Genomic DNA, 51909 nt, shown 5'->3' on the forward strand with positions numbered 1-51909 from the left:
CCGGGCGGTCTTGGTCACCCGTCGACCGTCCCGCTCGACGACGAGCGTCATCGGTTCGCCGCGGTTGGCGCGGATCCGGGAGCGGACGTCCTCCCAGGTGCTCACGGCGGTGCCGTCGACCTCGACGATGCGGTCCTGCGGGCGCAGGCCGGCGACGTTCGCCGGCGCCCGACGCATCGAGGGGGTGCACTCCTGCGCGGCGCTCTGGGCGCTGCGGGTGAAGTCGACGCACTCGGAGACGCTCGAGAGCGTCGGCGTCTCGGTGTACACGCCGTGGGCCGTGTAGATGCCCGTGAGGAGCCCGATGGCGATGAGGAGGTTCATCACCGGGCCGCCGAGCATGATCATCACCTTGCGCCACACCGGCAGGGCGTAGAAGACGCGCTTCTCGTCCCCGGGTTGCATCTCCTCGAGCGACATCTCGCGGGCCTCGTCGATGAGCTGCCCGATCCGGCCCGTGGACGAGGCCCGGACCGTCCCCTCCCGCTGCCCCGCCTTCGGCGGGAACATCCCGATCATCTTCACGTAGCCCCCGAGCGGGATCGCCTTGATCCCGTACTCGGTCTCCCCCCGGCGCCACGAGACGACCGTCGGCCCGAATCCGACCATGTACTGCGGGACGCGCAGGCCCGAGCGCTTGGCCGGAACGAGGTGGCCGACCTCGTGCAGGGCGATCGACACGGCGATGCCGAGCGCGGCGAAGAGGACCCCCAGGACGTAGAGCATGGGTCAGATCATCGCACCGGTGCCCGGGTGCGCGCCGAGTCCGAGCAGCTCCCGCGCCCGGTCGCGCGCCCAGGCGTCGGCGGACAGGACGCCCTCCACACTCGTCGCGTCGAACCGGCCCGCGACGCTCGCGTGGTCGCCGACGACCCGCTCGACCGTCCCGACGATGTCGAGGAAGCCGACGCGACCGTCGTGGAAGGCGTCGACGGCGATCTCGTTGGCGGCGTTGTAGGCGGCCGGGGCGGTCCCCCCTGCGGCGCCGACCTCGCGCGCGATCCGGACCGCGGGGAATGCGTCGTCGTCGACCGGCTCGAAGCGCCAGTCCATCGCGCGTGACCAGTCGACCGGCGTCTCGACGTCGACGAGCCGGTCGGGCCACGACAGGCCCAGGGCGATCGGCACCCCCATCGTCGGCAGGCCGAGCTGCGCGACGACGGCCCCGTCGTGGAACTCGACCATCGAGTGGATGATCTGCTGCGGGTGGACGACGGCGTCGATGCGCTCCATCGGGACGTCGAAGAGCAGGTGGGCCTCGATCAGCTCGAGACCCTTGTTGACGAGGGTCGCCGAGTTCGTCGTGATAACCCGCCCCATGGCGAAGTTCGGGTGCTTCAGCGCCGCGTCGGGGGTGACGTCGGCAAGCTGCTTGCGGGTCATCCCGCGGAACGGGCCGCCGCTGGCGGTGACGACGAGTCGGCGGACCTCGCTCGAGCGGCCCGCCCGGAGGGACTGGGCGATCGCCGAGTGCTCGGAGTCGACGGGGACGATCTGGTCCGGCGCCGCCGCCTCGCGGACCACCGGCCCGCCGATGATGAGCGACTCCTTGTTCGCGAGCGCGAGCGTCGATCCCGCGGCGAGGGCGGCCAGCGTCGGGCGCAGGCCGATCGCTCCCGTGATCCCGTTGAGGACGACGTCGGCGCCGCAGCTGGCGACGACGCTCGCTGCCTCCGGGCCGGTGACGATCTCGGGGTCGTACCCGCTGCGGCCGGCGGTGGCGGCCGCAGCCGCGATGGCGGAACGGACGTCGTCGGCGCTCGTGGTCTGCTCGCCGGCGACCCCGACGAGCGGCACCTGAAAGCGCACCGCCTGCGCCGCGGCAAGCGCGACGTTGCGGCCGGCGGCGATGGCGCGCAGGGCGAAGCGGCCGGGCTCCCGGCCGATGATGTCGAGGGCCTGGGTGCCGATCGACCCGGTCGACCCGAGGACGGCGACGGACCGCGTCACGAGGACCGGTCCTCGTGCTCGCGCAGCTGAAGGATCTGGCGGCGGCGCGAGAGGCGGTGCTGTCTTCTTTTCAGATGCGTCGCCTGCGTGCAACAGCGACGGGTAATATTCTTTCATTGGCCATGCGTTTCAAGAAACAGCTATCTCTTATGCACAGCTGCCGCTGCCGCCTCTGCTCCGCGTCTGTTNGCGAGGGTGAGGGGGCGCACGGGGCGGGGGTCGCCGTTCTCGTCGACCGCGACCATGAGCAGGTAGGCCGAGGCGACGTGGACGCGCGGGCGGATCTCCCCCCACGGCTCGGCCTCGACACGGACCCCGACCTCGAGGGAGGTCTCGCCGACCCAGTTGACCTGGGCCTGCGCGTGCAGGATCTCCCCGACCTTCACGGGGACGAGGAAGGTCATCTCGTCCATCACCGCGGTGACGGCCGGCCCCTCGGCGAACCGGTTGGCGACGACCCCCGCGGTGTCGTCGACGATCCGCATGATCACCCCGCCGTGGACGCCGCCGAGGAGGTTGGCCTCCGAGGAGCGCATGACCTGGCTCATCGTCACTCGCGTCTGCTCTGGGGTGATCACGCCTCCATCATGCCCGTCGCATCGACGATGGTCCTGGGTCCCGGGCGCTCTCCCTCGCCGGCGTCAGAGGGCGATGCCGACGTACTTCGTCTCGAGGTACTCGTCGATCCCCTCGAACCCGCCCTCGCGGCCGAAGCCGGAGTGCTTGACGCCGCCGAAGGGCGCCGCGGGGTTCGAGACGATCCCCTGGTTGACCCCGACCATGCCGAACTCGAGGCCCTCCATGACGCGGACGACGCGGGCGCTGTCGCGGGTGAAGACGTAGGAGGCGAGCCCGTACTCGCTGTCGTTGGCCATCGCCAGCGCCTCCTCCTCGGTCGAGAAGGTGACGATCGGCGCGACCGGGCCGAAGATCTCCTCGCGCAGGAGCCGGGCGTCGGCCGGCACGTCGAGCAGGACGGTCGGCGGGTAGAACCAGCCCGGCCCGTCGGGAACCTGTCCGCCCGTGCTCGCCCGCGCGCCGTGCTCGACCGCGTCGGTGACGAGCTCCTGGACCCCGGCGCGAGCCTTCTCGGTGATGAGCGGGCCGACGTCGACGCCCTCCTCGGTGCCGACGCCGACGGTGAGCGCCGCCATGCGCTCGGTGAGCTTGGCACCGAACTCGTCGGCGACGTCGGCGTGGACGAGGAACCGGTTCGCCGCGGTGCAGGCCTCGCCGATGTTGCGCATCTTCGCGACCATCGCGCCGTCGACGGCGGCGTCGAGGTCGGCGTCCTCGAAGACGATGAACGGGGCGTTCCCGCCGAGCTCCATCGACACCCGCAGGAGCTGCTCGGCCGACTGCTCGACGAGCTTCTTGCCCACACCGGTCGACCCGGTGAACGTCAGCTTCCGCAGGCGCGGGTCGGCGATGACCGGGCCCATGACGTCGGCCGTCGTCGTGGTCGTCACGAGGTTGAGCACCCCGGTCGGCAGCCCGACCTCCTCGAGCAGGGCCGCGAGCGCGATCATCGTCAGCGGCGTCTCCTGGGCGGGCTTGACCACCATCGTGCAGCCGGCGGCGATCGCCGGCCCGATCTTGCGGGTCCCCATCGCCAGGGGGAAGTTCCACGGCGTGATCATCAGCGTCGGCCCGACGGGCTGGCGCATCGTCACCAGGCGGGTCTTCCCGTCCGGCGACGCGGCGTACCGCCCGTGCACCCGCACCGCCTCCTCCGAGAACCACCGGAAGAACTCGGCACCGTAGGCGACCTCACCGCGCGCCTCGGACAGCGGCTTGCCCATCTCGAGGGTCATGAGCATGGCGAAGGTCTCGGCCCGCTCGGTGAGGAGCTCGAAGGCCGATCGGAGGATCTCTGCCCGCTCGCGCGGGGCGACGCGGGCCCAGTCGCGCTGGGCCGCGACGGCGGCGTCGAGCGCGGAGATCGCGTCGGCCGCGTCCGCGTCGGCGACGGCGGCCAGGACGTCCCCGGTCGCCGGGTCGCGCACCTCGAAGGTCTTCCCGGATGCCGCGGGGACCCATCGGCCACCGACGAGCAGGCCGTCCGGGACGGCGGCGAGGGCGGACTCCTTCGTCACGGTCGTCATGCGTCGATGCTATCGCGGGCGTGACGCGGGTCACTGGCGGGCGGGGCGGCTTCGGCGGCTCCGCCATCCCCCACCACCGGCTGCTCGGACAGGTCGAGCTCGGGCGGCGGGCGCCGGAATCCCCGGGTGAGGACGAGCAGCCAGATCGCGCCGACGACCAGCCACGCCAGCCCGACCTTCAGCGACGTGCCGCTGAGCGAGGTCCACAGCCACAGGCACAGCGCGAACCCGACGAGCGGGGCCAGGACGTACCGGAGCAGGTCCGTCCCCCCGCGGCGCCCGCCGTCGATCGCGTAGTGCTTCACGACGGCGAGGTTGACCGCGGAGAACGCGATGAGCGCACCGAAGCTGATGACGGAGGTCAGCAGGGCCAGCGGGATGACGATCGCGCCGAGGGAGGCGAGCCCGACGAGGACGATGGCCACGACCGGCGTGCGCCACCGCGGCGCGAGGGTCCCGAGCGGACGCGGCAGGACGCCCTCCCGGCCCATGGCGTACATGATCCGGCTCACCGACGCCTGCGAGGTCAGCGCGGACCCCAGGCAGCCGGCGACGTAGGCCGCGGTGAAGAAGGTCGCGAGCCACGGCCCCGCCAGCCGCGCGAGGACCTCGAGCGTGGCGGCGTCCGGGTCCTCGAAGGTCGTCGCGGGCTCGGCCAGCTGCGCCAAGGAGGAGAGGAGGACGAAGGACGCCCCGCCGAGCACCGTGACGATCATGATCGCTCGCGGGATGTCCGTCCGGGGCCGCTTGGCCTCCTCGGCCATCGTCGAGACCGCGTCGAAGCCGAGGAAGCTGAGGCAGAGGATGGCGGCGCCCGCGAGGATCGGCGCCAACCCGCCGACGGAGCCGTCCCCGACGAAGGGGTTGACCACCGCCGGGGCGCCGGTCGCGGTCCGGACCGCGAGCACGGCGAAGACAACGATGAAGATGACCTGGACCGCGACGATGATGCTGCTCGCCCGGGCGATGCTCGTGATGCCGACGACGTTGAGGATCGTCACGAGGGCGACCGCCCCGGCGATCCATGCCCAGGCCGGGACGGCCGGGAACTGCGCCTCCATGTAGATGCCGAGCACGAGGTAGTTGAGCATCGGCAGGAAGAGGTAGTCGAGCATGAGCGACCAGCCGGCGAGGAACCCCGCGTGCCCCCCGAACGTGCGCTGCGTGTACGTGTACGCCGACCCCGCGACCGGGTAGGCCCGCACCATGGCCGCGTAGCTCAGCGCGGTGAAGACCATCGCCGTCGTCGTGACGACGTACGCGAGCGCGACCCGGCCACCGGTGGTCTCCGTGACGATCCCGTAGGTCGTGAACACGGTGAGCGGGACGAGGTACGCAAGCCCGAAGAGGACGAGCGAGGGGATCCCGAGCGCTCGCACGAGCGTGGGACGGGCTGGCGTGGGGTTGATTGGCGTGGACGACTGACTCATCCGGCGCCTCCTTCGGATCGGTGGTCGGTCAGGACCGGGGGTGGTCGGCGTCGTGCACGAGACGGCCGGCGAGCCACGTGCGGCGGGCGCCGATACGGGCGAGCGCGGTCCGGTCGGCGGCCGCTCTGGGGTCGTCCGAGAGGAGCACGAGGTCGGCGTCGGCCCCGACCTCGAGCGTCCCGGCACGACGGAAGGCCTGGTGGGCGCAGCCGGCGGTGTAGGCCCGCACGGCGTCCGCCACTGCAAGTCGCTGGGCGGGGACCCAGCCACCGTGCGGGGCACCCTCGTCGGTCTGCCGCGTGCACGCGACGGCGATCCCGGCGAAGGGCTCGGCCGCGCTCACCGGCCAGTCCGAGCCCATGCTGAGGACCGCGCCGGAACCGACGAGATCGGCGAAGGCGTACTGCTCCTCGACCCGTCCGTCGCCCAGTCGCGGGATCGTCAGGACCTCCATGAGGGCGTCGAGCTGGGCCCACAGGGGTTCCGCGTTCGCCACGACACCGAGCGCCGCGAAGCGCTCCCGGTCGGCCCGGTCGACGAGCTGGACGTGCGCGATGACGGGACGGCGGTCCCGCGGCCCGTTCGTGCGGGACGCGTGCTCGATCGCGTCGAGGGCGACCCGGCTGGCCCGGTCCCCGATGGCGTGGACGTGGGCCTGGAAGCCGTGTGCGTCGACGGCGGTCAGGGCGTCGGCGAGGAGGTCGGCCGGCCAGACGAGCATCCCGTCCGGCGCGCAGCGGCACCCCGCGTGGGCCTCCCGGTGACTGCCGGGGGCGAGCCCGTCGGCGAGCGTGGCGTACGGCGACAGGAGGGCCGCGGTCGCGTTCTCGACGACCCCGTCGCCGAAGAACTTGACCGTCTCCGCCGTGAGCATCGGGTTCCCCAGCTCCCGTACCGCCTCGCGCATCGCGAGGAGCTCGTCGAGCTGGTCGGGCCACCGGCGCGGGTCGGCGTAGAGGGCGAGGTTGACGCGGGCGTGGAGCCGGCCGGTGCGCGCGGCCTCGATCCACGCGGGGAGCTCGAGCGGGGTCACCCAGGCGTCCTGGACCCAGGTGATGCCCAGCTCGAGGTAGCGCCGCGTCGCGGTCTCGACCGCCTCGACCATCGAGGTGAGCTCCCACGGTCCGAGCGCCTCGTCGACGAGGTCGACCGCACCCCACTCGCGCAGGGTGCCGAGCGGGGACCCGTCCTCGCGGCGGTCGATCTGCCCCAGGACGGGCTCGGGGGTGTCGCTGTCGATGCCGGCGGCCGCGAGCGCCGCCGAGTTGACCCACACCGTGTGGTAGTCCCACGCGCGCAGGACGACCGGGCGGTCCGGGACCGCCTCGTCGAGCCAGCGCGCGTCGAACAGGCCGCCGGGCACGAGGCTGGCGTCGTAGGACGCGCCACGGATGACGGGCAGCTCCGGGTGCTGCTCGGCGAACCGTCGGACGGCCTCGACGATCTCCTCGACCGACGAGGCGCCGCGCACCGCCGGGCCCTTGCCCTCCAGCCCGCCGAAGAGCGGGTGGGCGTGGCCGTCCCCGAGCGCGGGCAGCAGGAGCCCGTCCCCGGCGTCGGTCGCCGTCACGCCGCGGTCGGTCGCCCAGCGGCGGGCCTCCTCCCCTCGGGCGACGATGCGCCCGTCCTCGATCGCCAGTGCGTCGGTCTCCCCCGAGACGGGGCACCACATGGTGCCCTCGAGCAGGAGAGCGGTCACCGATCCTCCATTCCCCACGGCGCGCCGTAGCCCTCGGGCTTGGGCGCGGCGAGCAGGTCGAGGAAGGGCTTGGCGTCGAAGGCCTCCGGCCCGAGGACACCCGCGCCGGACCACGTGCCGTTCGCGAGGAGCTCGAGCGCGACGACGGGGTTGAGCGCCGTCTGCCAGACGACGCACTGACTGTCGTAGTCCCGCATCGAGTCGGCGTTGTCGACGACGTGGTAGAGGTACGTCGCCCGCGGCGCGCCGTCCTTCCCGGTGCCCGTGACGAAGAGCCCGGCGCAGGTCTTGCCCTCCATCCGCGGTCCGATCGTCGCCGGGTCCGGCAGGCAGGCCGCGACGACGTCACGCGGGCTGACCTCGACGCCCTTGACGGACACCTTCTCGGTCGAGTCGAGCCCGAGCTCGTGGAGGGTCTTGAGCATCGAGATCATCTGCTCGCCGAGCCCGTACTTGAAGGTGACCCGCTGCGCGTCGACCCAGCGCGGCATGAGGAGGACCTCCTCGTGCTCGACCTGGACGCACTCGACCGGACCGATGCCCTCGGGGAAGTCGAAGACCTCCGGCTCGCTGAACGGCGGGAGGGTGAAGAAGCCCTTCTCGACGTCGTAGGCGCCGTCGGCCTCGGCACGGGCCCGTTCCCACACGACCGGCGGGTTGAGGCACTCCTCGATGATCGTCCACATCGAGAAGCCGGGCGCGAAGACCTCGTTGCCGTCCTCGTCCCGCACGACGAGGTTCGCGCCGTCACGGGTACCGAGCTCGTCGATCGAGGAGAAGAGGTGGTCCGCGGCGTACCGCGCGAAGACGTCGGACAGGCCCGGCTCGACGCCGATGCCCAGGAGGGCGAGCCGGCCGGCCGCCTCCCACTCCCCCGCCGCGGCGAGCTGCTCGTCGCCGAGCTTGCGGCCGACCTTGGCGTAGGGCTCGTCCGGGTGCGGCGTCGACAGCGACATCGCCATGTCGAGGTAGTCGGCCCCCGCGGCGAGCGCCCCGCGGAAGATCGGCATGACGAACCGCGGGTCCACCGCGTTGAGGACGTGCGTCGCGCCGTGCTCCCGGGCGAGCGCCGTCACCGCCGCCTCGTCCGAGGCGTCGACCCGGGCGGCGACGAACCGGTCGGCCCGCTCGCCCGCCCGCTCCCGGACCGAGGCGACGGTCGCCTCCGCCCGGGCGAGGTCGTAGTCGGCGACGACCCATGCCTCGTAGAAGTCACGCTCGGCAGCGATCCGCGCGGCGGCGTCACCGACGCCACCCGCCCCCACCATGAGCACTCTGATCGATCCGGACATGTCAGGCCTTCCTCCGGGACCCGATGACCTGGGCGGCGACGACGAGCAGCACCGCGATGAGGAACATCGAGAACCCGATGACGTTGGCCTGCGCGGGGATACCGCGCAGGTAGGACACGTACACGTACTTCGGGAACGTCGACTCGTCGCCGCTGACGAAGTTCGTGATGATGAAGTCGTCGAACGACAGCGAGAAGCTGAGCAGCGCCGCGCCGACGATGCCGGGCATGACGAGCGGGAGGGTGACCCGCCAGAAGGTCCCGGCCGGGCCGGCGTACAGGTCCTGGGCCGCCTCCTCCATCCGGGCGTCCATCGACTGCAGCCGCGCGCGGACGGTGACGACGACGAAGCTGAGGCAGAACATCACGTGGGCGATGAAGACCGTCCAGAAGCCCAGCTCGACGGCCCCCCGGAACCCCTGGACGAAGATCGTCAGGAGGCTCGCGCCGAGGACGATCTCCGGCGTCGCCATCGGCACGAACACGAGCGTGTTCGCCGCGGCCTTGCCCCGGAAGCGGTGCCGGACGAGGGCGAAGGCGATCATCGTCCCGAGGATGGTGGCGACGAGCGTCGACAGCGCACCGATCCGCAGGGACACCCCGAGCGCCTCGCACACCCCCTGGGCCCCGCACGGGTCGGCCCAGTGCTTGAGCGTCGGGGGCTTGGAAGAGTTCCACACGATGTTCGACTTCTTGTAGTCGTTGAACGAGAAGGCGAAGGTGTACGCGACGGGGAGGAAGAGATACAGCAGGACGAGGATCGCGGAGATCATGACGAAGCGGTCGGCGATCCAGCGGGTGACGGTGCGCATCAGACGAGCTCCTCGGTGCCGAACTTCCGGACGTAGAGGAATACGAGGGCGAGGATGATCGCCATCAGGGTGAACGAGAGCGCCGCCGCTGTCGGGTAGCCACCGGGCACGCGGAAGAACTGGCTCTCGATGACGTTGCCGACCATCTTCGTGCTCCGGTCGGAGCCGAGCAGCTCGGCGTTGACGTAGTCGCCGGCCGCCGGGATGAAGGTGAGCAGCGTGCCGGCGAGCACGCCCGGCATCGACATCGGCAGGGTCACCGTCCGGAAGGTCGTCAGCCCGTTGCCGTAGAGGTCTCCCCCGGCCTCGATGACCTTCGGGTCGGCCCGCTCCAACGAGGAGTAGATCGGCAGGACCATGAACGGGAGGAAGTTGTACGTCAGGCCGGCGACGACCGCGACCCAGGTCTCCGTGATGTGCCCGCCGGGCAGGAGGTGGAGGAACCGCAGGGTCGTGGCGACCGGCCCCTCGTCGGCGAGGATCTGCCGCCAGGCGATCGTCCGGAGGATGAACGACGTGAAGAACGGCGCGATGACGAGGATGAGCATGACGTTCCGCCAGCGGCCGGCCTTGAACGCCATCGCGTACGCGAGGGGGTAGGCCAGGAGGAAGGCGAAGAACGTCGCCAGCGCTCCGTAGAGCAGCGAGCGGAGCAGGTGCGGCCAGTACTCGGCGATCGCGTCGGCGTAGTTGCCGACGTTGACGTCGCGGTAGTAGTAGCCGGGGTACCCGGGGAACCCGCTCTGCAGCGACACGGCGGCGAGCTGGACGAGCGGCCACACGAAGAAGACGAGCAGCCAGACGATGCCCGGCGCCAGGAGCAGCCACGCCCACGGGCTCTTGCGGGACCGCGGCGGCTCACCGGTCCCCGGCGTCCCGGCCGACCGGGCGGCCACCTGCGCGGCGCTCACGACGACTCCGGTCGGGGCACGGCGAAGGCGTGCGCGGAGTTCCACGCGAGCCACACGGTGTCGCCGGGACGGATGGTGTTCCGCTCCACGTCGAGGTTCTGCTCGTGCACGTTCCACCTCGCCCCGCTCGCGGTCTGCACGAGGTACTCGGTGGCGACGCCCGTGAACGAGACGTCGAGCACGGTGGCGGCGAGGTCGTTCCCACCGTGCTCCGGTCGCTCCTCGAGGATGCGGACCTTCTCGGGTCGGACCCCGAAGAGGATCTCCCCCTGCGTCACCGCGGCCCGGGCGGCCGGGATGCGCACGGTGGTGCCGGCGACGTCGGCGACGATCGCGTCGCCGTCCCGCCCGGTGACCTGCGCCGCACCGAGGTTGGACCGGCCGACGAAGTTCGCGACGAAGGCCGTGCGCGGCAGGTCGTAGAGCGCCTCGGGGTGCCCCATCTGCTCGATCCGCCCGCCGTTCATCACCGCGACGGTGTCGGCCATGGTCATGGCCTCCTCCTGGTCGTGGGTGACGTGGACGAAGGTCAGCCCGACCTCGGTCTGGATCCGCTTGAGCTCCAGCTGCATCTCGCGCCGCAGCTTGAGGTCGAGCGCACCGAGCGGCTCGTCGAGGAGGAGCACCTCGGGCTGGTTGACGATGGCCCGGGCGAGCGCGACCCGCTGCTGCTGACCGCCGGAGAGCTGGCCCGGCTTGCGCCCGGCGAGGTGATCCATCTGGACCAGGCGCAGCGCGTCGTCGGCCTGCTCGTGGGCGTCCTTGACCCCGCGGCGGCGGGGCCCGAACGCGACGTTGTCCCGGACGGTGAGGTGCGGGAAGAGCGCGTAGCTCTGGAAGACGGTGTTCACCGGGCGCTCGTAGGGGCGCGTGCCGGTGAGGTCGGTCTCCCCGATGAGGACCCGTCCCTTCGTCGGCTGCTCGAGCCCGGCGATCATCCGCAGGGTCGTCGTCTTGCCGCAGCCGGAGGGGCCGAGGAGCGCGAAGAAGCTGCCGCGCGGCACGACGAGCTCGAGGTCGTCGACGACGACGTTGTCACCGAACGCCTTGGTCACGTGGTCGAGGTGGAGGTCGCCGGTGGCGGCGCGGGTCCGGGTGGCGGTCGAGCCGCGGGAGCCGAAGATGCCCATCAGTTGCCGACCACCTTCTGCCAGAGGGCGCTGTACTCCTGGTCCTCCTCGGGACTCAGGGCGACGAAGCCCTGGATGTTCTTCTCCCTGATGTACGCGGCGTCGGGGAAGATGAACGGGCTCTTCGCGAGCTCGGGGTCGATCTTCTCCATCTCTGCCTGCGCGCCCTGGACGGGGCAGACGTAGTTGACCCACGCGGCGACCTGGGCGGCGACCTTCGGGTCGTAGTAGTAGTTCATGACCCGCTCGGCGTTGCGCCGGTGGGTGCTCGTGATCGGGATCATCATGTTGTCGCTCCAGATCGTCCCGCCGGACTCGGGGATGACGAACTGCCAGTCGTCGTCCTCGGTCTCGCTGCGCAGGGCAAAGAGGTCGCCGGACCACACGATCCCCGCGACCGCGTTCCCGCTCTTGAGGTCGGAAATGTAGCTGTTGCCCTTGACCCGGCGGATGTTGCCGTCCGAGATCCGCTTGTCGACCTCGTCGAGGCCGGCCTGGAACTGGTCCTTGGTGAACGCCTTGCCGAGGTCGACACCCTGGGACTGCATGATGAGGCCGACGGTGTCGCGCATCTCGGACAGGACCGAGACCCGGCCCTTGAGGTTGGGTGCCCAGAGGTCCTCGATCGTCTTGAGCTCGCGTCCCACCTTCCGGCGGTTGTAGCCGATGCCGGCGAAACCCGTCTGCCACGTGAGCGAGTACTGCCGGCCCGGGTCGAACGAGACCTCCTTGAGCGGCTCGAGGAGGTTGCCCGCGTTCGGCATCTGGATGAGCTCGAGCGGCTGCACGAGCCCCTCCCGGATGACACGGTTGGCCATCCAGTCGGTGAGCACGAAGATGTCGGTTTTGATGTCCTGCTTGGCCCGCAGCTGCGGCGCGACCTTGTTGACGTAGCTGTCGTTGTCGTCGACATCAACGCTGTAGGTGACCTTGATCCCGGACTTCTTCTCGAACGCCTCGAGGGTCGGGTAGTGATTGCCCGAGTCGTCCTTGTCCATGTAGGCGTCCCAGTTCGACCAGCGGACGACCTTCTCGGTCGCCGACCGGTCCGTGGGGAGCTCGACCTTGGCGGCGCCACCGGCTGGCGGGGGCGGCGGGGCGCACGCGGCGAGGGCACCCACGGCGCCGACGCCGAGCGCACCCGTGAGGAGCGCGCGGCGAGAGGCCAGGCTGGTCGAGGCGAGCCGCAGGAGCTCGCGCGTGGTGGGGTCGGCTGGAGGCCGGAAGGGCGCCATGCATGCCTTCTTCCGTCGAAGGGTCGGGGTGGGAGGGGTGCGGGTGGTCCCGCCGTCCGTCAGGACTCGATGTTTGCCATGACGTGCTTGATCCGGGTGTAGTCCTCGAACCCGTACATCGACAGGTCCTTGCCGTACCCGGACTTCTTGAATCCGCCGTGCGGCATCTCGGCGACGACGGGGATGTGGGTGTTGATCCACACGCAGCCGAAGTCGAGCCGGGTGCTCATGCGCATCGCCCGGCCGAAGTCCCGGGTCCACACCGACGACGCGAGTCCGTACTCGACGCCGTTGGCCCAGCGGACCGCCTCGTCCTCGTCGGTGAAGCGCTGGACCGTGATGACCGGCCCGAAGATCTCGTCCTGGATCGCCTCGTCGTCCTGGCGCAGTCCGGAGACGACGGTCGGCTCGACGAAGAAGCCGTCGCCCATCGACGCCATCCGGTGGCCACCGGCGGCGAGCGAGGCGTGGTCGGGCAGCCGGTCGATGAACCCGGTGACCCGCTCGAGCTGGTTGCGGTTGTTCACCGGCCCGAAGGCCGCGTCGGCGTCGTCGGGCATGCCGACCCTGACCTCGTTCTTCACGTACTCGGCCAGCGCGGCGACGAAGTCGTCGTGGATCCCGGGCGCGGCCAGGACGCGCGTGGCAGCCGTGCAGTCCTGGCCGGCGTTGAAGTACCCGGCGCCGGCGATCCCTGCGACCGCCTGCTCGATGTCGGCGTCGTCGAAGACGACGACGGGCGCCTTGCCGCCGAGCTCGAGGTGGACCCGCTTGAGGTTCTTCGCCGCAGAACCGGCGACCTCGATGCCCGCTCGGACGGACCCGGTGATCGCGACGAGACCCGGCGTGTCGTGCTCGACGACGAGCCGACCGGTGTCCCGGTCGCCGGTGACGACGTTGAACGCGCCCTCGGGGAGGAACTCCGAGGCGATCTCGGCCATGAGGAGGGTCGACTCCGGGGTCGTGTCGCTCGGCTTGATGACGATCGTGTTCCCCGCTGCGAGCGCGGGGGCGATCTTCCAGGCCGCCATCATCATCGGGTAGTTCCACGGGGTGACCTGGCCGACGACGCCGATGGGCTCACGGCGGATCCAGCTCGTGTGGCCCGGCATGTATTCCCCCGCGGCGCGCCCCTCGAGGACCCGTGCGGCGCCGGCGAAGAACCGGATCTGGTCGCACATCGGCGGGATCTCCTCGGACGCCGTGAGCGCCTTCGGCTTGCCGGTGTTCTCGGTCTCGACGGCGATGAGCTCCTCGGCCCGCGCCTCGTACGCGTCGGCGATCTTCAGCAGGGCCGCCTGGCGCTCCGAGGGGGTGGTCCGCCCCCAGGTCTCGAAGGCCGTGGCCGCCGCCGCGTAGGCCGCGTCGACGTCCGCCTCGGTCCCGACCGGGGCGGAGGCGACGACCGCGCCGGTCGAGGGGTCGATGACGTCCTGGCGTCGGCCTCCGTGGGCCTCGACGTACTGACCGTTGACGAAGTTGCGCAGCTGGCGGGGGGTGCTCACGGCTTGGCCTCTCCTCGATGAGGGGTCTTGAAGTGACCCCGACCATAGACCGCCGCCGCCACCCATGGAAGGGAAACTCGCAACGAATTTCGACTTTTTCGCCGGTAACCGGCATGAAACACGCCGGAAACGACGAATTGCGTCGGACAGGGGTCGCCTGACCAAGGATCACGCGCTACGGTGCTCGCATGTCGCCATTCCCCCCGCCCCGTAGACGTGGGACCGCCACGGACGAGAACGGGCTCGACGGCATCTCGAAGGCGATCATCGAGACGCTCCAGAAGGACGGCCGCCAGCCGTACGCGTCGATCGCCAAGCAGGTCGGGCTCTCCGAGACGGCGGTGCGCCAGCGGGTGCAACGCCTCCTCGAGGACGACGTCATGCAGGTCGTCGCCGTCACCGATCCGCTCCAGGTGGGCTTCCACCGGCAGGCCATGATCGCCATCACCGTCGAGGGCGACCTTCGCCCGGTCGGGGATGCCCTCACGGAGATGCCGGAGGTCAGCTACGTCGTCACGACCGCCGGCAGCGTCGACCTCCTCGCGGAGGTCGTCTGCGAGGACGACGACGAGCTGCTCGACCTGCTCACCACCCGGATCCGCACGCTGCCCGGCGTGCGGACGACCGAGACCTTCGTCTATCTGAAACTCAACAAGCAGCACTACGACTGGGGAACACGATGACCACGACACACCAGGAGACCCCGAGCACGCCGGAGCCCGGGCGCACCCCGCTCGGTACGCCGCGCGCGCAGGCCGCCCGGGACAACCTGTGGCTCCACTTCACGCGCCACTCGGTGCTCGAGGAGGGCAACGACGTCCCGATCATCGTCCGCGGCGAGGGCCACACGATCTGGGACGCGAACGGCAAGGAGTACATCGACGGGCTTGCGGGCCTCTTCGTCGTCCAGGTCGGGCACGGCCGGGCCGAGCTCGCCGAGGCGGCCGCCAAGCAGGCCGAGCAGCTCGCGTTCTTCCCGCTGTGGTCGTACGCCCACCCCGCGGCGATCGACCTCGCGGAGCGGCTCGCGGCCGGCGCCCCGGGCGACCTCAACCGGGTCTTCTTCACCACCGGCGGCGGCGAGGCCGTGGAGTCCGCGTGGAAGCTGGCCAAGCAGTACTTCAAGATGACCGGCAAGCCCCACAAGCACAAGGTCATCTCCCGGTCGATCGCCTACCACGGCACGCCGCAGGGCGCCCTGTCGATCACCGGCCTGCCGCCGCTGAAGGCCGACTTCGAGCCGCTGGTGCCCGGTGCGCACAAGGTGCCGAACACGAACATCTACCGCGCCGACGAGCACCTGCGCGACGACCCCAAGGCGTTCGGCCGGTGGGCTGCCGACCGGATCGCCGAGGCGATCGAGTTCGAGGGGCCCGAGACCGTCGCGGCCGTCTTCCTCGAGCCCGTGCAGAACGCCGGTGGCTGCTTCCCGCCGCCGCCCGGGTACTTCGAGCGCGTGCGCGAGATCTGCGACGAGTACGACGTCCTGCTCGTCTCCGACGAGGTCATCTGCGCCTTCGGCCGCGTCGGGTCGATGTTCGCCTCGACCGACTTCGGGTACCAGCCGGACATCATCACGTGCGCCAAGGGCATGACCTCGGGCTACTCCCCCATCGGCGCGATGATCGCCAGCGACCGTCTCTTCGAGCCCTTCAGGAAGGGCACGGCGATGTACGCGCACGGCTTCACCTTCGGCGGTCACCCGGTGAGCGCCGCGGTCGCGATGGCCAACCTCGACATCTTCGAGCGCGAGGGCCTCAACGACCACGTCAAGGAGAACAGCCCGGCCTTCCGGCGGACGCTCGAGAAGCTCCTCGACCTGCCGCTCGTCGGTGATGTCCGCGGCGAGGGCTACTTCTTCGGGATCGAGCTCGTCAAGGACAAGGCGACGCGCGAGACGTTCGACGAGGCGGAGTCCGAGCGGCTCCTGCGCGGGTACCTCAGCAAGGCGCTCTTCGACGCCGGGCTGTACTGCCGCGCCGACGACCGGGGCGACCCGGTGATCCAGCTCGCGCCGCCGCTGACGATCGGGCAGCCGGAGTTCGACGACATCGAGCAGCGGCTCCGCTCGGTCCTCCAGGGCGCCGCGAAGCACCTCTGATCGACGCCACGACGACCGAGGCCCCCGACCGTTGCGGTCGGGGGCCTCGGTCGTCGTGCCGGGCGGTCAGGCCCGTCCGGCCGCGGCGCGGGTGCGCCGGCTCACCGAGTCGATGATGACCGCGAGCAGGAGGACCGCACCGGTGACCATGTAGCGGATCGAGCTGTCGAGATCGAGCAGGTTGAGCCCGCTGCTGATCGACGTGATGACGAGGATGCCCAGGAGGGCCGACCACGCCGATCCGCGCCCGCCGAACAGGCTCGTCCCACCGATGACGGCGGCGGCGATCGCGTTGAGGTTCGTGTCGGCCGCACCGGAGCTCTGGTTCGCCGCCGCGAGGCGCGCCGCGGCGAAGATGCCGCCGAGGGCCGCGAACGTCGAGCACAGCGCGAAGACCGACAGGTAGATCGCCCTCACCTTGATGCCCGCCCGCCGCGCGGCCTCGACGTTGCCCCCGACGGCCATGACGGAGCGTCCCCACCGGGTGCGCCGCAGTGCGACGTCCATGACGACGACGAGCGCGAGGAACACGAGGAACATCACCGACAGCCCACGACCCCGGTTGAGGTACCACAGCGGCGCCAGGAGGAGGAGGGCCAGGAGCGCGGCCCGCACGAGCGTGCCCGCCAGCCCCTCGGTCGAGAGCCCGGCCGCGGCCCGTCGGCGGTCCGAGACGACCCGCGCGATCAGGTAGGCGAGCACCGCGGCGAGCGCGACGAGGTAGGAGACGACCGGGGTGAGGAACGACTTCTGCGCGAACTGGACGACCGGGCTGTCGAAGTCGAGGTTGATCGTCCCCTCCTTGCCCAGGACGAACAGCTGCAGTCCTTGGAAGGCGAGGAGGCCCGCGAGGGTGATGACGAAGCTCGGCACCCCGAACCTCGTGAACAGCGCGCCGTAGACGAGGCCGATGAGCGTGCCGACGAGGATCGTCGCCACGAGGGCCAGGGCGAGCGGCCAGCCGCGGTTGACGAGGGTGACCGCGAGGATCGCCGACGCCAGGCCGCTGACCGAGCCGACCGACAGGTCGATCTCCCCGAGCAGGAGGACCAGGACGATCCCGATGGCGATCGTCCCGATGGCCGCGCTCTGCACGGTGAGGTTGACGAGGTTGCGCGGGGAGAGGAAGGCGTCGTTGAGGCTGCCGAAGACGGCCCAGATGATGACGAGCCCGACGACGACCGGGAGCGAGCCGAGGTCGCCGGAGCGGATCCGGTCCCAGGCCTCCGCGACGGTGCCACCGACCCCCGAGCGCCGGGCGACGAGGCGTTCGTCGCTGCGGTCTGCGGGCACGGCGGCGTTGGTCGAGGCGGTGGGGTCGACGTCGTGGTTCTGCGGCGTCGTGGTGCTCATCGGACGACCTCCTCGGTCGTGCGGCGCGCGGCGCGCGCCGAGACGGCGTTGCTCGTCGCCCCCGTGATGGCGGCGATGATCTCCTGGACGTTCGTCGACGCGACGTCGAAGGTCCCGTTGTTGCGACCCAGGCGCAGGACGCACACCCGGTCGGCGACGGCCATCACGTCGGACATGTTGTGGCTGATGAGGATGACGGCGAGGCCGTTGTCCCGCAGCCGCTCGACGAGGTTGAGCACCTCGGCCGTCTGGGCGACCCCGAGGGCCGCCGTCGGCTCGTCGAGCATGACGATCTTCGGGTCGCCGAGGATCGACCGGGCGATCGCCACGGTCTGCCGCTGGCCGCCGGAGAGGCTGGCCACGGGGATCCGGACGGACGGGATCTTCGCGCTCAGCTGCCGCAGCAGCCGCCAGCTCTCCTGCTCCATCGCGGCCTCGTCGAGCAGCCCGCCCGAGCGGAGCTCCCGACCGAGGAAGAGGTTGCCGACGACGTCGAGGTTGTCGCACAGCGCGAGGTCCTGGTAGACCGTCGCGATCCCGAGCCGCTGGGACTCGGCCGGACTGCTGATCGACACCTCGCGTCCGTCGACGGACACCCGGCCGGAGTCGGGGACGTAGACGCCGGCGATGGCCTTGACGAGGGTGGACTTGCCGGCGCCGTTGTCGCCGACAAGGGCCACGACCTCGCCCGGACGGACGTCGAAGTCGATGTCCTTGAGCGCCTGCACGGCACCGAACCGCTTGGACAGACCGGTGATCGACAGCACCGGCTCACCGGGCGAGGTCGTGGTCATCACGTGCTCCTCCGCCCCGTCAGCTCAGGCCGGCGTCGGCGCACTTCGCCTTGGCCGCACCGGTGCAGATCTTCGAGACGTCGTAGAACTCGTCGGCGACGACCGTGTCCTTGATGTTGTCCTTCGTCACGACGACGGGCTCCAGCAGCGTGGCGGGGACCCCGTCCTTGTCCGTCGACGACTCGGCCTCCTCGCCGTTGGCCAGCCGGACCGCGTTCTTCGCGGCGTCCTCGGCCTCGGGCTTGATCGCCTTGTAGATGGTGAAGGACTGGTCACCCGTGAGCAGCCGCTGGATCGCCGCGAGCTCGGCGTCCTGGCCGCCGACCGGCGGGAGCTCCTTGACGCCGCCACCCTTCATCGCGGCGATGACGCCACCGGCGGTGCCGTCGTTCGCGGCGTACACGCCGACGAGGTCGCCCTTGACCTTCGACAGCTGGCCCTCCATCCACGACTGCGCCTTGTCCGGGCTCCAGTCGGGGGTGTCGTACTCGGCGGCGATCGTGTAGCCGCTCTCGTCGAGGACCTTGTGCGCCCCGGCCTTGAAGTCGGCGGCGTTGGCGTCCGTCGGGGCGCCGTTGACCATGACGATGTCGCCTGACTTCTTGCCCGTCGCCTCGATCGCCTTGACCAGGCCCTCGCCCTGCAGCTCGCCGACCTTCTCGTTGTCGAAGGAGACGTAGTAGTCCGCCCCCTTGACGAACCGGTCGTAGGCGATGACGGGGACGTTCTCGGCCTTGGCGTCGGCGACCATCGTCGGGGCGGACTTGCCGTCGACGGCGTCGAGGACGATGACGTCCGCACCCTGCGTCATGGCCGCCTCGAACTGCTCCTGCTGCTTCTTCGGGTCCTGGTCGGCGTTGGAGTAGATGACCTCGCAGTCGGCGCACTCGGCCTTGACCGCGGCCTCGAAGAGCGGGCGGTCGAAGCTCTCGTAGCGGGTGGCCTTCGTCTCGGGCAGCAGCAGCGCGATCTTCTTCGCGCCACCCTCGCCTCCCCCACCGGCGCCACCGGAGTCGCCGCTCGACGAGCAGGCCGCGAGGCTGCCGGCCGCCAGGGCGACGGCGAAAGCGGCACCGACGGAACGGATGGGACGGTTCATGGGGATCTCCTCGTTGAGATGTGACGCCTCGCCGAGCGGTGGGGCTGCCGTGAGTCTGCGCTCGCCCAGCCTTGGCGTCAAGAAGTGAAGTCAACTGAGGTGCCGGCGTGTCGCCGGACGGTCGCCCTTTACGCCGGACGGGTCGTCGACGCGCGCTCGGCGGCGACGGCCATCGCGCCGACGACGTCCGCGTCCTCGCCGAGCGAGCCGGGGACGATCTCCACGCTCGCCGCGGCCGAGGGGATCGCGCAGCGCTCGACGCCCTCCCGGATCGGGTCGAGGAGCAGGTCGCCGGTGCGCGCGAGGGTCCCGCCGATCGACACCCGCTCGGGGTTGAGCAGGTTGACCACGCCGGCCACCGCGACGCCGATGTGACGGCCGGCGTCGGTGACGACCCGACGGCACCCGGGGTCCCCCGCGAGGGCGCGAGCCACGAGGTCCCGGAGCGCGAGATGGCCGTGGGTGACCGCGACCGCGCTCGACAGGGCCGACGACCCGACGAACGTGTCGAGGCAGCCCCGGTTGCCGCAGCGGCACACGGGGCCGTTCTCGTCGATCGTCACGTGGCCGATCTCCCCGGCCGTGCCCGCGCTGCCCCGGTGGACCCGGCCGTCGAGGACGATCCCGGCACCGATCCCGTGGGAGGTCTTCAGGTGACAGCCGTGCCGGACGCCGACGAGGGCTCCGCAGACCAGCTCCCCCTGCGCGGCGAGGTTGGCCGTGTTGTCGAGGACCACCGGGACGCCCAGGGCGGTCTCGAGCTCCCTGGCGGCGGCCACGCCTCGCCACCCCGGCAGGATCGCCTCGGACCCGACGTGACCGGAGACGGAGTCGACGGGGGCCGGCAGTCCCAGGGCGACGGCCCGCAGGTCGGTGCGTGCGGTGCCCGTCGAATCGAGCATGTCGCTCACCAGTCGCGCGGCCCGGCTCAGACCCTCGTCGGCGACGTGGTCCGGGGGCAGCGGAAGACGCACCCGCGAGCGCAGGTCCCGCGGACCGGTCCCCAGCGCGAGGCGGACGTCCCGGTCCCCGAAGGCGACACCGGCGACGACGCCCCGCCCGCCGACGGGCGCGACGAGCGCGGCCCGGCGCCCGTTGCGGACGGCTCGAGAGGTCTCCACCTCGCGGTCGGCGACGAGGTCCCGCACGAGGTTCGACACGGACGCGGCGCTGAGCCCGGTCGCCGCCGCGATCTCGACCTGGGTCAGCGGGCCGTGCCGGTCGAGCGCCTCGAGGACCCGCCCCCGGTTCGCGGCGCGCAGGGAGGCCTGGGACCCCGGTGCCCTCCCCAATGAGTTCATGGCGTGAATCTAACCCCAGCGGGCGATCCCGCCTATGGTCGAGCCATGGTCGCCCCGGACGAGACGCTCGCGGACCTGAGGACGACCGAGGTCCGCACGCACCCGGCCCTGCGGGACGGGCACCGCGGTGCACCCCGGGAGGTGACGACCCCGGCCGAGCTGCGCGCCCTGCTCGCGAGGCGGGCGCCGCTGGCCGGCGTGCGCATCCAGGACCTCGACCTCCACCCGTACGAGCGCCTCCTCCTCGGCGAGGAGGACCTCACCGGGCTCGTCGTCCTCGGCGGCACCCTGTCCCCCACGCTCGCGACCCACCTCCGGGAGCACGGGGCGATCGTCTTCCCCGCCGATCCGCACGCCCCGGTCAACCCCTACCGCGCGGGGCTCTACCACCCGGGCGAGCTGTACGAGGGCCTCACGGCCCGCGGCTACGCCGACACCCCCGACGCCCGCGCGTACGAGTGGTCCCGGGACGCGGCGCTCGAGGGCGATGTCTTCGTCACCCTGCTGCGGGCGATCCACGACGACTCGATGACCGACGCGCTCACCGACCACCTCGCCGGGCGGGAGGTCATCGGTGTCATGGGCGGGCACGCGATGGAGCGCGGGACCGCCGACTACGCCGCGGCGGCCCGGCTCGGCCACGACCTGGCCCACGCCGGGCGCGTCGTCCTCACCGGGGGCGGCCCCGGTGCGATGGAGGCGGCGAACCTCGGCGCGTACGTCGGGACCACCGACCGGCTCGAGCGGGCGCTCGCCGAGCTCGCCACCGTCCCGTCGTTCCGACCCTCGATCGACGACTGGGCGCAGGCCGCGATGGGGGTTCGCGCGTGGGTCCGGGAGGAGCGGCTGCTCGACGGGACGACCGGCATCCGGTCCGTCGGCGTCCCGACGTGGTTCTACGGCCACGAGCCGCCGAACGTCTTCTGCGGCGCGATCGCGAAGTACTTCTCGAACGCGCTGCGCGAGGACACCCTCCTGGCCCGGTCGAGCGCCGGCTTGGTCGTCCTGCCCGGCGCCGCGGGGACGGTGCAGGAGATCTTCCAGGCGGTGACGCCGCTGTTCTACGCGGCGCCGGACGCGCCCGTCCCCCCGCTCGTCCTCGTCGGGGTCGAGCACTGGTCGGTCACGGTCCCCGTGTGGCCGGTGCTGCGGGCGCTCGGCGAGGGCCGCTCCCTCGGCGCCAGCGTCCACCTCGTCGACACGGTCGAGGACGCCCGTGAGGTCGCCCTGGCCGCGCGCGGCTGACGCGGCTGCCCGGGTCAGTCGAAGACGATCGTCCGTCGACCGCGCAGGACCACCCGACGCTCGACGTGCCACCGGATCGCGCGCGCGAACGCCATCGCCTCGAGCTCCTGACCGGCGGTCGCGAGCTGCTCGGGTGACATCCGGTGGTCGACGCGGCGGAAGTCCTGCTCGATGATCGGTCCCTCGTCGAGGTCGGCCGTGACGTAGTGAGCGGTCGCCCCGATGACCTTCACCCCGCGATCGTGCGCCTGCGTGTAGGGCTTGGCGCCCTTGAACGACGGCAGCAGCGAGTGGTGGATGTTGATGATCCGCCCGGGCAGGTCGGCGCACAGCTGCGCCGAGAGGATCTGCATGTAGCGCGCCAGGGCGATCGTCTCGACGTCGTGCCGCGCGACGAGCTCACGCAACCGGGCCTCGGCGGCCGGCTTGGTGTCGGGGGTGACCGGCACGTGCTCGAAGGGGATGCCGTGCCACGCCGCGAGCTCGGCGAAGTCGGGGTGGTTGCTGACGATGACCGGGATCTGCACGTTGAGCTGGCCGGTGCGGACCCGGAAGAGCAGGTCGTTGAGGACGTGGCCCTGGCGGGAGACGAGGACGAGCAGCCGGTGCGGCACGGACAGGTCGTGGAGCGCGTGCTGCATCGAGAAGCGCTCGGCCACCGGCGCGAAGGAGGCTCGTAGCTCCTCGATGGCCCCGCCGGCCGTCGGCGCGAGCTCCATCCGGAGGTGGAACTCCCCTGAGCTCGCGTCGCCGAACTGCTGGGCGTCGGTGATCGTCAGCCCCCGGTCGGCGGCCCAGCCGGAGACCGCGTGAACGATGCCGACGCGATCGGGGCAGGAGACGGTGAGGACGAAGGACCGGTCGGGCACGTCCGCACCTTACGACCGGCGCTCGGGCACCTGCCCGGGCGTCCGCAGGTCAGGCCGTCGACGCGGCGAGCTGGCCACAGGCGCCGTCGATGTCGCTGCCGCGCGTGTCGCGGACGGTGGTCGGCACGCCGTGGGCTCGGAGCCGCTCGACGAACTGCTGCTCGACGCCCGGGCGAGAGGCGGTCCACCGCGACCCGGGTGTCGGGTTGAGCGGGATGGGGTTGACGTGCACCCAGCCCCGGCCGCGGGCGGTGAGCTTCTCGCCGAGGAGATCGGCCCGCCACGCCTGGTCGTTGACGTCCTTGATGAGCGCGTACTCGATGCTCACCCGGCGCCCCGTCGCCTCGAAGTAGCGGCGGGCGGCGTCGATCGCCTCGTCGACCTTCCACCGGGTGTTGATCGGGACGAGCTCGTCGCGCAGCTCGTCGTCCGGGGCGTGCAGGCTCAGGGCCAGCGTCACGGGGATCCCCTCCCCCGCGAGCCGGTCGATCCCGGGCACGAGCCCGACGGTCGACATCGTCAGGTGCCGCGCGCTCATCCCCAGCCCGTCCGGCGCGGGGTCGACGAGCCGGCGGATCGCACCGATCGCTGCCCGGTAGTTCGCGAGGGCCTCGCCCATGCCCATGAAGACGACGTTCGTCACCCGCGGCGGCCCGACGGGGTCCACCGGCGCAGCGCCGTCGTCGGCCTCGGCACCCAGCGCCGCCCCGTCGGTGTCGACGACCACGTCGGCGGTCTCTCGCAGCAGTCGGTTCGCGGCGACGACCTGCCCGACGATCTCGGCCGTCGACAGGTTGCGGGTCAGCCCCTCCTGTCCCGTCGCGCAGAACGGGCAGTTCATCCCGCAGCCGGCCTGGCTCGAGATGCACACCGTCGCCCGCCGGGGGTAGCGCATGACGACCGACTCGACGAGCGCGCCGTCGAAGAGCCGCCACACCGACTTCGTCGTCGCCCCGCCGTCCGCCTCGATCGACCGGATCGGGGTGAGCAGCGACGGCAGCAGCCGGGCGACGAGCTCCTCTCGGCCGGCCTTCGGCAGGTCGGTCATCTCCGCGGGGTCGTCCGTGTGGTGCTCGAAGAAGTGCCGGGACAGCTGTGCGGCACGGAAGCCCGGCAGCCCGAGCTCGGTCACCGCGGCCCGGCGCGCCGCCGGGTCGAGGTCGGCCAGGTGGGTCGGCGGCTTGCCGCGCCGGGGCGCGTCGAACGTGAGCGCTCCGGGCTTCGGACGGCGCGTCGGCGGGTCGCGGGGGACGGAGGTGTCGCTCATGCGTACGGCACCAGGATCCGCAGCCCCGCCCAGGCGACCGGGGCGCAGACGACGAGGGAGTCGAGCCGGTCCATGAGGCCACCGTGCCCGGGCAGGAGGGAGGACATGTCCTTGATGCCGACGTCGCGCTTGATGCTCGACTCGATGAGGTCACCGACGGTCGCGCACCCGGCGACGAGCACGCCGAGGACCGCGCCGCCCCACCACGCCCCGTCGAGCAGGAGCCACACCGCCAGGGCGCCGACGACGCCGCACGCGAGGACGGACCCGGCGAAGCCCTCCCACGACTTCTTCGGGCTGAGCGAGGGGGCCATCGGGTGCCGCCCGAAGCGGACCCCGGCGGCGTACCCGCCGATGTCCGAGAACACGGTGACGAGGATGAAGACCGCGATCCTCGTCCGGCCCGCGGGCTCGGCGACCATGAGCGCCGCGAACCCACCGAGCGCCGCCGGGTAGAGCAGGGTGAGCAGCCCGCCGGCGATGCTCGAGGCCGACGCGGTGAATCCGTCCGCGGCCCGCCACAGGACGACCGCGACCATCGACAGGCCCGTCGCGACCGCGAGCATCTCCGGACCGCGCAGGTACGCCGCGACCATCATCGAGACGATCCCGATCGCCACGGGGATCACCGGCACGTCCAGCCGGGCGTGGCCCACCGCCTCCTGGACCTCGTACGCACCGATGAGCATCGCCGCCGTGAGAACGACGAGGAACAAGACGGGGTGCAGCAGCGAGGCGAGCGCGAGCGCGGCGAGGACCACCCCGATGACGATCGCGTCCCGCAGGTTGCGACCCGGGGTCGTCGCCCCCGTCGACCGCACGTGCCGCGGGACCGGGTCGATCGTCGTATCCATCGGGTGCGAGCGGCCTCAGACCTCGAGGAGCTCGGCCTCCTTGTGCTTGAGCAGCTCGTCGATCCGGTCGGTGAACTTCTTCGTCATCACGTCGAGGTCCTTCTCCGCGCGCGTGCCCTCGTCCTCGCCGACCTCGCCATCCTTGACGAGCTTCTCGAGCTGGTCCTTCGCGTGGCGGCGGACGTGGCGGACGGAGACCTTGGCCTCCTCGCCCTGCGACTGCGCGAGCTTGATGTACTCCTTGCGGCGCTCGGCGGTCAGCTCCGGCATGGTGATGCGGATGACGTTGCCGTCGTTGCTCGGGTTGGCCCCAAGGTCGGACTCACGCAGCGCCTTCTCGATGTCGCTCATCGCGCCCTTGTCGAACGGCGTGATGAGCATGACGCGGGCCTCGGGCGTCTGGAAGGAGGCGAGCTGCTGCAGCGGGGTCAGCGCGCCGTAGTAGTCGACCGTGACCTTGGAGAACAGGCCGGGGTTGACGCGGCCGGTGCGGATGCCGGCGAGGTGCTCCTTGGCGACCTCCACCGCCTTCTCCATCTTCTCCTCGGCCTCGAGCATCGTCTCGTCGATCATCGTCGCTCCCTGTGGGTCCGGCGCGGTGCCGGGTCGTCGGTCGGCGCCCCGAGGGCGCAGCTGGGGCCAGTCTCGCAGATGGGTGGTCAGTCGGCGGTGACGAGCGTGCCGATCTCCTCGCCGCGCAGCGCCCGCGTGATGTTGCCCGTCGGCTCCATGCCGAAGATCCGCATCGGCAGGGCGTTCTCCTGGCACAGGGCGAAGGCCGTCTGGTCCATGACCCGCAGGCCCTGGGAGAGCGCGTCGACGAAGGTCACCCGGTCGAGCTTCCGGGCGGTCGGGTCGACGTTCGGGTCTGCCGTGTACACGCCGTCGACCCCGCTCTTGGCGACGAGGACGAGGTCGCACCCGATCTCGAGGGCCCGCTGGGCCGCGACGGTGTCGGTGGAGAAGTACGGCATACCGGCACCGGCGCCGAAGATGACGACGCGGCCCTTCTCCAGGTGACGGCTCGCCCGGCGCGGGATGTACGGCTCAGCGACCTGACCCATGGTGATCGCGGTCTGCACGCGCGTGTCGATGCCCTCCTTCTCGAGGAAGTCCTGCAGCGCGAGGCAGTTCATGACGATGCCCAGCATCCCCATGTAGTCGGCCCGCGCCCGGTCCATGCCGCGCTGCTGCAGCTCGGCGCCGCGGAAGAAGTTCCCGCCACCGATGACGATGGCGATCTGGACACCCTGCCGCGCGGCCTCGGCGACCTCCGCGGCGATGGCCCGCACGACGTCGGGGTCGACGCCGACCGCGCCGCCGCCGAACACCTCGCCGGACAGCTTGAGAAGGACCCGGGGGGCGGTTCGCTCGGTCATCGGCACGGTCGTCCTCCTGGTCGGGTCGGGGGTGGGGCGCACGGGCGGTGGCCCGGGTGGTCCCGACGGGCGATCCTCCCACACCCGGCACAATCGCGGCATGTCACCATCCGCAGGCTCGGGCGTCGGAACACCCACCGACGCCCCGACGCCCCCCGCTCCCGTCACCGTCGCCGTCACCCGCCGCGTCGCACCGGAGGACGAGGCCCTCATGGCCGCCTGGGCCCAGGCCGGGACGTCCCTGGCCGAACGCTTCCCCGGCTTCCTCGGGACCGGGGCCGTCCGCAGCGCCTCGGGCTCCGACCGGTGGCACATGCTCTACCGCTTCGCCAGCGCGGAGGACCTCGCCCGGTGGGAGGCCTCCCCGGAGCGGGACTGGTGGCTGTCGTCGGCCAGTGGCATCGTCGAGGACACCCGGGTCGAGCACCGCACCGGCATCGAGGGATGGTTCGACGAGCCCCACGACCGCCGGGTGACCGACCTCGACGCGCCGCCCCCGGCGCCGCCGCGGTGGAAGCAGATGGTCGTCATCTTCTGCGCGTTCTTCCCCACGAGCCTGGCGCTGTTCTACCTCCTGGGGCCCCTCACCCACGGGTGGTTCCCGCCCCTGCGGGTGCTCCTCACGTGCTGCCTCGCGATCCCGTGGATGACGTACGTCTTCCTGCCGTTCATCACCCGGCTCTTCCAGCCCTGGCTGCAGCGGTCCTGAGCGTGGACGAGCTCCTCGTGGAACGGATCCTGCGGGCGGTGGAGTGCGTGCCCGACGGGTCGGTGCTCACCTACGGAGACGTCGGGGAGCTCGCCGGCTGCGGGCCGCGGCACGTGGGTCGGGTCATGGCGCTCCACGGCTCGGGCGTCGCCTGGTGGCGCGTCACCGATGCCTCGGGGCGCCTGCCGGATCACCTGATGGACGAGGCGCGCGCCCGGTGGCGTGCCGAGGGCGTGCCTCTTGCCGCGGACGGACGGGGGTGCGCCATCCGGCGGTGCCGGGCCGATCTCACGCAGGTCGGGGCCGTGCACACCGCCCGGACGGCAGACCTCCCTCCGGCCTGAGACGGCGCGAGCCGCGGACCCCCGGTCGGGGTCCGCGGCTCGCGCGGTGGGTGGTGCCGGTCAGGCGGCGCCGATGCGGAAGCGGGCGAAGGACTTCGCGCTCGCACCCGCCTCGTCGAGGACCTTCTGGACCGTCTTCTTCGGCTCCTTGGCGAACGGCTGCTCGAGCAGGACGTTCTCCTTGAAGTAGCCGTTGACGCGACCCTCGACGATCTTGGGGAGGGCGGCCTCGGGCTTGCCCTCCTCCTTGGCCGTCTCCTCGGCGATGCGCCGCTCGTTGGCGACCGTCGCCTCGTCGACCTCGTCGCGGCTCATGACCGTCGGGCTGAACGCCGCGATGTGCATCGCGACGTCACGGGCGACGGACTCGTCGCCACCCTCGGTGCCCAGGAGGACGCCGATCTGCGCGGGCAGGTCGGGGCTCGTCTTGTGCAGGTAGGCGACGACGGTCGGGGCCTCGACGCGGGCGACGCGCTTGACCTCGATCTTCTCGCCGATCGTCGCGTTCGCCTCGTCGAGCAGCTCCTTGACCGTCTTGCCGTCCGCCGACGCGGCGTACAGCTCCTCGGCGTTCGTCGCCTTCGACTCGACGGCCGCCGCGAGGACCTGCTCGGCGAGGGCGATGAACTTCTCGCCCTTGGCGACGAAGTCAGTCTCGCAGAGGAGCTCGACGAGGGTGCCGACGCCATCCTCGGCCTTGGCCGTGACGAGCCCGTTGGAGGTCGTCCGACCCTCGCGCTTCGTCACGCCCTTGAGGCCCTTGACGCGCAGGATCTCGGTCGCCTTCGTGGTGTCGCCGTCGGCCTCGTCGAGGGCCTTCTTGACGTCGAGCATGCCCGCCCCGGTGGACTCGCGGAGGGCCTTGATGTCGGCTGCCGTGTAGTTCGCCATGCGTGTTCCAGCTCTTTCCGTGTGGGAGATGGGTGGATGCAGCGAGTGGTTCAGCTGGCGGGGGTCTCGTCCGTCGCGACCTGCGGCGCCGCCGCGTCGGTCGAGACGTCCGCGCCACCCTGCGGGAGCGTGCCCTCGGAGACCGGGGCGTCCGTCGCGGCGGCCTCGCCGGCCGTCTCCGCAACCGCCTGGTCGTTCGGGGCGTCCGCCGGGGCCTGCGCCGCGGCCTCACCCTCGGCGCCGGCGAGGAGCTCGCGCTCCCACTCCGCCAGCGGCTCCTCGTCCGCGGCGGACGAGGCGTTGCCCCGGCCGCCCGAGCGGGCCATGAGACCCTCGGCGACGGCGTCGGCGACGACCCGGGTCAGCAGGGTGACCGAACGGATCGCGTCGTCGTTGCCGGGGATCTGGTAGTCGACCTCGTCGGGGTCGCAGTTCGTGTCGAGGATAGCGATGACCGGCAGCCCGAGCTTGCGGGCCTCGTCGACGGCGAGGTGCTCCTTCTTGGTGTCGACGATCCACACGGCGGAGGGGACCTTGGTCATGTCCCGGACGCCGCCGAGCGTCTTCTCGAGCTTCTCCTTCTCGCGGCGGAGGATGAGGAGCTCCTTCTTCGTGTAGCCGGAACCGGCCACCGTGTCGAAGTCGATCTCCTCGAGCTCCTTCAGGCGCGTGAGGCGCTTGGAGATCGTCTGGAAGTTGGTGAGCATGCCACCGAGCCAGCGGTGGTTGACGTACGGCATCCCGACGCGCGTCGCCTGCTCGGCGATGGGCTCCTGGGCCTGCTTCTTCGTGCCCACGAAGAGCACGGTGCCGCCGCGGGCGACGGTCTCGCGGACGAACTCGTACGCGTTGTTGATGTACGTCAGCGACTGCTGCAGATCGATGATGTAGATCCCGTTGCGCTCCGTCATGATGAAGCGCTTCATCTTCGGGTTCCAGCGTCGCGTCTGGTGCCCGAAGTGGACGCCGCTCTCCAGGAGCTGGCGCATGGTGACGACGGCCATCGCCGTGGTCCTCTCTCGTCGGTTGTCAGTTGTCCGGGCTCCCCCGACGGCTCGGCCGGCGGGTCACCCTCCTGGCGCCTGCACGCACCCCGCCCGACCGGGGTCGGGACTGCCGTGGTGCGCCCCGTTTCGGAGTGGTCTCGTCAACGGTGGGAAGGCGCGCGAATTCGCCCGGCGAACCGGGCGTGCCCCCAGTCTACGGACGAGGGGGGCTCGCGACGAATCGGGTCCGCGCAGTCCACAGCCCCGGCGTCGCTCTCGGGCTCGTCCACGGCGGCCCGCTGCCGGCTGCCCACGGCGCGCTGCGACCGCTGTGATGGGGGCATGCCACGGGTCCCGATCGCCCTCGCCCTCGCCCTCGTCCCGACGGTCGGGGCCGTCTCCGTCACCGCGGCGCCAGCTCCGCGGGCGGAGATCACCCCGTCGACGGTCGAGGCGGCGGCAGCGCCCACGCCGGTGCGGGCGCGATGGCGCTGGCCCGTGGGCCCGGGCCATGACGTCGCGCGGCCGTTCGAGCGCCCGCCGACGCCGTACGCGGCCGGGCACCGCGGCATCGACGTGCTCTCGACCGCGGGCGCGCCCGTCACGGCGGTCGAGGCGGGGGTGGTCACCCACGCCGGGCGGATCGCCGGGCGGGGGACGGTGACGGTGACCCACGCCGACGGGCTCGCGAGCACGTACGAACCGGTGGCGGCCGCTGCCCGACGGGGCGACCAGGTCCGCGGAGGCGCGCGGCTCGGCACCCTCGAGGCGACGGGCGGGCACTGCGGCGCGGCGCCCTGCCTGCACCTCGGCGCCCGCCGCGGGCGGGACTACGTCGACCCGCTCCCCCTCCTCACGGGCGGGCCGATCGTCCTGCTGCCGGTGTCGCCCTGACCGGACGGCGGGCGCCCGCGAGGGTGGTCAGTACTGGATGCTGCCGTCGCCCGACGGGTACGGCCAGGCGCGACAGCCCTCGAGGCGGAGCGTCTGCTGGAGCATCACGGGGGCGCGGCCCGACCGGCAGTGCTCGTGGCCGAGGCCGAGCCCGTGACCGACCTCGTGGTTGATGACGTAGACCCGGTACAGGCCACGTCGACCGTGGTACGTCTGCGCTCCGGTTTCCCAGCGGACGGCGTTGATGACGGCCCGTCCGCGGTTGAAGCACGACATCTGGCCGCGGGTCTGCGCCGGCCGGCAGAGCCGGTCGGTGGTCCGCGGCGAGGCGAGGGTGATGCGGATGTCGGGGGCGGTGCGCGCCGCCTGCGGGCGCGACATTTGGACGAAGCGCACCCCGATCTCCGTCTGCCAGCCGCGCCGAGAGACGAGGATGCGCGGCACCTCGCGGGCGAAGGCGTCGACGTCCGCACCGGTCCCGCCCTCGGCCTCGACGGTGAAGGTCACCCGGCGCGCCCCGGCTGGGACGGGACCGCGGTCCGCACGGGGGACAGCGACCAGGGGCAGGAACCGGAGCCGTCCCGTGCCGGCCCGCGGCAGGTCGTCCGGCGTCGTCCGGCGGGCGGCGGGCGAGGTCGCCCGGCGGACGGTGGCCGGCGGCGTGGACGACCCCCGCGGGTCGTGCTTGACCGCGGCTGCCCCGGCTCCCGAGGCCGCTTCCGCCCCGGCGGGGGCCCGCGCACCCTCCCGGGTGACCGCCCATCCCCCGAGGACGATGAGGACGAGGGCGAGCGCGAGGATGCCGGTGCGCCGCAGGCGCCGGGCGCGGTCGGCGTGCCGCCGACCGAGCCGACCTCGCTGCGGCGGAATCCGCTGGCGTCGGCGCGCGGCCGCATGACGACCCCGCTGCGCCGCGCGGCGGGCCCGGGCGACCCGAGCCTCCCGCCGGGTGCGGATGTCGTCAAGGTCAGGCACGCGGGTGCGCCTGCCGGTAGGACGTGCGGAGCCGGTCGATCGAGACGTGGGTGTAGAGCTGGGTCGTCGCGAGGGAGGCGTGGCCGAGCATCTCCTGGACGGAGCGAAGGTCGGCGCCGCCCTCGAGGAGATGCGTCGCCGCGCTGTGGCGCAGCCCGTGCGGGGCGAGGTCGGGCGCGCCGTCGACGTGCGCGACGGCCTCGTGGACGACCCGACGGACCTGCCGCGGGTCGATCCGCCGCCCGCGACGGCCGAGGAAGAGCGCGGGTCCCGAGCCGTCGACCGCGAGCGCCGGACGCGCGGCGAGCCAGTGGCGCAGGGCGTCGGTGGCCGGGACGCCGAAGGGCACGGTCCGCTCCTTGCGGCCCTTGCCCAGGACCCGCGCGGTCCGCGTCCCGAGGTCGATGTCGTCGACGTCGAGGCCGACCAGCTCGGAGACGCGCGCGCCGGTGGCGTAGAGCAGCTCGAGCACGGCACGGTCGCGCAGGTGGACCGGGTCGGCGTCGTCCGCGGCCACGGCGGCGAGAGCGGCCGCGGCGTCGGCGGAGCGGAGCACGTCGGGCAGGCGGCGGGGCTGCGTCGGGCTGACGAGGCGGACCGAGGGGTCGTGGGCGACCCGACCCGTGTCGTGCGCCCAGCGGAAGAACGTCCGGGCGGCGGCCGCCCGGCGGGCCACGGTCGATCGCGCCGCGCCGTCCGACGCGAGCGTGCCCAGCCAGCCGCGCAGGTCGGCGAGCGTGACGTCCCCGAGCTGGGCTGCGGAGTCGACGCCCGCGTGCGTGAGGAGGCCCTCGACGTCGCCGAGATAGGCCCGGACGGTGTGCTCCGAGCGGTTGCGCTCGCTCCTCAGATGGGTGGAGAACGCCCCGAGCAGCTGGTCCCGGGGCTCGGAGGTCACGCCTGCACCGTGGCACGGGAGCGGTCGTCCGGCAAGCAGGACGCGCCCGCCCTAGCCCGCGCGGGCGGTCCACAGGTCGCCGTCCCGATCGACGAGGCCCGCCGCCTCGAGGGCACCGAGCCGGACGAGGAGGTCGAGCGGCGCCAGGCCCGTGATCGTCCCGAGCTGACCCGTGTCGACGGTGACCCCGTCGAGTGCGGCGAGCACGCTGGCGGCGAGAGGGTCGATCTCCGGCGGCTCGACCGTTGCGGCGTCGACCTCTCCGAGCGGGCTCGCGAGCTCGACGACCTCCGCCGCGTTCGTCACCAGGACGGCCTGACCACTGCGCACGAGGTCGTGACACCCCGCCGAGGCCATGCTCGTCACCGGTCCGGGCAGGGCCCCGACGGGTCGGCCCAGGCGCTCCGCCGCGCTGGCCGTCCCCCGGGCCCCCGACCGCAGACCGGCCTCGACCACGACGGTGGCGCCCGCGAGCGCGGCGACGATGCGGTTGCGCTGGAGGAAGTGTCTGCCTCGGACGGTTCTGCCGGGAGGGGCCTCGCTCACGACGAGCCCGGTCTCGGCGATCCGGGCGACGAGCCGCTCGTGCCCCGCAGGCTGCGGTCGGTCGACGCCGCCGGCGAGCACGGCGACCGTCACCCCCTCGGCCGCGAGCGCGCCCTCGTGGGCGGCCCCGTCGATGCCGTAGGCGGCCCCCGAGACGACGCTCCATCCGCGGTCGGCGAGCTCGGCCGCGAGCTGCCGGGCCTGCCCGCTGCCGTACGCGGTGCTCGCCCGCGAGCCCACGAGGGCGACGGAGCGCTCGACCGCCTCGGCGAGATCCCGCCCGCCTCGTACCCACAGCCCGAGCGGCACCCCGCCGTGGGCCGACGGTCGGTGCTCGAGGTCGTCGAGACCGGCAGGCCACTCGTCGTCGCCGGGGATGACGAAGCGCGCACCGGCCTCGGTGCACCGCCGCGCCTCGTCAGCGGGGTCGAGCCCGGCAGCGATGGCCGCGAGCCGCTGCGGCACCGGGAGTTCCCCCGCGACGAGCCGCTCCCACGCCTCCCCCGGCCCGTACTCGCCGATCCACCCGGCGACGGTCTCGTTCGTCGGCTCCGCCACGCGCGCCCAGGCCGCTCGGGCCCACCGCGGCGACGGCGCGCTCATGCCGCCACCGCCGTCGAGCGCAGGAACATCGCCGTCGTCACCTCGTCCGGCCCCGGGGCCGTCCGGCCCCGCGAGTCGGCGACGGTCCACGCCACCCGCAGGACGCGGTCGTACCCGCGCAGCGTCACCTCGCCCCGATCGAGCGCGCGGTCCAGCCCGGCGGTGGTCGCCCGGGACGGACGCCACGGCGAGGTCCGCAGCACCGACCCGGGCGCCTGCGCGTTGAGGCGCCAGTCGCACCCGGACCACCGGTCGGCCTGGACCGCGCGCGCCGCCCGCACTCGCTCGGCCACGACCGCGCTGCTCTCGCCCGCAGGCCCCGCGAGCCCGGCGCGGGTCATCGGCGGGACGTCGATCCGCAGGTCGATGCGATCGAGCAGGGGACCCCCGATCCGGCCGGCGTACGCGCGGCGCTGGGTCGGGGTGCACGTGCAGTCGGCGCCCGCGCCGAAGCCGCGCCCGCACGGGCACGGGTTCGTCGCCATGACGAGCTGCACCCGCGCCGGGTACCGGACCGACCCCGAGGCCCGGGAGACCGTCACCCACCCCGACTCCAGCGGCTGGCGCAGCGTTTGGAGGGTCGTCGCCTTGAACTCGGCGGCCTCGTCGAGGAAGAGGACGCCACCGTGGGCCAGGCTGATCGCGCCGGGCCGGATGACGGACGAGCCACCGCCGACCATCGCCGGCGTCGAGGCGCTGTGGTGCGGGGCGACGAACGGTGGCACGCGGTCCAGCCCCGACGCGTCGTGCAGCTCCCCCGCGAGCGAGCGCACCGACATCACCTCCAGGGCCACCTCGTCCGTCAGGGGCGGGAGGATCGTCACCATCCGCTCGGCGAGCATCGTCTTGCCGGAGCCGGGCGGTCCGCCCAGGAGCAGGTGGTGGCCGCCGGCGGCCGCGAGCTCGACCGCCGCGCGAGCCTCCGGCTGACCGACGACGTCGGCGAGGTCGCCGTGCTGCCGTTGCTCGCCGGGCTTCCCCGCGGGGAACGACCGGCACGGCAGCACCCCGCCGTCGGCCAGGTCTCGGTAGTCGGCGACGAGGTCACCCAGGCACGCGTACGGGTGGACGACCGCACCGTCGACGAGCGCGGCCTCGGCCGCGTTCTCCTGGGCGACGACGACGTGCCGGTATCCCGCCCGGACGGCCCCGGCGACGGCTGGCAGCACGCCACCGACGCCTCGGAGCCGCCCGTCCAGGCCGAGCTCGGCGACGTGGACGACGTCGGTCGCCGCACCCGCGGGCACCACGCCCGAGGCCGTCAGCGCAGCGACGGCGATCCCGGCGTCGTACCCGGTTCCCTGCTTGCGGATGGCCGCTGGCGACAGGTTGACGACGAAGCGGTGCGCCGGGAGCGGGACGCCGCTGGAGATCGCCGCGGACCGGACCCGGTCCGGGGCCTGGGCGCACGCGGTGTCGGGCAGCCCGCCGATGCCGAACGACGGCAGTCCCGGGGAGCGATGGCACTCGACGTCGACGACGGTCCCCTCCAGCCCTTGGAGCGCGACGGCACGGGCCAGACCCAGGCTCACGACCCCACCCCGACGACGTGGCGCAGCAGGGGTGGGCGGCCGGGGCGCGCGAGCACCCCGATCACGTCGATCCGCATCCCCCGGGCGCGCACCGGGTGCTCCGCGCGCCACGCGTGCGCCAGCCGGCGCAGCCGCGCGACCTTCGCCGCGGTGACCGCCTCAACCGGGTCGCCGTGGGTCAGGCTCCGGCGCGTCTTCACCTCGCAGACGACGAGGACGTCCCCGTCGCGGGCGACGACGTCGATCTCCCCGTGGGGGCAGCGCCAGTTGCGGTCGAGCACGACCATGCCGCGCCGTACCAGGTGCGCGCACGCGAGGTCCTCCCCGCTGGCGCCGAGCACGCTCCGGTCCGCGGGCACGGCCACCCTCGCGCCGCCGGCGGTCTTCGTCGGGTCCATCCCGTCACCTCCTCGGTGACGAGTCCATCGCGCGGACCGGCCGCCCGCCCACCGCGCGACCGCGGCTGTGGACGAACCACCTCCCGCGACACCGCCTGTGGACGGAAGACCCCGGGCGGGCGGGGCTCAGAACTCCTTGCTGAGGTCGATCTCGGACTTCGCGAGCTCCTCGACGTTGACGTCCTTGAACGTCACGACGCGCACCTTCTTCGCGAACCTGGCCGGACGGTAGATGTCCCAGACCCAGGCGTCCTCCATCGTCACCTCGAACCACACCTCGCCGCCGTCGCTGCGCGGCCGCACCTCGACGGAGTTGGCGAGGTAGAAGCGGCGCTCCGTCTCGACCACATGGGTGAAGAGGCCGACGACGTCCCGGTACTCGCGGTAGAGCGCGAGCTCCATGTCGTTCTCGTACTGCTCGAGGTCCTCGGAGCTCATCGTTCTCCCTGCGGCGACGTCACCACGTCCGGCGCGGACGGGTGCGACCCATCATGCCCAACGGTCCCCGGGAGGTTCCACGAGCGTCGGTGCAGGACGCACGGCCCGTGCTCGGCGAGCGCGGCGACGTGCTCGGGGGCCGCGTACCCCTTGTTCTCCGCCCAGCCGTACCGCGGGTGCTCGACCGCCGCCTCGACCATGAGCGCGTCCCGCTCGACCTTGGCCAGGACGCTCGCCGCGGCGACCGAGGAGCACCGCAGGTCGGCCTTGACCAACGTCGTCACGGGGATGGTCGGCCGCCGACCCGCCTCCGCGTGGTCGTCCTCCTCCGCGAGGAGGCCGACCGTCAGCGGATCGGTGAACCAGTCGTGGCTGCCGTCGAGGACGACGATGCTCGGGAGGACACCCGCGGCCGCGAGCGCCCGGTCCGCGGCCAGCCGCAGCGCCGCGAGGATGCCGACCGCGTCGATCTCCGCCGGGCTCGCGTGCCCCACCCCGCTGGCCACCGCCCACCGGCGGATCCGCGGCGCGAGGGCCACGCGGGCCGCCGGGCGCAGGAGCTTGGAGTCGCGGGTGCCCGCCGGCACGGTCCGCACGGTCTCGTCGACGACGACCACCCCGACGCTCACCGGGCCCGCCAGCGCACCGCGTCCGACCTCGTCGACGCCCGCGACGAGCCGGTGCCCGCAGCGCAGGAGGGCGCGCTCGGCCCGCAGGGTCGGGGCCGGGCTCGACGGGCGTCGCGCAGGCGCGCCCGTCACGACGTGGGGCTGTCCCCGCCCGGGGTCGGCGGGGCGCCGGTGGTCGACGTCGGCCCCGTGCCGGACGGTGTCATGCGGTCGGCACCCGTGCTCGCGGTCGGCTCGGGCACCGAGGCGAAGACGGCATCCGGGGCGTCGAGCCCCCTGGCCCGGTCGAACGGCCACACGAGGGCGACGGCCTTGCCGACGACGAGGTCCTCGCTCACGGACCCCTTCTCGCCGCCGGAGTCGAGGTCGTGGGGGCGGCTGTCGGCGGAGTCGCCGCGGTTGTCCCCCATGACCCACACCTTGCCGGCCGGCACACGGATGTCGAAGGGCTCCATCTTCTCGGCCTCGAGCGACCCGTCCTTGAGGTACGTCTCGTCGACGGTCTGGCCGTTGATCGAGACCCTCCCCTGCGCGTCGCAGCAGCGGACGTGGTCGCCGGGCAGGCCGACGACCCGCTTGATGAGGTGGCCCTCGGAGGTGTCGGGGAGCAGGCCGATCCACGTCAGGCCCGTGCGCACGCCGTTGACGAGCGGCCCGCGGTCCGTCGGGGTCGTCGCGCTCGACTGGATCCACTGGCCCGGGTCCCGGAAGACGACGATGTCCCCGCGGTGGAGCTCGAACGGTCCGGGCGTGAGCTTCGAGGCGATGACGCGGTCGTTGAGGACGAGGGTGTCCTCCATCGACTCGCTCGGGATGTAGAAGGCCTGGAAGAGGAACGTCTTGACGAGGAAGGACAGGGTCAGCGCCATCGCGGCGACGACGACCACCTCCTTGATCCCGGCGATCAGGCTCTGACCGAAGGACCGGTGCTCCGGGGTGCGGGCGGTCTCGGCGGTCGCGCCGTCGGCCTCGTCGCGGAGGTCGTCCTCGTGCGCCACGTGCTCTCCTCGTCCAGGGGTTCCCGCTCCGGGCCGGAGCGGATACATCATCGCCGATCGCGCTGGGTGGCGCGTTCAGCCTTCGGCTGCGGTGTCGCCGGCCTCACTCCGCGAGCGAACCGGCCCGGGAGGCCGGCCAGTAGCGCACCGTGACCCGGCCGAGCACGTCGTCGAGCGGGACCATGCCGCCCCCGGGGTCGCCGAGGTGGCTGCGGCTGTCGGCCGATCCCGGCCGGTTGTCGCCGAGGACGAACATCCGCCCGTCGGGGACCTGCACGTCGAAGGGGGTGTCGCAGGGTTCGACGCCCTCGCTCAGGTAGGGCTCCTCGAGCGGGGTGCCGTTGACGACGACCCGCCGGTCCCGGCACGCCACCCGGTCGCCGGGCAGGCCGATGACCCGCTTGACGTAGTCGGTGCGCCCCAGACGGACGGAGGCCAGATCGGCGGCACCACGGACGACCTTGGCGATCGTGCCCTCCGGCTCGACCGGTGCGACCGCGCCCGGCCCCGGGCCGAAGGTGTCCGTCCCGTCGAAGACGACGACATCCCCGCGGTGGAGGTCCTGCCCGTCGACCCACCGGGCGACGACGATGCGGTCCCCCGGGTGCAGCGACGGCTGCATCGACCCCGTCGGCACGACGAAGGTCTGCGCGACGAACGTCCGGACGAGCGCCGTGAGGACGAGGGCGATCGCGATCGTGAGCAGCCAGCGCACGGGCACCCGCGGGCCGCGACGCGACGAGTCGGCCCCCGCAGCGGTGGCGGGGGCCGACTCGTCGACGCGGGGACGACCCATGCGTGGTGGCCCGGGAGACCCGGTCAGCTCGCGGGCGTCTCGCGACGCTCGCGGATGCGGGCCGCCTTGCCGCGCAGCTGGCGCAGGTAGTAGAGCTTCGCGCGGCGGACGTCACCGCGGGTGACGACCTCGATCTTGTCGATGACCGGCGTGTGGAGCGGGAAGGTCCGCTCGACGCCGACGCCGAAGGACACCTTGCGGACGGTGAAGGTCTCGCCGACGCCGCCGCCGTGGCGACGGATGACGATGCCCTGGAAGACCTGGACGCGGGAGCGGTTGCCCTCGATGACCTTGACGTGGACCTTGACGGTGTCACCGGCGCGGAAGGCGGGGACGTCCTCGCGCAGGGAGGCCCTGTCGATCTCGTCGAAACGCTGCATGGTTCTTCTCCTCGGCCGCCACAGGTCGACCGTGCACTGGCAGGTACGGGCTGGAACGGGCCCGGTCTCGGTGCGCCCCGTGCCGCGTCGACGCGGTGCGTCGGACTCCCCCTGTGGCAGGGGCACGTGGATGGGCGCGATGGGCGATTCTGCCAGACGGGCTCCTCGGGCGGGAAATCCGCAGTCAGCGCGCCCCGTCGGCCCGGCTGGCCTCGTGGGCGCTCAGCAGGTCGGGGCGCCGCTCGGCGGTGCGGGCGAGTCGCTGCGCGTACCGCCACCGGGCGATCTCTGCGTGGTTGCCGCCGAGAAGGACGTCGGGGACGGATCGTTCGACGTCGCTGCCCGGCGCCGTCCATCGCGCGGGCCGGGTGTACACCGGGTACTCGAGCAGCCCACCCTCGTGGGACTCCTCGACCAGGGAGGCCTCGTTGCCGACCACCCCGGGCAGGAGGCGGACGACGGCCTCCGTGATCGCCAGGACCGCGACCTCCCCGCCGTTGAGGACGTAGTCCCCGAGCGAGACGACCCGGGTGTCGAGCCCGAGGTCCTCGCGCGCGTGCTCGTGGACCCGCTCGTCGATCCCTTCGTACCGGCCGCACGCGAACACCAGCCAGGGGACCTCGGCGAGGGCGTGGGCCTGCGGCTGGGTGAAGGGCGCGCCGCTCGGGCCGGGGATGACGAGGACGGGCGCGGCGTCGGCACCGAGCTCGGCCCGGCCGTCGTCGAGCACGGCGGCGAGCGCCTCCGCCCACGGCTGCGGCTTCATCACCATCCCGGCGCCCCCGCCGAACGGGGCGTCGTCGACGCTGTTGTGGTTGTCGTGGGTCCAGGCCCGCAGGTCGTGGACCCGCAGGTCGACGAGCCCGCGCGTGCGCGCCTTCCCGATGAGGGACAGGTCGAGCGGGGCGAGGTAGTCGGGGAAGATCGTGATGACGTCGATGCGCACGGTCACTCGTCCTCGACGAGCTCGAGCAGGCCGGCCGGCGGGGCGACGACGACGCGACGGGTGTCCTCGTCGATCTCGGGGACGATCTCCTCGACGAACGGGATGCGCACCACGCCGCCCTCGACGGCGACGACGAGCCGGTCCTGCGGGCCGAGCTCCAGCCCGGTGACCGTGCCGACGAGGTCGCCGTCGGCCGTGACGACCTCGAGGCCGACGAGGTCCTCCTCGTACCAGCCCTCGTCGTCGGCGTCATCGGCCCCCTCGCCCGTGGCGGCGTCGGCGGCCGAGACCGTGAGGAGGGTGTCGCGCAGGCCCTCGGCGCCGGTCCGGTCGGGGATCCCGTCGAAGGACAGCAGCCAGATCGTCCGGTGCAGGCGGGCCGTCGCGAGGGTGAGCGAGCGAGGGACGCCGGAGCCCGTCCGGGCGACCGTCCCGAACGTCACGCCCGGTCGGAAGCGGCGCTCGGGGTCGTCGGTGCGGGTCTCGACGGTCACCTCGCCGCGCAGACCGTGGGCCTTGCCGATGCGGGCGACGACGTGGCCCTGCGGAGCGCTGCTCATGCGCGACACGGTAACGCCCGACGGGCCCCGCACCGTCGTGGTGCGGGGCCCGTCGAGAGGGTGGCGCGGCTCAGCGGACGCGGTCGGTGTCGACGATGTCGACCCGCACGCCGCTGTCGCCCGCGATGGCCTGGACGACGGTGCGCAGCGCGCTCGCCGTCCGACCGCCGCGGCCGATGACCCGGCCGAGGTCGTCGGGGTGGACCCGGACCTCGACGAGGGAACCGCGACGCAGGTCCTTCGTCCGGACCCGGACGTCGTCCTTGTGGTCGACGATCCCGGTCACGAGGTGCTCGGTCGCCTCCTCGAGGATCGTCACTCCGTGGCCTCCGTGGCCTCCGTGGCCTGCGCCTCGTCGGCCGGGGCCTCGGGCGTCGCGACGTCGGTGTCCGGGCCGTCGGCAGCGGCGGCGCCACCGTCGGTGTCGGCGGCCGGGGCGGTCTCGGCGTCACCCGCCGGCGTGGCGTCGGCAGCGGCCGGAGCCTCGGCGGCCGGGGTCTCGTCCTTCTTCGCGGCCTTCTTCTTCGGCGTCGGGTCGCCGGCGGCGTCGTCGGAGCCCGAGGCGGCGAGCGCGGCCTCGTACAGCGCCTTCTTGTCGGCCTTCGGCTCCTTGACCTTGAGGGTGCCCTCGGCGCCCGGCTCGCCCTTGAACTTCTGCCAGTCACCGGTGATCTTCAGCAGCGCCTCGACCGCCTCGGTCGGCTGCGCGCCCTGGGAGAGCCAGTACTGCGCACGCTCGGAGTCGATGTCGATGAGCGAGGGCTCCTCGGTGGGGTGGTACTTGCCGATCTCCTCGATCGCCCGACCGTCCCGCTTGGTGCGGGAGTCCATGACGACGACGCGGTAGAAGGGGGCACGGATCTTGCCCATGCGCTTCAGTCGGATCTTGACGGCCATGAGGGCCTCGCTTTCGTCTGCGTGGGCGCGGCGAGACCGTGCGCCGAGTGCACGGGGTACCGGGAGCCCGGGGTAGGCATCCGGCGACGATGGCCACCGGAAGGTTTACGCCTGTCCAGTGTGCCAGACCGGCCCCCACCGGCCGAATCGCCGGCCAGGCATCGCCGCGGGCGAAGGGGTCAACGGTTGCGCAGCGCGTCCGGCCGGGCGGCCAGCTCGGTGACGAGGTCGGGCAGCTCGCCGGAGACGAGGTCGGCGAGCGAGGTGTCGTCGAGGACGTCGCGCAACGCGGCCCGCAGCGCCACCCACACCGTGGGCAGGTGCGTCGCCGCGCCGTCGTAGCGGAGATCCTGCGGACGCTGCCGCCGGATCTCGGCGAGCGGTCCGTCAACGGCGCGCAGGACGTCGCCCACCGAGATCTCGGTGGGTGCCCGCGAGAGGAGGTAGCCGCCGGCTGCCCCCCGACGGCTCGTCACGAGGCCGGCCCGGCGCAGGTCGGCCACGATCGCCTCGAGGAACTTGCGCGGCAGGTCCTGCTCGTCGGCCAGGCGGTCGACCGAGACCGGGCTCGCTCCCCCTTCGGCCGCGAGGGTGAGCATCGCCCGGACCGCGTAGTCCGCCCGCGCCGAGATGTCCACGGCCCGAGTATCCCGCACCGTCCCGCAGGTCGAGGGGACACATCCTGAGACATAACGTCGTGTTACTTGACGCATAACTTCATGTCCTGCTCAAATCCCACCTGCCGAGTGGGACTTCCGCCCGGCTGCGTATCACTCCTCACGGAAAAGAGTCCTCCGTTGCGCAAGCTCGTCCTCCTGGCCATCGTCGGCCTCCTCGCCCAGCTCGTCGACGGCTCGCTCGGCATGGCCTACGGCGTCACAACCACGACCCTCCTCCTCGCGATCGGCACGAACCCGGCCGCCGCGTCCGCCACCGTCCACCTCGCCGAGATCGGCACCACGCTCGCCTCTGGCGCCTCGCACTGGCGCTTCGGCAACGTCGACTGGGGCGTCGTCCTCAAGATCGGCATCCCCGGTGCGATCGGCGCCTTCGCCGGCGCGACCTTCCTCAGCTCGCTCGACACGAGCACCGCCAAGCCGGTGATGGCCGTCATCCTGCTCGCGCTCGGCCTCTACGTCCTCGGCCGGTTCACCCTCAAGGGGCTGCGCACGGACCGGCTCGGGCAGCCGCTGCGCAAGCGCTTCCTCGGCCCGCTCGGTCTCTTCGCCGGCTTCGTCGACGCGACCGGCGGCGGCGGCTGGGGTCCGGTCGGCACCCCTGCGCTCCTCGCGAGCGGCCGGATCGAGCCGCGCAAGACGATCGGGTCGATCGACACCAGCGAGTTCCTCGTCTCGCTCGCGGCGAGCGTCGGCTTCCTCCTCGCCCTCGGCTCGCAGGGCATCGAGGCCACGTGGGTCGTTGCCCTGCTCCTCGGCGGTCTCATCGCCGCCCCGATCGCGGCCTGGTTCGTCCGGCACATCCCGCCGCGGATCCTCGGCTCGCTCGTCGGCGGTCTCATCGTCCTCACGAACTCGCGCACTCTCATGGGCAAGGACGCCCTCGCCCTTGACAGCGGCGTGAAGTGGGTCGTCTACGGCGTCATCTGGGCCACCTGGATCGCTGCGGTGGTCTGGAGCCTCAAGCAGCACCGCCTCGAGCGGGCCGCCTCGCCCGCCTCCGCGCCGGAGCGCGACGAGGAGCGCGACGACGAGCTCGTCGGCTCCCCCGCCTGACCTACCCGACCGTGGCGCCGCGCAGCACGATGCTGCGCGGCGTCGCGCACGCCCGGACGTCCTCGCGCGGGTCGCTGTCGAGGACGACGAGGTCGGCGTCCTCGCCCTCGGCGATGCCCGGTCGACGGAGCCAGTCCCGTGCCCCCCACGTGGCCGAGGCGAGGGCCTCGGTGTGCGTCATCCCCGCGCGGGTGAGCAGCTCCATCTCCTGCGCCACGAGGCCGTGCGGCAGCGAGCCTCCGGCGTCGGTGCCGACGTAGATCGGCACCCCGGCCTCGTGCGCGGCGGCGATGGTGGCGAAGCGCCGCTCGTGGAGCTGCAGCATGTGCCGGTGGTAGTCGGGGAACTTCTCCCGGGCCGGCTCGGCGATCCGGGGGAAGGTCTCGATGTTGACCAGGGTCGGGACGATGGCGATGCCTCGCCGGGCGAACGCCTCGATCGTCTCGTCGACGAGCCCGGTGGCGTGCTCGATGCAGTCCGTCCCGGCGGCGGCGAAGTCGTGCAGCGACTGCTCGCCGAAGCAGTGGGCCGTCACCCGGGCGCCCTCCTCGTGGGCCGCCGCGATCGCCTCGGTGAGGACGTCGACCGGCCAGCACGGGGCGAGGTCGCCCAGGTCCCGGTCGATCCAGTCCCCGACGAGCTTGACCCAGCCGTCGCCGGCGCGGGCCTCGGCGCGCACCCGGGAGACGAGCTGCTCGGGCTCGATCTCGTGGGCGAAGTTGCGGATGTACCGCTTCGTCCGGGCGATGTGCCGTCCGGCGCGGATGATCTTCGGCAGGTCGTCCCGCTCGTCGATCCATCGGGTGTCGGCCGGAGATCCGGCGTCGCGGATGAGCAGGGTGCCGGCGTCGCGGTCGGTCCTCGCCTGCTGCTCGCTCGTCTCCGCATCGACGGCACCGTGCCTGTCGAGCCCGACGTGGCAGTGGGCGTCGACGAGGCCGGGCAGGACCCAGCCCTCGATCGTCTCCACGTCGTGGCCGGGGCCCGGGGGCGTGAGGCTGATCCGTCCGTCGATCACCCACAGCTCGTCGAGGGCCTCGTCCGGTCCCGCGAGGACCGGGCCGGTCAGGTGCAGCACCGTCGCCATGGACCCGAACCTAGTCCGCGACCGGCGAGCGGAGGAAGGCCCGCAGCGCCTCGATGACGACCTGCGGCCGCTCGCTGTGGACCCAGTGGCCCGCGTCCTTGACCGTGACGAGCCGGACCCGGGGGAAGTAGCCGCGCATCACCGGCACGGCCGCCTCGTCGACGTAGTCGGACTTCGCGCCGGCGAGCCAGAGCACGGGACCGTCCCACGTCGCCTCCGGCGCGGGCCAGGCGCCGAGCTGGGCCAGGTCGCGGGCGATGACGTCGAGGTTCATCTGCCAGGCCCAGCCCTCGCCCTCCCGGCGGAGGTTCTGCAGGAAGAAGGCCCGCACGGAGGGTTCCGGGACGCCCGTGACGGCCAGACGCGCATCCGCGCTCGCCCGGTCCGGGAGCGACGCCAGATCCAGCCCCTGCAGGGCGCTGACGTAGGTGTCGAAGCTGCTCGCCGCGTCAGAGGGCCGCGGCGACATGTCGACGACGCACAGCCGGTCGAGCAGCTCGGGTCGGGTCAGGGCGAGGAGCATCCCGATCTTGCCGCCCATGGAGTGGCCGACGAGCGTCCACCGCTCCCCCGGCGCGAGCTCGGCGAGCGCGTCGGCGACTATCCCCGTCGCCCGCTCGTAGGTGAACCCGTCGGTCCAGCCGCTCCGGCCGTGGTCGGGCGCGTCGAGGAGGGTGCACCGGAACCCGTCGGCCGCGATGGCCTTCGCGATCTGCGTCCAGTTTCGGCCCTGCCCGAAGAGGCCGTGCACGAAGACGACCCGCGGCCCGGACTCCCCGATCGTCCGGTGGTGGAGCTGGACGCGTTCCATCACTTCCCGAGGAACTTCTCGAAGCCCTTGGGGAGCGCAGACGGGTCGAACGCTGCCGGGTCCATCCCGCCGGGCAGGCCGCCGGTGCCGCCCGGGGCGCCGAACGCTCCACCGGCCGGGCCCTGGCTGGCGCGCTGCGCGGCCGCCCGCTCCTGCTCGGCGCGCTTGGCCGGGTTGCCCGACTTGCCCTTCTTCTTCTGCTGCTTGGCCGGCTTCTTGCGACCGCCGCCCATGCCAGGCATGCCGGGCATCCCCGGGATGCCGCCACCCTTGGCGAGCTGCTTCATCATCTTCTGCGCCTCGCCGAACCGCTCGAGGAGCTGGTTGACCTCGGTCACGGTCACGCCGGACCCCTTGGCGATGCGGGCGCGACGCGATCCGTTGATCTGCTTGGGGTGGTTCCGCTCGAAGGGGGTCATCGAGCGGACCATCGCCTCGACCCGGTCGAACTCGCGCTCGTCGAGGGCGTCGAGCTGGGCGCTCATCTGCTGCATGCCCGGCATCATCTTGAGCATCGACTTCAGCGAGCCCATCTTCTTGATGGCGGCGAGCTGCTGGAGGAAGTCGTCGAAGGTGAAGTCCTCGGCCGCGAGGAACTTCCGCTGCATCTCCTCGGCCTGGCCCCGCTCGAACGCGCGCTCGGCCTGCTCGATGAGAGTGAGGACGTCACCCATGTCGAGGATGCGGCTGGCCATCCGGTCGGGGTGGAAGACCTCGAAGTCGGTCACCTTCTCGCCGGTCGACGAGAACATGATCGGCCGGCCCGTCACCGAGGCGACCGAGAGCGCGGCGCCACCGCGGGCGTCACCGTCGAGCTTTGACAGGACGACGCCGGTGAAGTCCACCCCCGCCTGGAACGCCTGGGCCGTCTCGACCGCGGCCTGACCGATCATCGCGTCGATGACGAAGAGGACCTCGTCGGGCCGGATCGCCGCGCGGATGTCCGCGGCCTGCTGCATGAGGTTCTCGTCGACGGCCAGGCGGCCGGCGGTGTCGACGATGACGACGTCGCGCTGGTCCCGCTGAGCGTGCGCGATACCCGCCTGCGCGACGGCGACGGGGTCACCGAAGCTGCGGGTCCCCTCGCCGGTCGGGCCCACGGCGTCGTGGCCGCCGATGTTGCCGCGCTCGGGCGCGAAGACAGGGACCCCGGCCCGCTCGCCGACGACCTCGAGCTGGGTGACGGCGTTCGGCCGCTGGAGGTCGGCGGCGACGAGCACGGGCGTGTGCCCCTGCTGCTTGAGCGAGTAGGCGAGCTTGCCGGCGAGCGTCGTCTTTCCCGCGCCCTGAAGGCCGGCGAGCATGATGACGGTCGGCGGGTTCTTCGCGAACGTCAGGGTCCGGGTCTGGCCGCCGAGGATGGCGACGAGCTCGTCGTTGACGATCTTCACGACCTGCTGGCCGGGGTTGAGCGCTTGGGACACCTCGGCGCCGAGGGCCCGCTCGCGAACGGCCCGGGTGAACTCCTTGACGACCGGCAGCGCGACGTCGGCATCGAGCAGCGCCCGGCGGATGTCCCGGATCGTGCTGTTGATGTCGGACTCGGTGAGGCGCCCCTTGCCGCGAAGGTTCTTGAAGGTCGCGGTCAGGCGGTCGGACAGGGTGGTGAACACCGGGACAGGGTAGCCGTCGGCGTCCTCCCGCCCCGCGGTCGACCACCCGACGTCGCGGGTACGGCTACGGTGCCGGGCGACCTGGCGTCCACGCCCGACCGCCGGGGCCGTGCGCCTGCGGTGGACCGACGGGCCCGGCGCGGTGGGGCGGGTCAGCCTCGATCCGGCCCGTCCGCCGCGACCATGAGGTCGCCCAGGAGCGCGGCGGAGGCGCCGGGAGCCAGCGCCCGCCCGTCGGCGCCCGTGACGACGAGGGTGTCGCACGCCTGACCGGCGCGGGTCGACACGTGCGCCGACCGCAGGGAGCAGCCGTGCCCGGCGACGACCTCGCCCAGGTCGGCGAGCAGCCCGACACGGTCGTCGGCCCGCACCTCGAGGACGGTCGCGTCCCACGACCCCCCAGGCACGACGAAGGCCCGGGCGGGCGGACCTGCAGGAGCGTGTCCGCGGCGCGGTGCGGGGCGGCGCCGGGGTGGCTCGCGCCGGTCCAGGGCCCGACGGATCCGCTCGGGGTCGGGCGCGCCGCCCCCGGGCAGCTCGACGTCCCAGACGTCGTCGGCGACCCCGTCGGCGGTCCGCAGCCGGGCGCGGCGGATGGTCATGCCGTCGGCGGCCAGCACGGCTGCCGTCCGGGAGAACAGGCCCGCGCGGTCGGTCGCGAGGACCCGCACCCGGTGGCCGCCGGGGGTCGGCTCGGTCACCACGTGGGAACGACCGGCGGCGAGCGTCGCTCGCGCGTCCTCGTCGACGCTGACGGTCTCCGGCTCCAGCGGGGTGCCCGGCTCGTCGGTGCCCCGGGTGATCGCGCGCCGGGCCGAGGCGGTGAGCGTGTCGACGAGGGTCGAGCGCCAGGGCGTCCATGCCCCCGGACCGGCCGCCCTCGCGTCGGCGCGGGACAGGGCGGTGAGGAGGTCGAGGATGTCTGCGCGCCGGTCGACCGCGGTCAGGAGCGCCTCCGTCGTCGCGGGGTCCTCGACGTCGCGACGGGTCGCGAGGTCGACGAGCGTGAGGTGCTCGCGCACGAGCCGTACGACGACGGCGGCGTCGTCCTCCGGCCACCCCCACCGGGCCAGGATGGGACCAGCCCGCCGGGCGCCCTCCTCCGAGTGGTCGTGCGCGCCCGCGACCTTGCCGATGTCGTGGAGCAGGGCGGACAGGACGAGCAGGTCCGCCCGTGCGACGTCGCGGGTGCCGGCAGCGGCCTGGACCACCGCCTCCACGGTGTGCCGGTCGACGGTGTGCCGGTGCACGGGGTTGTGCTGCGGGCGGCTGCGGACGGCACTCCACTCCGGCAGCCAGCGCTCGACGAGACCGGCGTGCACGAGGCCGGCCCACACCTGCCGCAGGCCGTCGCCGGATCCGAGAAGGTCGGTGAGGAGCTCGCGGGCGAGCGGTGGCCACGGGGTCGGCAGGTCGGGGCAGCCGGCGAGGGTCGTCAGCGTCGCCGGTGACAGCGGGAGGCCGGCGCGCGCGGCGACGACCGCGGTGCGCAGCGGGAGCACGGGGTCGGTGGTGTCGGCGCCGGCACCGAGGACGGCCTCGCCGTCGTGCTCGTGGACCCCGTGCCCGAGCGGGACGAGGGTGGGGCGTCGGGGCCCGACCCGTAGGGCCCGCGCCGCGCTCGCCTGCCGGGCTCGCCGCATCGTCATCTCGAGCGCCCAGGTGACGTCGTCGCCGGCGCGGGCGACCTCGGCGAGCAGGTCGTCGGGGTCGGTGAAGCCGAGAAGAGCGGCGACGGCGTCGCGGTCCTCCATCCGCAGCCGGGAGCTCGGGCGGCCGGTGACGACCTGCACGGCGTCACGCACGTCGAGGAGCATCGTGTGGGCCTCGGCAACGCCGACCCGCGTGCGATCGGTGAGCCACGCCGCGGTGAGCGCCGCAAGAACGGTGACGTCCCGCAGCCCGCCGCGGCCCTCCTTGAGATCGAGGACCTGCGACTGGGCGAGCTCGCCGTAGCGCTCGTGCCGGGCGCGCACGGAGTCGAGCAGCTCGGGCAGCCGCTCGCGTGCCCGTGCCCGCCAGTCGTGGCCGACGGTCGTGCGGGCCGCGGCGACGACGAGCTCGTCCCCCGCGACCCGGTCGAGCTCGAGGAGGCCGACGAGCGCCGGGAGGTCGACGTCCGCGACCCGGCGGGACTCCCGCACCGAGCGCACCGAGTGGTCGAGCTTGAGCCCGCTCTCCCACAGCGGGTACCAGAGCCGGTCGGCCAGCTCCCCGAGAGCGCGCTCCCCCAGGGCACGACCGTCGTGCAGGAGCACGAGGTCGAGGTCGCTCAGCGGACCGGACTCGTGCCGTCCCAGGGAACCGACGGCGGCGAGCGCGACGCCGTCGAGGCCCCCGCCCCCGGCGTCCTCGAACAGACCCGTGAGCCAGGTGCGGGTCACCTCGTCGATCGCGGCGCGCCGGGCGGCTCCGGCGCCGGGTGCGAAGGACCGGTTGCCGGCGACGGCCAGGCGGCGAGCGCGGAGCCGCCCCCGCCCCGACACCGCATGGGCGTCGGGGCGGAGGCGGCCCGTGGGGGTGGTGGTCACGTCGGCCTCAGATCGCGTCAGCGCCGCGGTCGCCGGTGCGGACCCGGACGACGTCCTCGACGGGGACGACCCACACCTTCCCGTCGCCGATCCGGCCGCTGCGGGCGGCCGAGACGATGACGTCGACGACCTGCGCCGCGTCGGGGTCGTCGACGAGGACCTCCAGGCGGAGCTTCGGGATGAGGTCGACCTGGTACTCCGCGCCGCGGTAGACCTCGCTGTGGCCCCGCTGACGCCCGTACCCGGACGCCTCGCTGACGGTGATGCCGGTGATCCCGAAGGCCTCGAGGGCGTCCTTCACGTCATCGAGGACGTGCGGCTTGATGATGGCGGTGACGAGCTTCATGCGAGGGCTCCCTGGGTGGGGGTGTCGGTGGGGTCGGTGTCGATCGTCTCGTCACCGTGGTGGCGGGCGTCGTGCGGCCGGCCGTGGCCGGAGGCCCCGATACGGCCGCCGCGGGCGACGAGGTCGTACGCGGTCTCCGCGTGCTCGCCGAGGTCGATGCCGGCGACCTCCTGCTCGCGGTCGATCCGCCAGCCCATCGTCACCTTGAGCAGGAGACCGATGAGCGCGGTGAGCACCCCGCTGTAGACGACCGTCGCGAGGGCCACGACGACCTGCACGGCGAGCTGCTTGGCTCCGTGGCCGTAGAACAGCCCGGACTCGGTCGCCAGGAGGCCGGCACCGATCGTGCCCCAGAGACCGGCAGCGAGGTGGACGCCGACGACGTCGAGCGAGTCGTCGAAGCCGAACGTCATCTTCAGGCCGACCGCCCAGGCGGAGAGCGCGCCGGCGACGACACCGAGGACGAGCGAGCCGAGCGGGGAGAGCGTGCCGCACGCGGGGGTGATCGCCACGAGCCCGGCGACGACACCGGAGGCCGCACCGATGGAGGTCGCGTGGCCGTCCCGGATCCGCTCGACGACGAGCCAGCCGAGGATGGCGGCGCAGGTCGCCGCGGCCGTGTTGATCCAGGCGAGGGCCGCGGTCCCGTCGGGCGTGAGCTCCGAACCGGCGTTGAAGCCGAACCAGCCGAACCACAGCAGGCCGGCACCGAGCATGACGAGGGGGACGTTGTGCGGGCGCATCGGCTGCTTGCGGAAGCCGACGCGGGCGCCGGTCATGATCGCCAGGACGAGACCGGCGATGCCAGCGTTGATGTGCACGACGGTACCGCCGGCGAAGTCGATCGGCAGGACGTCGGCCATGCCGTCGGTCGCGCCGAACATCTTCGCGGCGATGCCCTCGTCGGTCCCGCCGAGCAGGCCACCGCCCCACACCATGTGCGCGATGGGGAAGTAGACGAGGGTCACCCAGATCGCGGTGAACACGAGCCACGTGCCGAACTTCACCCGGTCGGCGATGGCACCGGAGATGAGGGCCACCGTGATGATCGCGAACGTCAGCTGGAAGCCGATGAACGCCGCCTCCGGGATGTACGAGCCGGTGCCGAGCGGGTCGACCAGGGAGACCTCGCCGGCGGCGTCGGTGATCGCCCCGGCGAGACCCGCCTTGTCGAACGGGTTGGCCATGATGCCGGCGACGTCGTTCGGGCCGAAGCTCATCGAGTACCCGAAGAGGACGTAGATGACGCCGACGACGCCCATGGCGCCGAAGCTCATCATCATCATGTTGAGGACGGACTTCGCCCGAGTCATCCCGCCGTAGAAGATCGCGAGGGCCGGGGTCATCAGGAGGACGAGAGCGGCGCAGAGGAGCACGAACGCCGTGGCGGCGGGGTCGAGCTCTGGCGCCGCGGGCGCGAGAGGGAGGGCTGTGGTTTCCATGGCCCGAACGCTCCCCCGGGCGCGTTTCCACTCCTGCGCCGTGATGTTTCGTCGCCGTTTCGGGATCGCGTCACGTGTAAAAGATCCGTGACGACCGGGGCCCGGTCCCGCATCGCGAGACCGGGCCCCGGGTACGGGCGACGTGGGATCAGCCGACGATCGCGTCGACGAAGGCCTCCGGCTCGAACGGAGCGAGGTCGTCCGGACCCTCGCCGAGCCCGACGAGCTTGACCGGGACCCCGAGCTCGCGCTGGACGGCGACGACGATGCCGCCCTTGGCGGTCCCGTCGAGCTTGGTCAGGACGATGCCGGTGACGTCGACGGCCTGCGCGAACACCTTCGCCTGGGCCAGACCGTTCTGGCCGGTCGTCGCGTCGAGGACGAGGAGCACCTCGTCGATCGGGGTCTGCTTCTCGATGACCCGCTTGATCTTCCCGAGCTCGTCCATGAGGCCGACCTTGTTGTGCAGCCGTCCGGCGGTGTCGATGATGACGCAGTCGGCCTCCATCTCGGCCGCGGCCTTCACCGCGTCGAAGGCGACCGCGGCCGGGTCGGCGCCGTCCCGGTCGGACCGGATGGTCGGGACGCCGACCCGGGCCCCCCACGTCTCGAGCTGGTCGGCCGCGGCGGCCCGGAAGGTGTCGGCCGCGCCGAGGACGACGTCGCGGTCGTTGGCCACGAGCACCCGGGCGAGCTTGCCGACGGTCGTCGTCTTGCCCGTGCCGTTCACGCCCACGACGAGGATGCACGCCGGCCGCCCGTCCATGCGGCTCGCGGCGAGCCCGCGCTCCATCGTCGGGTCGACGAGCTCGAGCATGTCGTGGAAGAGCCAGTCGCGGGCCACGTCCGGGTCGGTCGTGCCGTCGACGGCGACGTGGGTGCGCAGGGAGTCGGTCAGCTCGGTGCTCGCGTCGACGCCGAGGTCGGCCCGGATGAGGGTGTCCTCGACGTCCTCCCAGTCCTCCTCGCTGAGCGCGCCGTCGGAGAGCAGGCCGAGCAGACCCTTGCCGATCGCGGTGTTCGAGCGGGCCAGGCGGGAGCGGAGGTTGCGCATCCGATCCTGAGACGGCGCGGGGCGCTCGAGCTCCGGCGTCGGCTCGGGCTCGACGAGCTCGATCTCCTCGGGCGGCGCGGGCACGTCGGCCGGGGGCTGCGCGACGACCGTTCCTGCCGCCTCCGGCGCGGGGACCGCCTCGTCCGACGGGGCCTGCTCGATCGATGGCTCGAGGTTCTCGACGACCTCGGGCTGACGGTCCGCCTCGACGGGCTCCGGCCGTTCCGCGGGAGGAACCGAGGGCGCCGAGGGCGCCTCCACCGGCGGGGGCTTCGGCGCCCCGCGGTCGAGAACGATCGTCCCCTGCCGGTGGTCCGTCGTCCCCCGTGGCCGCGCCGGCGGGCGGTGCTCGGTCGGGATCTCCTTCGTCCGGCTCGGCTTCCCCCCGCGCAGCAGGGCCAGGCCAGCCCCGCCGAGCAGGACGAGCAGCCCGAAGGCGACGGCCAGGTACTCGGTCAGCGTGTCGATGTCCATCACGCCAGCCATCCTCGCAGGGATGCCCGGCAGCGCTCGACCAGACGGCCCCGCGCCCCACCCACGAC

Annotated in this window: 52 protein-coding genes (1 of these 52 cut by a window edge); 7 read left to right on the forward strand and 45 right to left on the reverse strand. The window is 72.7% G+C overall.

What is annotated here, in order from left to right:
- The 12 genes from DAA34_RS11185 to DAA34_RS11240 form a co-directional block, all read right to left on the reverse strand.
- On the reverse strand, positions 1–726 hold the 5' portion of the coding sequence (locus DAA34_RS11185) for a M50 family metallopeptidase (RefSeq protein WP_106819360.1). The gene continues 609 nt to the left of window position 1, outside the view; the window shows 726 of its 1335 coding nt (coding positions 1–726); its start codon is at positions 724–726; the stop codon falls past the left edge of the window.
- Positions 727–729: 3 nt separating this feature from the next.
- Positions 730–1950, reverse strand: coding sequence for a 1-deoxy-D-xylulose-5-phosphate reductoisomerase (dxr, locus tag DAA34_RS11190; protein WP_234354225.1), 1221 nt, complete (start codon positions 1948–1950; stop codon positions 730–732).
- A gap of 140 nt (positions 1951–2090) precedes the next feature.
- Positions 2091–2498, reverse strand: coding sequence for an acyl-CoA thioesterase (locus DAA34_RS11195; RefSeq protein ID WP_106820128.1), 408 nt, complete (start codon positions 2496–2498; stop codon positions 2091–2093).
- Positions 2499–2591: 93 nt separating this feature from the next.
- Complete coding sequence (locus DAA34_RS11200) at positions 2592–4055, reverse strand: NAD-dependent succinate-semialdehyde dehydrogenase (RefSeq protein WP_106819364.1); 1464 nt, start codon at positions 4053–4055, stop codon at positions 2592–2594.
- Complete coding sequence (locus DAA34_RS11205) at positions 4052–5485, reverse strand: APC family permease (protein ID WP_106819366.1); 1434 nt, start codon at positions 5483–5485, stop codon at positions 4052–4054. The genes DAA34_RS11200 and DAA34_RS11205 overlap by 4 nt, the downstream gene beginning before the upstream one ends.
- Positions 5486–5513: 28 nt before the next feature.
- Complete coding sequence (locus tag DAA34_RS11210) at positions 5514–7184, reverse strand: amidohydrolase (RefSeq protein ID WP_234354226.1); 1671 nt, start codon at positions 7182–7184, stop codon at positions 5514–5516.
- On the reverse strand, positions 7181–8464 hold the full coding sequence (locus tag DAA34_RS11215) for a saccharopine dehydrogenase family protein (RefSeq protein ID WP_106820132.1): 1284 nt from the start codon (positions 8462–8464) through the stop codon (positions 7181–7183). The genes DAA34_RS11210 and DAA34_RS11215 overlap by 4 nt, the downstream gene beginning before the upstream one ends.
- 13 nt (positions 8465–8477) lie before the next feature.
- Positions 8478–9287, reverse strand: coding sequence for an ABC transporter permease (locus DAA34_RS11220; RefSeq protein WP_106819368.1), 810 nt, complete (start codon positions 9285–9287; stop codon positions 8478–8480).
- The gene (locus DAA34_RS11225; RefSeq protein WP_106819370.1) at positions 9287–10198 is read right to left on the reverse strand and encodes an ABC transporter permease; all 912 of its coding nucleotides are present in this window, start codon (positions 10196–10198) and stop codon (positions 9287–9289) included. Before DAA34_RS11225 ends, DAA34_RS11220 begins: the two co-directional genes overlap by 1 nt.
- Positions 10195–11328 (reverse strand): ABC transporter ATP-binding protein, encoded by a 1134-nt coding sequence (locus tag DAA34_RS11230; protein WP_106819372.1) that lies wholly within the window; start codon positions 11326–11328, stop codon positions 10195–10197. Before DAA34_RS11230 ends, DAA34_RS11225 begins: the two co-directional genes overlap by 4 nt.
- Positions 11328–12563, reverse strand: coding sequence for an ABC transporter substrate-binding protein (locus DAA34_RS11235; protein ID WP_106819374.1), 1236 nt, complete (start codon positions 12561–12563; stop codon positions 11328–11330). The genes DAA34_RS11230 and DAA34_RS11235 overlap by 1 nt, the downstream gene beginning before the upstream one ends.
- A gap of 59 nt (positions 12564–12622) precedes the next feature.
- Positions 12623–14068: a gamma-aminobutyraldehyde dehydrogenase gene (locus tag DAA34_RS11240; RefSeq protein WP_234354227.1), complete on the reverse strand. Its 1446-nt coding sequence runs from the start codon at positions 14066–14068 to the stop codon at positions 12623–12625.
- 188 nt (positions 14069–14256) lie between these two features.
- Between DAA34_RS11240 and DAA34_RS11245 the strand changes: the two genes are divergently transcribed.
- Positions 14257–14751 carry an Lrp/AsnC family transcriptional regulator gene (locus DAA34_RS11245; RefSeq protein ID WP_106819378.1) on the forward strand — a complete coding sequence of 165 codons (495 nt, stop codon included), beginning with the start codon at positions 14257–14259 and terminating at the stop codon, positions 14749–14751.
- Entirely contained in the window at positions 14748–16169 is a 1422-nt protein-coding gene (locus DAA34_RS11250; protein WP_106819380.1) for an aspartate aminotransferase family protein, read from the forward strand. Before DAA34_RS11245 ends, DAA34_RS11250 begins: the two co-directional genes overlap by 4 nt.
- A 66-nt stretch (positions 16170–16235) precedes the next feature.
- Here DAA34_RS11250 and DAA34_RS11255 read toward each other — a convergent pair whose 3' ends face one another.
- The 4 genes from DAA34_RS11255 to DAA34_RS11270 all read right to left on the reverse strand — a co-directional run bounded on the left by DAA34_RS11255 (position 16236) and on the right by DAA34_RS11270 (position 20716).
- Complete coding sequence (locus tag DAA34_RS11255) at positions 16236–17522, reverse strand: sugar ABC transporter permease (protein WP_106819383.1); 1287 nt, start codon at positions 17520–17522, stop codon at positions 16236–16238.
- Positions 17519–18316 carry an ATP-binding cassette domain-containing protein gene (locus DAA34_RS11260; RefSeq protein ID WP_199847457.1) on the reverse strand — a complete coding sequence of 266 codons (798 nt, stop codon included), beginning with the start codon at positions 18314–18316 and terminating at the stop codon, positions 17519–17521. Before DAA34_RS11260 ends, DAA34_RS11255 begins: the two co-directional genes overlap by 4 nt.
- A 19-nt stretch (positions 18317–18335) precedes the next feature.
- A complete protein-coding gene (locus DAA34_RS11265; protein ID WP_106819385.1) occupies positions 18336–19415 on the reverse strand; it encodes an ABC transporter substrate-binding protein in 1080 nt (359 codons plus the stop codon).
- Between the two features lie 128 nt (positions 19416–19543).
- The gene (locus DAA34_RS11270; RefSeq protein ID WP_106819387.1) at positions 19544–20716 is read right to left on the reverse strand and encodes an ROK family transcriptional regulator; all 1173 of its coding nucleotides are present in this window, start codon (positions 20714–20716) and stop codon (positions 19544–19546) included.
- 45 nt (positions 20717–20761) lie between these two features.
- On the opposite strand from DAA34_RS11270, the gene DAA34_RS11275 reads away from it, so the two are divergent.
- A complete protein-coding gene (locus DAA34_RS11275) occupies positions 20762–21961 on the forward strand; it encodes an LOG family protein (RefSeq protein ID WP_106819389.1) in 1200 nt (399 codons plus the stop codon).
- Positions 21962–21975: 14 nt separating this feature from the next.
- Here the strand turns inward: DAA34_RS11275 and purU are convergent, their stop codons facing one another.
- The 5 genes from purU to pyrH all read right to left on the reverse strand — a co-directional run bounded on the left by purU (position 21976) and on the right by pyrH (position 26330).
- On the reverse strand, positions 21976–22830 hold the full coding sequence (gene purU, locus DAA34_RS11280; protein WP_106819391.1) for a formyltetrahydrofolate deformylase: 855 nt from the start codon (positions 22828–22830) through the stop codon (positions 21976–21978).
- A gap of 49 nt (positions 22831–22879) precedes the next feature.
- Positions 22880–24097 carry a 23S rRNA (adenine(2503)-C(2))-methyltransferase RlmN gene (rlmN, locus tag DAA34_RS11285; RefSeq protein WP_106819393.1) on the reverse strand — a complete coding sequence of 406 codons (1218 nt, stop codon included), beginning with the start codon at positions 24095–24097 and terminating at the stop codon, positions 22880–22882.
- Entirely contained in the window at positions 24094–24951 is an 858-nt protein-coding gene (locus DAA34_RS11290) for a phosphatidate cytidylyltransferase (RefSeq protein WP_106819395.1), read from the reverse strand. Before DAA34_RS11290 ends, rlmN begins: the two co-directional genes overlap by 4 nt.
- Positions 24952–24966: 15 nt before the next feature.
- Positions 24967–25524, reverse strand: a complete 558-nt coding sequence (gene frr / locus DAA34_RS11295; protein ID WP_106819397.1) for a ribosome recycling factor — start codon at positions 25522–25524, stop codon at positions 24967–24969.
- Positions 25525–25610: 86 nt separating this feature from the next.
- Positions 25611–26330, reverse strand: a complete 720-nt coding sequence (gene pyrH, locus DAA34_RS11300) for a UMP kinase (protein WP_106819399.1) — start codon at positions 26328–26330, stop codon at positions 25611–25613.
- A 100-nt stretch (positions 26331–26430) separates the two neighbouring features.
- Between pyrH and DAA34_RS11305 the strand changes: the two genes are divergently transcribed.
- On the forward strand, positions 26431–27039 hold the full coding sequence (locus DAA34_RS11305; RefSeq protein WP_106819401.1) for an antibiotic biosynthesis monooxygenase: 609 nt from the start codon (positions 26431–26433) through the stop codon (positions 27037–27039).
- A gap of 2 nt (positions 27040–27041) precedes the next feature.
- The gene (locus tag DAA34_RS11310; protein WP_106819402.1) at positions 27042–27383 is read left to right on the forward strand and encodes an MGMT family protein; all 342 of its coding nucleotides are present in this window, start codon (positions 27042–27044) and stop codon (positions 27381–27383) included.
- Positions 27384–27443: 60 nt separating this feature from the next.
- On the opposite strand, the gene tsf is transcribed toward DAA34_RS11310, so the two are convergent.
- Positions 27444–28274, reverse strand: coding sequence for a translation elongation factor Ts (tsf, locus tag DAA34_RS11315; protein WP_106819404.1), 831 nt, complete (start codon positions 28272–28274; stop codon positions 27444–27446).
- A 50-nt stretch (positions 28275–28324) separates the two neighbouring features.
- Positions 28325–29278: a 30S ribosomal protein S2 gene (gene rpsB / locus DAA34_RS11320; protein ID WP_106819406.1), complete on the reverse strand. Its 954-nt coding sequence runs from the start codon at positions 29276–29278 to the stop codon at positions 28325–28327.
- Between the two features lie 324 nt (positions 29279–29602).
- Between rpsB and DAA34_RS11325 the strand changes: the two genes are divergently transcribed.
- The gene (locus DAA34_RS11325; protein WP_106819408.1) at positions 29603–30154 is read left to right on the forward strand and encodes a murein hydrolase activator EnvC family protein; all 552 of its coding nucleotides are present in this window, start codon (positions 29603–29605) and stop codon (positions 30152–30154) included.
- Between the two features lie 27 nt (positions 30155–30181).
- Here DAA34_RS11325 and DAA34_RS12330 read toward each other — a convergent pair whose 3' ends face one another.
- The 15 genes from DAA34_RS12330 to DAA34_RS11400 all read right to left on the reverse strand — a co-directional run bounded on the left by DAA34_RS12330 (position 30182) and on the right by DAA34_RS11400 (position 41388).
- Positions 30182–31129: a DUF3152 domain-containing protein gene (locus DAA34_RS12330; protein WP_199847458.1), complete on the reverse strand. Its 948-nt coding sequence runs from the start codon at positions 31127–31129 to the stop codon at positions 30182–30184.
- A complete protein-coding gene (locus tag DAA34_RS11335) occupies positions 31122–32027 on the reverse strand; it encodes a tyrosine recombinase XerC (protein WP_106819410.1) in 906 nt (301 codons plus the stop codon). The genes DAA34_RS12330 and DAA34_RS11335 overlap by 8 nt, the downstream gene beginning before the upstream one ends.
- Positions 32028–32078: 51 nt before the next feature.
- Positions 32079–33176 carry a DNA-processing protein DprA gene (gene dprA, locus DAA34_RS11340; protein WP_106820138.1) on the reverse strand — a complete coding sequence of 366 codons (1098 nt, stop codon included), beginning with the start codon at positions 33174–33176 and terminating at the stop codon, positions 32079–32081.
- Complete coding sequence (locus tag DAA34_RS11345; RefSeq protein ID WP_106819412.1) at positions 33173–34708, reverse strand: YifB family Mg chelatase-like AAA ATPase; 1536 nt, start codon at positions 34706–34708, stop codon at positions 33173–33175. Before DAA34_RS11345 ends, dprA begins: the two co-directional genes overlap by 4 nt.
- Entirely contained in the window at positions 34705–35073 is a 369-nt protein-coding gene (locus tag DAA34_RS11350; protein WP_407657038.1) for a YraN family protein, read from the reverse strand. Before DAA34_RS11350 ends, DAA34_RS11345 begins: the two co-directional genes overlap by 4 nt.
- Positions 35074–35232: 159 nt before the next feature.
- The gene (locus DAA34_RS11355) at positions 35233–35544 is read right to left on the reverse strand and encodes a DUF2469 domain-containing protein (protein ID WP_106819416.1); all 312 of its coding nucleotides are present in this window, start codon (positions 35542–35544) and stop codon (positions 35233–35235) included.
- Entirely contained in the window at positions 35541–36305 is a 765-nt protein-coding gene (locus tag DAA34_RS11360; RefSeq protein ID WP_106819418.1) for a ribonuclease HII, read from the reverse strand. Before DAA34_RS11360 ends, DAA34_RS11355 begins: the two co-directional genes overlap by 4 nt.
- A complete protein-coding gene (gene lepB, locus DAA34_RS11365; protein ID WP_106819421.1) occupies positions 36302–37171 on the reverse strand; it encodes a signal peptidase I in 870 nt (289 codons plus the stop codon). Before lepB (DAA34_RS11365) ends, DAA34_RS11360 begins: the two co-directional genes overlap by 4 nt.
- Positions 37172–37274: 103 nt before the next feature.
- Positions 37275–37967, reverse strand: a complete 693-nt coding sequence (gene lepB / locus DAA34_RS11370; protein ID WP_106819423.1) for a signal peptidase I — start codon at positions 37965–37967, stop codon at positions 37275–37277.
- Positions 37968–37990: 23 nt separating this feature from the next.
- On the reverse strand, positions 37991–38347 hold the full coding sequence (rplS, locus tag DAA34_RS11375) for a 50S ribosomal protein L19 (protein ID WP_106819426.1): 357 nt from the start codon (positions 38345–38347) through the stop codon (positions 37991–37993).
- Between the two features lie 184 nt (positions 38348–38531).
- On the reverse strand, positions 38532–39293 hold the full coding sequence (gene trmD, locus DAA34_RS11380) for a tRNA (guanosine(37)-N1)-methyltransferase TrmD (protein WP_106819428.1): 762 nt from the start codon (positions 39291–39293) through the stop codon (positions 38532–38534).
- A 2-nt stretch (positions 39294–39295) separates the two neighbouring features.
- Positions 39296–39853 (reverse strand): ribosome maturation factor RimM, encoded by a 558-nt coding sequence (gene rimM, locus DAA34_RS11385; protein WP_106819430.1) that lies wholly within the window; start codon positions 39851–39853, stop codon positions 39296–39298.
- 70 nt (positions 39854–39923) lie between these two features.
- Complete coding sequence (locus DAA34_RS11390) at positions 39924–40166, reverse strand: RNA-binding protein (RefSeq protein WP_106820140.1); 243 nt, start codon at positions 40164–40166, stop codon at positions 39924–39926.
- Positions 40167–40168: 2 nt separating this feature from the next.
- Positions 40169–40750 (reverse strand): 30S ribosomal protein S16, encoded by a 582-nt coding sequence (gene rpsP / locus DAA34_RS11395; protein ID WP_106819432.1) that lies wholly within the window; start codon positions 40748–40750, stop codon positions 40169–40171.
- A 179-nt stretch (positions 40751–40929) separates the two neighbouring features.
- Complete coding sequence (locus tag DAA34_RS11400) at positions 40930–41388, reverse strand: RrF2 family transcriptional regulator (protein WP_106819434.1); 459 nt, start codon at positions 41386–41388, stop codon at positions 40930–40932.
- Positions 41389–41547: 159 nt separating this feature from the next.
- Here DAA34_RS11400 and DAA34_RS11405 point away from each other — a divergent pair, with 159 nt between their 5' ends.
- Positions 41548–42483 (forward strand): sulfite exporter TauE/SafE family protein, encoded by a 936-nt coding sequence (locus DAA34_RS11405; RefSeq protein ID WP_106819436.1) that lies wholly within the window; start codon positions 41548–41550, stop codon positions 42481–42483.
- Position 42484: 1 nt separating this feature from the next.
- Here DAA34_RS11405 and DAA34_RS11410 read toward each other — a convergent pair whose 3' ends face one another.
- The 7 genes from DAA34_RS11410 to ftsY all read right to left on the reverse strand — a co-directional run bounded on the left by DAA34_RS11410 (position 42485) and on the right by ftsY (position 51841).
- Positions 42485–43570 (reverse strand): amidohydrolase family protein, encoded by a 1086-nt coding sequence (locus DAA34_RS11410; RefSeq protein ID WP_106819438.1) that lies wholly within the window; start codon positions 43568–43570, stop codon positions 42485–42487.
- A gap of 10 nt (positions 43571–43580) precedes the next feature.
- Positions 43581–44381, reverse strand: a complete 801-nt coding sequence (locus DAA34_RS11415; RefSeq protein ID WP_106819440.1) for an alpha/beta fold hydrolase — start codon at positions 44379–44381, stop codon at positions 43581–43583.
- Positions 44381–45994, reverse strand: coding sequence for a signal recognition particle protein (ffh, locus tag DAA34_RS11420; protein ID WP_106819442.1), 1614 nt, complete (start codon positions 45992–45994; stop codon positions 44381–44383). Before ffh ends, DAA34_RS11415 begins: the two co-directional genes overlap by 1 nt.
- A 152-nt stretch (positions 45995–46146) precedes the next feature.
- Entirely contained in the window at positions 46147–48525 is a 2379-nt protein-coding gene (locus DAA34_RS11425) for a [protein-PII] uridylyltransferase (RefSeq protein ID WP_234354228.1), read from the reverse strand.
- A gap of 7 nt (positions 48526–48532) precedes the next feature.
- Positions 48533–48871 carry a P-II family nitrogen regulator gene (locus DAA34_RS11430; protein ID WP_106819445.1) on the reverse strand — a complete coding sequence of 113 codons (339 nt, stop codon included), beginning with the start codon at positions 48869–48871 and terminating at the stop codon, positions 48533–48535.
- A complete protein-coding gene (locus DAA34_RS11435) occupies positions 48868–50313 on the reverse strand; it encodes an ammonium transporter (RefSeq protein ID WP_106819447.1) in 1446 nt (481 codons plus the stop codon). The genes DAA34_RS11430 and DAA34_RS11435 overlap by 4 nt, the downstream gene beginning before the upstream one ends.
- A gap of 148 nt (positions 50314–50461) precedes the next feature.
- Entirely contained in the window at positions 50462–51841 is a 1380-nt protein-coding gene (ftsY, locus tag DAA34_RS11440) for a signal recognition particle-docking protein FtsY (RefSeq protein WP_106820142.1), read from the reverse strand.
- Positions 51842–51909 lie beyond the last annotated feature (68 nt).

Source organism: Janibacter massiliensis (assembly GCF_900289115.1).
Taxonomy (GTDB): Bacteria; Actinomycetota; Actinomycetes; order Actinomycetales; family Dermatophilaceae; genus Janibacter_A; species Janibacter_A massiliensis.

Coding starts and splice junctions, on each gene's coding strand:
- ftsY (WP_106820142.1), bottom strand. CDS start 51,841: ATGGACATCGACACGCTGACCGAGTACCTGGCCGTCGCCTTCGGGCTG.
- DAA34_RS11355 (WP_106819416.1), bottom strand. CDS start 35,544: ATGAGCTCCGAGGACCTCGAGCAGTACGAGAACGACATGGAGCTCGCG.
- dprA (WP_106820138.1), bottom strand. CDS start 33,176: ATGAGCGCGCCGTCGCCGCGGTGGGCCCGAGCGGCCTGGGCGCGCGTG.
- tsf (WP_106819404.1), bottom strand. CDS start 28,274: ATGGCGAACTACACGGCAGCCGACATCAAGGCCCTCCGCGAGTCCACC.
- frr (WP_106819397.1), bottom strand. CDS start 25,524: ATGATCGACGAGACGATGCTCGAGGCCGAGGAGAAGATGGAGAAGGCG.
- lepB (WP_106819423.1), bottom strand. CDS start 37,967: ATGGGTCGTCCCCGCGTCGACGAGTCGGCCCCCGCCACCGCTGCGGGG.
- DAA34_RS11430 (WP_106819445.1), bottom strand. CDS start 48,871: ATGAAGCTCGTCACCGCCATCATCAAGCCGCACGTCCTCGATGACGTG.
- pyrH (WP_106819399.1), bottom strand. CDS start 26,330: ATGACCGAGCGAACCGCCCCCCGGGTCCTTCTCAAGCTGTCCGGCGAG.
- DAA34_RS11265 (WP_106819385.1), bottom strand. CDS start 19,415: ATGAACCGTCCCATCCGTTCCGTCGGTGCCGCTTTCGCCGTCGCCCTG.
- DAA34_RS11220 (WP_106819368.1), bottom strand. CDS start 9,287: ATGCGCACCGTCACCCGCTGGATCGCCGACCGCTTCGTCATGATCTCC.
- DAA34_RS11230 (WP_106819372.1), bottom strand. CDS start 11,328: ATGGGCATCTTCGGCTCCCGCGGCTCGACCGCCACCCGGACCCGCGCC.
- DAA34_RS11260 (WP_199847457.1), bottom strand. CDS start 18,316: ATGACCACGACCTCGCCCGGTGAGCCGGTGCTGTCGATCACCGGTCTG.
- rplS (WP_106819426.1), bottom strand. CDS start 38,347: ATGCAGCGTTTCGACGAGATCGACAGGGCCTCCCTGCGCGAGGACGTC.
- DAA34_RS11410 (WP_106819438.1), bottom strand. CDS start 43,570: ATGGCGACGGTGCTGCACCTGACCGGCCCGGTCCTCGCGGGACCGGAC.
- DAA34_RS11250 (WP_106819380.1), top strand. CDS start 14,748: ATGACCACGACACACCAGGAGACCCCGAGCACGCCGGAGCCCGGGCGC.
- DAA34_RS11245 (WP_106819378.1), top strand. CDS start 14,257: ATGTCGCCATTCCCCCCGCCCCGTAGACGTGGGACCGCCACGGACGAG.
- DAA34_RS11200 (WP_106819364.1), bottom strand. CDS start 4,055: ATGACGACCGTGACGAAGGAGTCCGCCCTCGCCGCCGTCCCGGACGGC.
- DAA34_RS11255 (WP_106819383.1), bottom strand. CDS start 17,522: ATGAGCACCACGACGCCGCAGAACCACGACGTCGACCCCACCGCCTCG.
- rlmN (WP_106819393.1), bottom strand. CDS start 24,097: ATGAGCGACACCTCCGTCCCCCGCGACCCGCCGACGCGCCGTCCGAAG.
- DAA34_RS11275 (WP_106819389.1), top strand. CDS start 20,762: ATGGTCGCCCCGGACGAGACGCTCGCGGACCTGAGGACGACCGAGGTC.
- rpsP (WP_106819432.1), bottom strand. CDS start 40,750: ATGGCCGTCAAGATCCGACTGAAGCGCATGGGCAAGATCCGTGCCCCC.
- DAA34_RS11415 (WP_106819440.1), bottom strand. CDS start 44,381: ATGGAACGCGTCCAGCTCCACCACCGGACGATCGGGGAGTCCGGGCCG.
- DAA34_RS11290 (WP_106819395.1), bottom strand. CDS start 24,951: ATGGATACGACGATCGACCCGGTCCCGCGGCACGTGCGGTCGACGGGG.
- DAA34_RS11325 (WP_106819408.1), top strand. CDS start 29,603: ATGCCACGGGTCCCGATCGCCCTCGCCCTCGCCCTCGTCCCGACGGTC.
- DAA34_RS11205 (WP_106819366.1), bottom strand. CDS start 5,485: ATGAGTCAGTCGTCCACGCCAATCAACCCCACGCCAGCCCGTCCCACG.
- DAA34_RS11435 (WP_106819447.1), bottom strand. CDS start 50,313: ATGGAAACCACAGCCCTCCCTCTCGCGCCCGCGGCGCCAGAGCTCGAC.
- rpsB (WP_106819406.1), bottom strand. CDS start 29,278: ATGGCCGTCGTCACCATGCGCCAGCTCCTGGAGAGCGGCGTCCACTTC.
- DAA34_RS11235 (WP_106819374.1), bottom strand. CDS start 12,563: ATGGCGCCCTTCCGGCCTCCAGCCGACCCCACCACGCGCGAGCTCCTG.
- rimM (WP_106819430.1), bottom strand. CDS start 39,853: ATGAGCAGCGCTCCGCAGGGCCACGTCGTCGCCCGCATCGGCAAGGCC.
- DAA34_RS11305 (WP_106819401.1), top strand. CDS start 26,431: ATGTCACCATCCGCAGGCTCGGGCGTCGGAACACCCACCGACGCCCCG.
- DAA34_RS11270 (WP_106819387.1), bottom strand. CDS start 20,716: ATGAACTCATTGGGGAGGGCACCGGGGTCCCAGGCCTCCCTGCGCGCC.